General features: G+C 53.8%; 54 protein-coding genes (2 of these 54 running past the window's edge). 37 read left to right on the forward strand and 17 right to left on the reverse strand.

Annotated features, from left to right (window positions below):
• Window positions 1-945 carry the 3' portion of an AbrB family transcriptional regulator gene (locus tag SGBXF1_RS01015; RefSeq protein ID WP_186427697.1) on the forward strand. It extends 114 nt beyond the left edge of the window, so the window shows 945 of its 1,059 coding nt (coding positions 115-1,059); its start codon lies beyond the left edge, outside the window; its stop codon occupies window positions 943-945.
• An 8-nt stretch (window positions 946-953) separates the two neighbouring features.
• On the opposite strand, the gene rarD is transcribed toward SGBXF1_RS01015, so the two are convergent.
• Window positions 954-1,841, reverse strand: coding sequence for an EamA family transporter RarD (rarD, locus tag SGBXF1_RS01020; protein WP_037426264.1), 888 nt, complete (start codon window positions 1,839-1,841; stop codon window positions 954-956).
• A gap of 64 nt (window positions 1,842-1,905) precedes the next feature.
• A complete protein-coding gene (locus SGBXF1_RS01025) occupies window positions 1,906-2,376 on the reverse strand; it encodes a thioesterase family protein (protein ID WP_037426267.1) in 471 nt (156 codons plus the stop codon).
• Window positions 2,377-2,579: 203 nt separating this feature from the next.
• On the opposite strand from SGBXF1_RS01025, the gene pldA reads away from it, so the two are divergent.
• Genes pldA through rhtC form a run of 3 tightly spaced genes read left to right on the forward strand, consistent with a single transcriptional unit; the run spans window position 2,580 to window position 5,978 of the window.
• Window positions 2,580-3,458 (forward strand): phospholipase A, encoded by an 879-nt coding sequence (pldA, locus tag SGBXF1_RS01030; protein WP_037426271.1) that lies wholly within the window; start codon window positions 2,580-2,582, stop codon window positions 3,456-3,458.
• Window positions 3,459-3,506: 48 nt separating this feature from the next.
• A complete protein-coding gene (recQ, locus tag SGBXF1_RS01035) occupies window positions 3,507-5,339 on the forward strand; it encodes an ATP-dependent DNA helicase RecQ (RefSeq protein ID WP_037426275.1) in 1,833 nt (610 codons plus the stop codon).
• A gap of 12 nt (window positions 5,340-5,351) precedes the next feature.
• The gene (gene rhtC / locus SGBXF1_RS01040; protein WP_061808151.1) at window positions 5,352-5,978 is read left to right on the forward strand and encodes a threonine export protein RhtC; all 627 of its coding nucleotides are present in this window, start codon (window positions 5,352-5,354) and stop codon (window positions 5,976-5,978) included.
• Between the two features lie 52 nt (window positions 5,979-6,030).
• On the opposite strand, the gene rhtB is transcribed toward rhtC, so the two are convergent.
• On the reverse strand, window positions 6,031-6,651 hold the full coding sequence (gene rhtB, locus SGBXF1_RS01045) for a homoserine/homoserine lactone efflux protein (protein ID WP_186427698.1): 621 nt from the start codon (window positions 6,649-6,651) through the stop codon (window positions 6,031-6,033).
• A 135-nt stretch (window positions 6,652-6,786) separates the two neighbouring features.
• Between rhtB and pldB the strand changes: the two genes are divergently transcribed.
• Complete coding sequence (pldB, locus tag SGBXF1_RS01050; RefSeq protein ID WP_186427699.1) at window positions 6,787-7,824, forward strand: lysophospholipase L2; 1,038 nt, start codon at window positions 6,787-6,789, stop codon at window positions 7,822-7,824.
• Between the two features lie 11 nt (window positions 7,825-7,835).
• Window positions 7,836-8,633, forward strand: coding sequence for a sugar/pyridoxal phosphate phosphatase YigL (yigL, locus tag SGBXF1_RS01055; RefSeq protein ID WP_037426288.1), 798 nt, complete (start codon window positions 7,836-7,838; stop codon window positions 8,631-8,633).
• Window positions 8,634-8,804: 171 nt separating this feature from the next.
• On the opposite strand, the gene glpQ is transcribed toward yigL, so the two are convergent.
• Together glpQ and glpT are read right to left on the reverse strand one after the other, a co-directional pair.
• Window positions 8,805-9,884, reverse strand: a complete 1,080-nt coding sequence (gene glpQ, locus SGBXF1_RS01060; RefSeq protein WP_037426291.1) for a glycerophosphodiester phosphodiesterase — start codon at window positions 9,882-9,884, stop codon at window positions 8,805-8,807.
• Window positions 9,885-10,134: 250 nt separating this feature from the next.
• Entirely contained in the window at window positions 10,135-11,490 is a 1,356-nt protein-coding gene (gene glpT / locus SGBXF1_RS01065) for a glycerol-3-phosphate transporter (protein ID WP_037426293.1), read from the reverse strand.
• A gap of 365 nt (window positions 11,491-11,855) precedes the next feature.
• Here glpT and glpA point away from each other — a divergent pair, with 365 nt between their 5' ends.
• From glpA to glpC, 3 genes are read left to right on the forward strand one after another with little or no spacing between them, the layout of a single operon-like run.
• Window positions 11,856-13,499 carry an anaerobic glycerol-3-phosphate dehydrogenase subunit A gene (gene glpA / locus SGBXF1_RS01070; RefSeq protein ID WP_186427700.1) on the forward strand — a complete coding sequence of 548 codons (1,644 nt, stop codon included), beginning with the start codon at window positions 11,856-11,858 and terminating at the stop codon, window positions 13,497-13,499.
• Window positions 13,489-14,760 carry a glycerol-3-phosphate dehydrogenase subunit GlpB gene (gene glpB / locus SGBXF1_RS01075; RefSeq protein ID WP_186428447.1) on the forward strand — a complete coding sequence of 424 codons (1,272 nt, stop codon included), beginning with the start codon at window positions 13,489-13,491 and terminating at the stop codon, window positions 14,758-14,760. Before glpA ends, glpB begins: the two co-directional genes overlap by 11 nt.
• Window positions 14,757-15,956, forward strand: coding sequence for an anaerobic glycerol-3-phosphate dehydrogenase subunit GlpC (gene glpC / locus SGBXF1_RS01080; RefSeq protein WP_037426302.1), 1,200 nt, complete (start codon window positions 14,757-14,759; stop codon window positions 15,954-15,956). Before glpB ends, glpC begins: the two co-directional genes overlap by 4 nt.
• 51 nt (window positions 15,957-16,007) lie before the next feature.
• Here glpC and SGBXF1_RS01085 read toward each other — a convergent pair whose 3' ends face one another.
• From SGBXF1_RS01085 to SGBXF1_RS01095, 3 genes are all read right to left on the reverse strand, one after another.
• Window positions 16,008-16,571 carry a DcrB family lipoprotein gene (locus tag SGBXF1_RS01085; protein ID WP_037426304.1) on the reverse strand — a complete coding sequence of 188 codons (564 nt, stop codon included), beginning with the start codon at window positions 16,569-16,571 and terminating at the stop codon, window positions 16,008-16,010.
• Window positions 16,572-16,651: 80 nt separating this feature from the next.
• On the reverse strand, window positions 16,652-17,116 hold the full coding sequence (locus SGBXF1_RS01090) for a GNAT family N-acetyltransferase (RefSeq protein ID WP_337590044.1): 465 nt from the start codon (window positions 17,114-17,116) through the stop codon (window positions 16,652-16,654).
• 12 nt (window positions 17,117-17,128) lie between these two features.
• Window positions 17,129-17,794, reverse strand: coding sequence for a 7-cyano-7-deazaguanine/7-aminomethyl-7-deazaguanine transporter (locus tag SGBXF1_RS01095; protein WP_037426307.1), 666 nt, complete (start codon window positions 17,792-17,794; stop codon window positions 17,129-17,131).
• Between the two features lie 220 nt (window positions 17,795-18,014).
• Between SGBXF1_RS01095 and tusA the strand changes: the two genes are divergently transcribed.
• On the forward strand, window positions 18,015-18,260 hold the full coding sequence (gene tusA, locus SGBXF1_RS01100; RefSeq protein ID WP_012004676.1) for a sulfurtransferase TusA: 246 nt from the start codon (window positions 18,015-18,017) through the stop codon (window positions 18,258-18,260).
• A 65-nt stretch (window positions 18,261-18,325) separates the two neighbouring features.
• On the opposite strand, the gene SGBXF1_RS01105 is transcribed toward tusA, so the two are convergent.
• Window positions 18,326-20,641, reverse strand: coding sequence for a zinc/cadmium/mercury/lead-transporting ATPase (locus tag SGBXF1_RS01105; protein ID WP_186427701.1), 2,316 nt, complete (start codon window positions 20,639-20,641; stop codon window positions 18,326-18,328).
• A 671-nt stretch (window positions 20,642-21,312) separates the two neighbouring features.
• Here SGBXF1_RS01105 and SGBXF1_RS01110 point away from each other — a divergent pair.
• On the forward strand, window positions 21,313-22,776 hold the full coding sequence (locus SGBXF1_RS01110; protein WP_037423578.1) for a serralysin family metalloprotease: 1,464 nt from the start codon (window positions 21,313-21,315) through the stop codon (window positions 22,774-22,776).
• A gap of 55 nt (window positions 22,777-22,831) precedes the next feature.
• Window positions 22,832-23,209 carry an AprI/Inh family metalloprotease inhibitor gene (locus SGBXF1_RS01115; protein ID WP_061808144.1) on the forward strand — a complete coding sequence of 126 codons (378 nt, stop codon included), beginning with the start codon at window positions 22,832-22,834 and terminating at the stop codon, window positions 23,207-23,209.
• A gap of 36 nt (window positions 23,210-23,245) precedes the next feature.
• Here SGBXF1_RS01115 and SGBXF1_RS01120 read toward each other — a convergent pair whose 3' ends face one another.
• Window positions 23,246-23,872: a lysoplasmalogenase gene (locus tag SGBXF1_RS01120; protein ID WP_061808143.1), complete on the reverse strand. Its 627-nt coding sequence runs from the start codon at window positions 23,870-23,872 to the stop codon at window positions 23,246-23,248.
• Window positions 23,873-24,290: 418 nt separating this feature from the next.
• Here SGBXF1_RS01120 and SGBXF1_RS01125 point away from each other — a divergent pair, with 418 nt between their 5' ends.
• The 9 genes from SGBXF1_RS01125 to SGBXF1_RS01160 all read left to right on the forward strand — a co-directional run bounded on the left by SGBXF1_RS01125 (window position 24,291) and on the right by SGBXF1_RS01160 (window position 33,109).
• Complete coding sequence (locus SGBXF1_RS01125; protein ID WP_200875998.1) at window positions 24,291-25,040, forward strand: methyltransferase domain-containing protein; 750 nt, start codon at window positions 24,291-24,293, stop codon at window positions 25,038-25,040.
• A gap of 11 nt (window positions 25,041-25,051) precedes the next feature.
• The gene (locus SGBXF1_RS01130) at window positions 25,052-25,963 is read left to right on the forward strand and encodes a class I SAM-dependent methyltransferase (RefSeq protein ID WP_037423449.1); all 912 of its coding nucleotides are present in this window, start codon (window positions 25,052-25,054) and stop codon (window positions 25,961-25,963) included.
• Entirely contained in the window at window positions 25,960-27,078 is a 1,119-nt protein-coding gene (locus tag SGBXF1_RS01135) for a site-2 protease family protein (RefSeq protein ID WP_186427702.1), read from the forward strand. The genes SGBXF1_RS01130 and SGBXF1_RS01135 overlap by 4 nt, the downstream gene beginning before the upstream one ends.
• 10 nt (window positions 27,079-27,088) lie before the next feature.
• Window positions 27,089-27,223: a 3-thiaglutamate biosynthesis pearlin carrier peptide TglA gene (gene tglA, locus SGBXF1_RS23760; protein ID WP_227021841.1), complete on the forward strand. Its 135-nt coding sequence runs from the start codon at window positions 27,089-27,091 to the stop codon at window positions 27,221-27,223.
• A 53-nt stretch (window positions 27,224-27,276) separates the two neighbouring features.
• On the forward strand, window positions 27,277-28,191 hold the full coding sequence (locus tag SGBXF1_RS01140) for an MbnB/TglH/ChrH family RiPP precursor modification enzyme (protein WP_202819434.1): 915 nt from the start codon (window positions 27,277-27,279) through the stop codon (window positions 28,189-28,191).
• Window positions 28,181-28,972, forward strand: coding sequence for a hypothetical protein (locus SGBXF1_RS01145; protein WP_186427703.1), 792 nt, complete (start codon window positions 28,181-28,183; stop codon window positions 28,970-28,972). Before SGBXF1_RS01140 ends, SGBXF1_RS01145 begins: the two co-directional genes overlap by 11 nt.
• Window positions 28,959-31,391, forward strand: a complete 2,433-nt coding sequence (locus tag SGBXF1_RS01150) for a lantibiotic dehydratase (protein ID WP_186427704.1) — start codon at window positions 28,959-28,961, stop codon at window positions 31,389-31,391. Before SGBXF1_RS01145 ends, SGBXF1_RS01150 begins: the two co-directional genes overlap by 14 nt.
• Window positions 31,381-32,646: an MFS transporter gene (locus SGBXF1_RS01155; RefSeq protein WP_186427705.1), complete on the forward strand. Its 1,266-nt coding sequence runs from the start codon at window positions 31,381-31,383 to the stop codon at window positions 32,644-32,646. Before SGBXF1_RS01150 ends, SGBXF1_RS01155 begins: the two co-directional genes overlap by 11 nt.
• Before the next feature lie 97 nt (window positions 32,647-32,743).
• A complete protein-coding gene (locus SGBXF1_RS01160; protein WP_037423595.1) occupies window positions 32,744-33,109 on the forward strand; it encodes a DUF2500 domain-containing protein in 366 nt (121 codons plus the stop codon).
• On the opposite strand, the gene SGBXF1_RS01165 is transcribed toward SGBXF1_RS01160, so the two are convergent.
• Together SGBXF1_RS01165 and rsmD are read right to left on the reverse strand one after the other, a co-directional pair.
• Window positions 33,110-33,382, reverse strand: coding sequence for a DUF1145 family protein (locus SGBXF1_RS01165; RefSeq protein ID WP_006317223.1), 273 nt, complete (start codon window positions 33,380-33,382; stop codon window positions 33,110-33,112).
• Window positions 33,372-33,992 (reverse strand): 16S rRNA (guanine(966)-N(2))-methyltransferase, encoded by a 621-nt coding sequence (gene rsmD, locus SGBXF1_RS01170; protein WP_037423453.1) that lies wholly within the window; start codon window positions 33,990-33,992, stop codon window positions 33,372-33,374. Before rsmD ends, SGBXF1_RS01165 begins: the two co-directional genes overlap by 11 nt.
• Window positions 33,993-34,342: 350 nt before the next feature.
• On the opposite strand from rsmD, the gene ftsY reads away from it, so the two are divergent.
• The 4 genes from ftsY to rpoH all read left to right on the forward strand — a co-directional run bounded on the left by ftsY (window position 34,343) and on the right by rpoH (window position 38,839).
• A complete protein-coding gene (gene ftsY / locus SGBXF1_RS01175) occupies window positions 34,343-36,046 on the forward strand; it encodes a signal recognition particle-docking protein FtsY (protein WP_186427706.1) in 1,704 nt (567 codons plus the stop codon).
• 5 nt (window positions 36,047-36,051) lie between these two features.
• A complete protein-coding gene (gene ftsE / locus SGBXF1_RS01180; protein ID WP_037423459.1) occupies window positions 36,052-36,723 on the forward strand; it encodes a cell division ATP-binding protein FtsE in 672 nt (223 codons plus the stop codon).
• Complete coding sequence (gene ftsX, locus SGBXF1_RS01185) at window positions 36,713-37,666, forward strand: permease-like cell division protein FtsX (RefSeq protein WP_037423462.1); 954 nt, start codon at window positions 36,713-36,715, stop codon at window positions 37,664-37,666. Before ftsE ends, ftsX begins: the two co-directional genes overlap by 11 nt.
• A gap of 315 nt (window positions 37,667-37,981) precedes the next feature.
• Window positions 37,982-38,839 carry an RNA polymerase sigma factor RpoH gene (gene rpoH / locus SGBXF1_RS01190; RefSeq protein ID WP_020824815.1) on the forward strand — a complete coding sequence of 286 codons (858 nt, stop codon included), beginning with the start codon at window positions 37,982-37,984 and terminating at the stop codon, window positions 38,837-38,839.
• A gap of 59 nt (window positions 38,840-38,898) precedes the next feature.
• On the opposite strand, the gene SGBXF1_RS01195 is transcribed toward rpoH, so the two are convergent.
• The 3 genes from SGBXF1_RS01195 to panM are packed head-to-tail and all read right to left on the reverse strand — an operon-like array spanning window position 38,899 to window position 42,573.
• Window positions 38,899-40,980 (reverse strand): hypothetical protein, encoded by a 2,082-nt coding sequence (locus SGBXF1_RS01195; RefSeq protein WP_186427707.1) that lies wholly within the window; start codon window positions 40,978-40,980, stop codon window positions 38,899-38,901.
• Window positions 40,967-42,184 (reverse strand): DUF3142 domain-containing protein, encoded by a 1,218-nt coding sequence (locus tag SGBXF1_RS01200; RefSeq protein ID WP_186427708.1) that lies wholly within the window; start codon window positions 42,182-42,184, stop codon window positions 40,967-40,969. Before SGBXF1_RS01200 ends, SGBXF1_RS01195 begins: the two co-directional genes overlap by 14 nt.
• A complete protein-coding gene (panM, locus tag SGBXF1_RS01205) occupies window positions 42,181-42,573 on the reverse strand; it encodes an aspartate 1-decarboxylase autocleavage activator PanM (RefSeq protein WP_037423473.1) in 393 nt (130 codons plus the stop codon). The genes SGBXF1_RS01200 and panM overlap by 4 nt, the downstream gene beginning before the upstream one ends.
• Window positions 42,574-42,979: 406 nt before the next feature.
• Here panM and SGBXF1_RS01210 point away from each other — a divergent pair, with 406 nt between their 5' ends.
• The 11 genes from SGBXF1_RS01210 (at window position 42,980) to ugpQ (ending at window position 54,462) form a co-directional block, all read left to right on the forward strand.
• Window positions 42,980-44,095, forward strand: a complete 1,116-nt coding sequence (locus SGBXF1_RS01210) for a branched-chain amino acid ABC transporter substrate-binding protein (RefSeq protein WP_186427709.1) — start codon at window positions 42,980-42,982, stop codon at window positions 44,093-44,095.
• 116 nt (window positions 44,096-44,211) lie between these two features.
• A complete protein-coding gene (gene livH, locus SGBXF1_RS01215) occupies window positions 44,212-45,138 on the forward strand; it encodes a high-affinity branched-chain amino acid ABC transporter permease LivH (RefSeq protein ID WP_037423479.1) in 927 nt (308 codons plus the stop codon).
• Window positions 45,135-46,418 carry a high-affinity branched-chain amino acid ABC transporter permease LivM gene (locus tag SGBXF1_RS01220; protein ID WP_037423482.1) on the forward strand — a complete coding sequence of 428 codons (1,284 nt, stop codon included), beginning with the start codon at window positions 45,135-45,137 and terminating at the stop codon, window positions 46,416-46,418. Before livH ends, SGBXF1_RS01220 begins: the two co-directional genes overlap by 4 nt.
• The gene (gene livG, locus SGBXF1_RS01225) at window positions 46,415-47,185 is read left to right on the forward strand and encodes a high-affinity branched-chain amino acid ABC transporter ATP-binding protein LivG (RefSeq protein WP_037423484.1); all 771 of its coding nucleotides are present in this window, start codon (window positions 46,415-46,417) and stop codon (window positions 47,183-47,185) included. Before SGBXF1_RS01220 ends, livG begins: the two co-directional genes overlap by 4 nt.
• Window positions 47,185-47,886 (forward strand): high-affinity branched-chain amino acid ABC transporter ATP-binding protein LivF, encoded by a 702-nt coding sequence (gene livF / locus SGBXF1_RS01230; protein ID WP_130382685.1) that lies wholly within the window; start codon window positions 47,185-47,187, stop codon window positions 47,884-47,886. The genes livG and livF overlap by 1 nt, the downstream gene beginning before the upstream one ends.
• Window positions 47,887-48,084: 198 nt before the next feature.
• Complete coding sequence (locus tag SGBXF1_RS01235; RefSeq protein ID WP_061808136.1) at window positions 48,085-49,272, forward strand: aminotransferase-like domain-containing protein; 1,188 nt, start codon at window positions 48,085-48,087, stop codon at window positions 49,270-49,272.
• Between the two features lie 191 nt (window positions 49,273-49,463).
• Window positions 49,464-50,783: a sn-glycerol-3-phosphate ABC transporter substrate-binding protein UgpB gene (gene ugpB / locus SGBXF1_RS01240; protein WP_061808254.1), complete on the forward strand. Its 1,320-nt coding sequence runs from the start codon at window positions 49,464-49,466 to the stop codon at window positions 50,781-50,783.
• Between the two features lie 113 nt (window positions 50,784-50,896).
• The gene (gene ugpA / locus SGBXF1_RS01245; protein WP_061808135.1) at window positions 50,897-51,784 is read left to right on the forward strand and encodes a sn-glycerol-3-phosphate ABC transporter permease UgpA; all 888 of its coding nucleotides are present in this window, start codon (window positions 50,897-50,899) and stop codon (window positions 51,782-51,784) included.
• Window positions 51,781-52,626, forward strand: coding sequence for a sn-glycerol-3-phosphate ABC transporter permease UgpE (ugpE, locus tag SGBXF1_RS01250; protein ID WP_061808134.1), 846 nt, complete (start codon window positions 51,781-51,783; stop codon window positions 52,624-52,626). The genes ugpA and ugpE overlap by 4 nt, the downstream gene beginning before the upstream one ends.
• Before the next feature lie 16 nt (window positions 52,627-52,642).
• Entirely contained in the window at window positions 52,643-53,719 is a 1,077-nt protein-coding gene (locus SGBXF1_RS01255) for a sn-glycerol-3-phosphate import ATP-binding protein UgpC (RefSeq protein WP_037423492.1), read from the forward strand.
• Window positions 53,716-54,462 (forward strand): glycerophosphodiester phosphodiesterase, encoded by a 747-nt coding sequence (gene ugpQ, locus SGBXF1_RS01260; RefSeq protein ID WP_037423495.1) that lies wholly within the window; start codon window positions 53,716-53,718, stop codon window positions 54,460-54,462. Before SGBXF1_RS01255 ends, ugpQ begins: the two co-directional genes overlap by 4 nt.
• Here ugpQ and SGBXF1_RS01265 read toward each other — a convergent pair.
• Window positions 54,459-54,788 (reverse strand): hypothetical protein, encoded by a 330-nt coding sequence (locus tag SGBXF1_RS01265; RefSeq protein WP_037423510.1) that lies wholly within the window; start codon window positions 54,786-54,788, stop codon window positions 54,459-54,461. The genes ugpQ and SGBXF1_RS01265 overlap by 4 nt on opposite strands.
• A 195-nt stretch (window positions 54,789-54,983) precedes the next feature.
• On the opposite strand from SGBXF1_RS01265, the gene SGBXF1_RS01270 reads away from it, so the two are divergent.
• Window positions 54,984-55,847, forward strand: a complete 864-nt coding sequence (locus SGBXF1_RS01270; RefSeq protein ID WP_037423511.1) for a carboxylate/amino acid/amine transporter — start codon at window positions 54,984-54,986, stop codon at window positions 55,845-55,847.
• A 33-nt stretch (window positions 55,848-55,880) separates the two neighbouring features.
• Here SGBXF1_RS01270 and metR read toward each other — a convergent pair whose 3' ends face one another.
• Window positions 55,881-56,506, reverse strand: partial view of an HTH-type transcriptional regulator MetR gene (gene metR, locus SGBXF1_RS01275; RefSeq protein ID WP_061808130.1) — the 3' portion only. The gene runs 325 nt beyond the window's last position; only the last 626 of its 951 coding nucleotides appear in the window; the start codon falls outside the window, past its right edge; its stop codon occupies window positions 55,881-55,883.

Consider the following 56,506-nt stretch of genomic DNA (forward strand, 5'->3'; position numbering starts at 1 on the left):
ATTGTCGGTGTGGCAATGGGGCTATTGGGCGCCACAGTGCGTATTCACAGTGCCCTTTTTATCGCTGCCCAGGCGGTATTGGGCTGCATGATCGCGCAAAGCCTTTCCCCTGCGATTCTCACGCCATTACTTGATGATTGGCCTCTGGTGCTGTTGGTACTGATCGCGACATTGCTGGCGAGTGGTATCTCCGGCTGGTGTCTGGTGCGCTTTAGCAGTTTGCCAGGGCCAACGGGGGCCTGGGGTTCATCGCCCGGTGGCGCGTCGGCGATGGTGGCAATGGCCGGAGATTTTGGCGCAGATGTTCGGCTGGTGGCATTCATGCAGTACTTGCGGGTGCTGTTTGTCGCGACGGCGGCAGCGATCGTGGCACGTATTGGCTTGGGGGATGAAGCGGGCCACGGTAGCGCAGCATTGGAATGGTTCCCGTCGCTGGATTGGCGCTTTCTGGCGACGCTGGGTGTGGCCATTATAGGCGCGTGGTTAGGGCCCCGACTGCGTATTCCCTCTGGCGCATTGCTGCTGCCGATGATCATCGGTGCAGCGCTGCATTCCAGCGGTGCGATGGCTTTGCAGGTGCCGGAATGGCTACTGGCGTTAGCCTACACCCTGATTGGCTGGAGCGTTGGGCTACGTTTCACCCGACCGATATTTTTGTTGGCGCTGCGTACCTTGCCGCAGATGGTTGTGTCGATCGTCGCGCTGATGCTGTTTTGCGGCCTACTGGCATGGATGCTGACGCATTTCTTGCCGGTGGATCTGATGACGGCCTATCTGGCAACCAGCCCTGGCGGGTTGGATACCGTGGCGATCATTGCCGCCGGCAGCCGGGTAGACATGTCTTTTGTGATGGCGATGCAGACACTGCGGCTGTTCACGATTTTGCTGACGGGGCCGGCGATGGCGCGGTTTATTTCCAACCGCGCCGCGCCAGCATCAACCTAGCTTTGGTATCAGCGTAGTTTGCGTTGGGTGTAAAGCGCGTCGAGAATAAACAACAGCAACGCCGCCCAGATAAAGCCGAAGGTCACCAGTTTGTCCTGACCGACGGTTTCACCGTAAAAAGTGACGGCCAGCAGGAACATCAGCGTGGGGCCGAGGTACTGGAAAAAGCCAAGTGTCGACAGGCGCAGACGGGTCGCTGCGGCAGTAAAGAACAGCAGCGGCACGGTGGTGACAATCCCGGCGGCCACCAGCAGCAGGTTTAACGACCAAGGGTTAACGCTCAGGTGACTGGTCGGGCTGTCGGCAAACAGGAACAGATACGCTGCTGCTACGGGCAGTAGCCACAGGGTTTCAATCAGCATACCGGTCTGCGCGTCGATGGCAATTTTCTTGCGCAGCAGGCCGTAGAAAGCGAAGCTGAACGCCAGTCCCAGACCAATAATCGGCAAAGAGCCGAATTGCCATAGCTGAATCAGCACGCCGGCGAACGCCAATGCTACCGCCAGCCACTGCATACGGCGGAAACGCTCCCCCAGGAATAACATCCCCAGCAGAACATTCACCAACGGATTAATGAAATACCCCAGGCTGGCTTCCAGCATATGGTGGTTATTCACCGCCCAGATAAACAGCAGCCAGTTGCCACCGATTAGCAGTGCGGTTACCGCCAGCAGTAGCAGTCGTTTACGGTTGTGGCAGGCGGCCCGCACCTGTGGCCAGTTACGACCCAGCGAGATCAGCGCCAGCATAAAGAAGAATGACCAAATCACCCGGTGAGTCAGGATCTCATCGGCGGGGACCTGTTGAATCAGTTTGAAATAGGCCGGAGCAATGCCCCAAATAAAATAGGCAGCCAGAGCAAAGAAAATGCCCTGCCGCGTTTGCTGTGCGTCCATGACGATACTCAGATGGGTAAAACGGAGGTGCGGTGAGTGTACTCAAGACGCTCACCGCATACAATCACCCGACCAGGTAGGTGGCGGTAGCGCTGGCGATATGCAGGCCATCGTGGTTATGCAGTTCAACGCGGGCGACCGCAACTTTGTTGCCGCTGCGCAAGACGCTAGCCGCAGCCACGAAGTGCTCACCCCGGCCTGGGCGCAGATAGTCAACGCGCAGATCGATAGTTCCCATGCGTGACAGGCGAGTAGCGACTTCTTCTTCGAGTAGTGGATCCAGGCGCATCAGCACACTGCCGGCGCATGCCAACCCTGCGGCGACGTCGAGTACCGAGGCGATTACGCCACCGTGCAGGATCTTCTGGGCGGCGTTACCTACCAACTTGGGTTGGTTGGTGAAACTCAGCTCCACGTAGTCGTCGTCAAAGCGGCGGAGCTCAAGGCCCAGCTCACGGTTAAACGGCATGTGATAAACAAAGATTTCGCCAATTTTCTGGCGTGCGGCTTCGAGCGTCAGTGGTGTGGTAGACATAAATACCCATTCTTGTTCTGTGTAGTAGGGGGACGTTAACTGGTCAGTCCAGGTTAACTGTTTGTTGATATTATGCCTATATTTTGTTGCTTTCCAGACTAATCCAATAAATACACGTCACACTGCTGTAAAACAGCCTTTGTGTGTAAAATGGCCTGTTTTTATTTCAGAGTTTGTCATTTTTTGTTGGGGTGAGGAACGTTATGCGCATTTTGTCAGGGATCGTTTTGGCCACACTGGCAGTGCCGCTGCTGGTTCAGGCGGAAGAAGCCAAAGAGCAGCAAATTCATGATAAACCGGCGGTGCGCGGCAGTATTATTGCCAACATGCTGCAGGATCACGACAATCCATTTACGTTGTACCCGTATGACACCAACTACGTGTTGTACACCGATACCAGCAATATCAACAAAGAAGCCATCAAGTCCTATAACTGGGCCGAAAATGCACGCAAGGATGAAGTGAAATACCAGCTCAGTCTGGCGTTCCCGCTGTGGCGAGGCATTGCCGGCGACAATTCTGTACTGGGGGCGTCTTATACTCAGCGCTCCTGGTGGCAGCTTTCCAACCACAGTGAGTCATCGCCGTTCCGTGAGACCAACTATGAACCACAGGTGTTCTTGGGTTGGGCGACGGATTACAGCTTTGCCGGTTGGACACTGCGCGACGTTGAAGTGGGCCTTAACCACCAGTCCAACGGCCGATCAGATCCCACATCTCGCAGTTGGAACCGAGGTTATGCGCGTTTTATGGCGCAAAATGGCAACTGGCAGGTTGATCTCAAACCCTGGTTCCGTTTCTCGGAAAGCGACAGCAGCGACGATAACCCGGATATCACCAAATATATGGGTTACTACCGCCTGAAAGTCGGTTATGCCTGGGGCGACAGCGTGTTCAGTGTTGATAGTCACTACAACTGGAACAGCGGCTACGGCGGTGCAGAATTGGGCTGGAGCTACCCGATCAGCAAGCACGTGCGTTTCTACACTCAGGTGTTCAGTGGTTACGGCGAATCCTTGATTGATTACAACTTCCGGCAGACACGGGTTGGCGTTGGTGTCATGCTTAACGATATTATGTAATCCGGCCGTCATACAGGCGTCGCTACGCAGCAAAAAATGGGGAAGTGTGTGTCAACCGCAGCAGTGATAAACAAAGAGTTGCTGGCAGAGCAGGTATTACGCGATACCTTCGGCTACCAACAATTCCGACCGGGTCAACAAACGATTATCAACACGGCGATCGGCGGGCAGGATTGCCTGGTAGTTATGCCGACCGGTGGCGGTAAATCGTTGTGCTATCAAATCCCGGCGCTGGTGATGGACGGCCTGACATTGGTGGTTTCCCCGTTGATCTCATTGATGAAAGATCAGGTTGATCAACTGCTGGCTTATGGCGTCTCTGCCGCTTGCTATAACTCGACTCAGACACGCGAGCAACAGCTTGAAGTGATGGCGGGTTGTCGCAATGGCCAGATCAAAATGCTGTATATCGCCCCTGAACGACTGATGATGGACAGTTTTCTCGATCAGCTCGGGGGCTATCCACCGGCCCTGTTGGCGGTGGATGAAGCGCACTGTATTTCTCAGTGGGGCCACGATTTCCGTCCAGAATACCGCGCGCTGGGGCTGCTGAAGCAACGCTTCCCGGATATGCCGGTGATTGCCCTGACCGCGACCGCTGATGAGTCGACGCGTGGTGACATTGTGCGCCTGTTGGCGCTACAGGATCCGCTCGTCCAGGTTAGCAGCTTTGACCGGCCGAACATCCGTTACACGCTGGTAGAGAAGTTCAAACCGCTCGATCAGCTGTGGCGCTTTGTGCAGGACCAACGGGGTAAGAGCGGTATTATTTACTGCAACAGCCGCGCCAAGGTTGAAGACACCACCGCACGTCTGCAAAGCCGTGGCCTAAGCGTGGGAGCCTACCACGCGGGGCTGGACAATGACCGTCGTGCACAGGTGCAGGAAGCGTTTCAGCGTGACGATTTGCAGGTGGTGGTGGCGACCGTTGCCTTCGGCATGGGCATCAACAAACCTAACGTACGTTTCGTGGTTCACTTTGATATTCCGCGCAATATCGAATCTTATTATCAGGAAACCGGTCGCGCCGGGCGTGATGGCCTGCCGGCTGAAGCCATTTTGTTGTATGACCCGGCGGACATGGCCTGGCTGCGTCGCTGTCTGGAAGAAAAACCAGCCGGGCAGCAGTTGGATATTGAACGTCACAAGTTGAACGCCATGGGCGCGTTTGCTGAAGCGCAAACCTGCCGCCGATTGGTGTTACTCAACTATTTTGGTGAAGGTAAACACCAGAACTGCGGCAACTGCGACATCTGCCTGGATCCACCCAAGCGTTACGACGGACTGGAAGATGCACGCAAGGCGTTGTCCTGTGTGTATCGTGTCGGCCAGCGTTTCGGGCTGGGGTATATTGTCGAAGTGCTGCGCGGCTCCAATAACCAGCGTATCCGTGAATATGGGCATGAAAAGCTGCCGGTATACGGCATCGGTCGTGAACAGACCACCGAGCACTGGACGAGCGTACTGCGTCAATTGATCCATCTGGGTTTTATCACTCAGAACATCGCTATGCACTCGGCGCTGCAACTGACCGAGGCCGCACGCCCGGTACTGCGTGGTGAGCTGGAGCTGCAACTGGCGGTGCCGCGTATTCAGAGTCTTAAGGCCCGCAGTAGTGCTAACCAAAAATCTTACGGTGGCAATTACGATCGCAAACTGTTCGCTAAACTGCGCAAGCTGCGTAAATCGATTGCCGACGAAGAAAATATCCCGCCTTATGTGGTGTTTAACGATGCTACGCTGCTGGAAATGGCAGAACAGATGCCAATTAAGGCCGGCGACCTGTTGAGTGTTAACGGTGTTGGTCAGCGCAAGCTGGAGCGTTTTGGTGCCCCGTTTATGGCGATGATCCGCGATCACCTCGATAATGACGAAGATTAAGGGCAATAAATCATGCTGATGTTATTTCTGACCGTGGCGCTGGTGCACCTGATTGCGCTGATGAGCCCGGGGCCGGACTTCTTTTTTGTTTCGCAAACCGCCGCAAGTCGCTCACGTCGTGAGGCGATGATGGGCGTAATGGGCATTTCACTGGGTATCGTGGTGTGGGCGGGTGTGGCGCTGATGGGCCTGCATCTGATCCTGCAAAAAATGGCCTGGCTGCATCAGATTATCATGGTCGGCGGTGGTATTTACTTGTGTTGGATGGGTTGGCAGTTGCTGCGTTCCGCTCGCTCCCAAAATGCCCAGTCAGCACCCTCACCAGAGGTTAACGTGGTCTTACCTAAGCCAGGGCGCAGCTTTATCCGTGGCTTTCTGACGAATTTGTCTAACCCGAAGGCGGTTATCTATTTCGGCAGCGTGTTTTCACTGTTTGTGGGTGACGACGTCGGTGCCGGCGCTCGCTGGGGCTTGTTCTTGCTGATCATCGCTGAGACGTTTGTCTGGTTTAGCCTGGTTGCAGTGGTGTTTGCGCTGCCGGCGATGCGCCGTGGCTACCAGCGACTGGCTAAGTGGATTGACGGGCTGGCGGGCGTGCTGTTTACCGGTTTTGGTTTACACCTGATCTTTACCCGCTAATCACTGCTGCACAGATTTTGAGGGCCGAACAGTCATGTTCGGCCCTTTTGCATTATGCCTTTCTGGCCGTAGCAAGCAGCCCGGCAACCAGAATAAACAGTGAACCGAAAATACGATTCAACAACTGCATCTGGCGTGGTGTCTTCAGCCAACCGGCAATGCGTGTAGCCAGCGTGGCATAACCAATCATCACTATGATATCCACCACTACAGTGGTGACACCCAGCACCAGGTACTGTTCAGCTTGCGGCTGGTTGGGCAAAATAAACTGTGGAAACAGCGCGGCCATAAACACAATGCTTTTTGGGTTGGTCAGATTCACCAGCACCGCACGGCGGAACAGGCGGCGGCGTGGCATCGTACCTGCCAGCGTATGCAGATCCAAAGAGCTGGCGGCGCGCCACTGTTGAATACCGAGCCATACCAGATAGGCAGCACCGAACCATTTCAGCATTTCAAATGCCACCAGAGACTGTGACACCAACGCGCCCAGGCCAATGCCGACCAGAACGATATGCAGACTCAGCCCAACCTGTAAGCCGGCGATCGAGGCCGCCGCGCCACGATAACCGTGGCTGATGCCTGTGCTCATGGTGTTTATCGCCCCCGAACCCGGTGACAGGCTGAGGATAAGGGTTGTTAGCAGGTAGGTTAACCACCAGTCGAAGGTCATCGTAGTGCTCCCTGAAAGCGCCAATTTGTGCCAAAATGGTTCGGTTTTTGTAAGAATTGAATCACAATACGCTAGTATTATTTCTTGTGCCAGAAGTCACATTTTTGCCTCTGGCGGCTCAGGGAAAAGCTCTTGATGACGTCGTTTACTCTCAGCACTGATGACTGGTTAACGCGTGAAACGCAGTTCGCTGCCTTCGCCACCGGACCGCTGCTGGACTTTTGGCGGCTGCGTGAAGAGGGGGAGTTCAGCGGTGTTGGTGGTGTGCCCATCCGTTTCGTGCGTTTCAGTTCTGCACGTCACCAGCGGGTGGTGGTGATCAGCCCCGGCCGCATCGAAAGTTACGTTAAATACCCAGAGGTTGCTTACGATCTGTTTCATTGCGGCTATGACGTCATGATTCTTGATCACCGTGGGCAAGGCCGTTCAGGCCGTTTGCTGGCAGATACGCACCGGGGTCATGTGGTAAACTTTGCCGACTACGTAGACGATTTCGCGCAATTTTATCAGCAAGAAGTGGCACTACGTGGTTACCGGCAACGTTTTGCGTTGGCTCATTCGATGGGCGGTGCGATCCTGGCACAGTTTCTGGTGCGTCAGCCACAGAGTTTTGACGCAGCTGCGTTCTGTGCACCCATGTTTGGTATTTATTTGCCAATGCCGGGTTGGATGGCAAACCGCATCTTAAACTGGGCGGAGAAATATCCGGTTGTGCGCGACTACTATGCAATAGGCACTGGTCAGTGGCGACCACTGCCTTACGTCGTTAACGTATTGACCCACAGCCGGGAACGCTATCGGCGCTGTTTACGTTATTACGCCGATTATCCCGAGTTACAAGTGGGGGGGCCAACCTACCATTGGGTGAGGGAAAGCCTACAGGCTGGGCGGGAAATTATCGCCCAGGCAGCTAAAATAACCACGCCGCTATTATTATTACAGGCTGGGGAGGAACGGGTGGTCGACAACCGTTCCCATCAGGCTTTTTGTCAGGCATTGTCAGATGCGGGCCATCCCTGTGAAGGGGGTAAACCGCGAGTTATCGAAGGCGCACGGCATGAGATCCTGTTTGAGCGGGACGCGATGCGCGCCGAAGCATTGAGCGCAATCCTGCGTTTCTTTGCTCAACACTTAGGTGGTGCCTCTACCGCCGACCACTCCATCAGAGGTTAGAACATACCGCTATGTATCACGTCGTTGCTTCCGATTTAGATGGCACGCTGCTATCACCTGACCACACTCTGTCCCCTTACGCCAAAGAGACGTTGAAGCTGCTGACCCAGCGTGGTGTGCATTTTGTTTTTGCTACCGGCCGTCACCACATCGACGTTGCGCAAATCCGCGATAACCTCGACATCAGCGCTTTTATGATCACCTCTAACGGGGCGCGCGTGCACAACACTGACGGTGAGCTGATTTTCAGCCATAACCTGGCCGAAGACATTGCCCGTGATCTCTACGGTATGTTGCATGATGATGCGGATATCACCACCAACGTATACCGTAACGACGACTGGTTCATTAACCGTGAAAGCCCAGAGCAGGAAGAGTTCTTCCGTGAGTCCGTTTTCCAGTACCAACTGTTCGAGCCGGGCTTGCTGGAAACTGATGGCGTGTGCAAGGTGTACTTCACCTGTGACGATCATGAAAAGCTGTTGCCGCTCGAAGATGCCATCAATGCGCGCTGGGGCGATCGGGTTAACGTCAGTTTCTCGTTCCCAACCTGTCTGGAAGTGATGGCCGGTGGTGTGTCAAAAGGGCATGCGCTGGAAGAAGTGGCCAAGATCATCGGCTATACGCTGAAAGAGTGCATTGCCTTCGGCGACGGTATGAATGACCTGGAAATGCTGTCGATGGCCGGTAAAGGCTGCATTATGCGCGACGCGCATCAGCGCCTGAAAGACAAGTTGCCTGAGCTGGAAGTGATTGGCTCCAACGAAGACGATGCGGTGCCGCACTACCTGCGCAAAATGTATCTCTAACGATAAGGGCGCCTTGCGGCGCCCTGAATTCGAGAACAACGTTGAGATTAAGCTCGAGATACCCGGGCCTAGCGCACCGAGGGGCGCTCCGGCAGTTAAAGTTGCTACGCCCCCTTCGTCACGCTCTCTAATAACGGACTTTATCCGCCACCTGGGAGACGTTGAGCTTTACTACTTGTGCTGGCCCTGCTTTTGCAGGAATTGCACACCCTTGTCAGGGAAGTCGGTGAACACGCCGTCAACGCCTGCTTGGTTGTAAATCACGTCATACAGTTGATTCACGTCGGTGACGTAGTTTGGTAGCGCATCAGCACGGATGGTGAATGGGTGCACTGCCAGTTTATTGGCATGGGCTTCCTTCACCATGTCGGTTAATACCACCTTACCTGGCTTGGATTTCTCCGCCACCACCAGCATGTGGTAGTCCGGTCCGATGCCATCGGCATACTGAGCAATTTGCTTCATCGCGCCCGGCTTGAACATCCAGTCATAGTCGTATTCCACCCACTTACCATCGGCCTTTTGCTCATAGGTTTCCTGCCACTTGTTATAGGCAATCAGTTGGATCAGCTTCAGATCCATACCCATCTTCGGTTCCAACTCGGTTTTAATACGTTTTAGCTCGTTGGCATCAAAGCATTGCAGATAAACGTTGTCATTCTTGCCGGTGTAACCGTACTGCTTCAGTACCGCCAACACTTTGCTGGAGATATCCTTGCCTTCCTGTTTGTGGAACCACGGCGCTTTAATTTCCGGGTAAATACCGATGTTTTTGCCAGTTGAATGGTTCAAGCCCTGCACAAACTCGATCTCTTCCTGGAAGGTATGAACACGGAAGTCGGATTTGCCCATCGGGAAACGACCTGGGTAACCCTGTACTTTTTTGCCGTTTTCGATCTCAAAGCCTTCAGTAAACTTCAGCGACTTAATTTCCGGCAAGGTAAAGTCGATGGCGTAATAGCGACCGTCTTTGCGTGCGCGGTCTGGGAAACGTTCTGCCACGTCAGTGACGCGATCGAGATAGTGGTCATGCAACACCACCAGCTCGTTGTCCTTGGTCATCACCAGATCCTGCTCGAGGAAGTCTGCACCCTGCGCGTAGGCCATGGCCTTCGCCGGCAGCGTGTGTTCCGGCAGATAGCCACTGGCACCACGGTGGGCGATCACTACCTTGTCGGCAGCCTGTGCGGCGCTGACCATTGAGGTGGCCAGGATAATCCCTGTCAGCAGGGCTTTGACTTGAGTCCGCATTCTGTTGTTCTCCATATTCTAGTTCTAGGGGCAGGGGTAGTAAAAAGGCCGCAGTGCGGCCTTTAAGGTTGCTGACAAAGCAGGAAAAAGCGTGTTTTTTCCTGCTTTGTGGTGATCAGCCGAAAATCAATAAATTGATTTTCCTGATGTTTTATTTATCAACCTCTACTTGCTCTGGGCAGGAATGAGGTTCGTCATCAGTCTGAAGGCCGCAATGCGGCCTTTAAATAATGCGAAAGTTGTATGACGTTTAACCGCGTTTGTTGGCAGCGATTTCCGCGTGGTGCTTTTTCTCGCTCATCATGGTCAGTAACAACAGCACAACAGCGCCGATGCTACCGCCAATCATCACCATAAAGCCGCCGTCCCAACCGAAGTAGTCAACGGTATAACCGACGATGGCGCTGGCTGCGACGGAGCCACCCAGGTAACCGAACAGGCCGGTGAAGCCTGCCGCGGTACCAGCCGCTTTCTTCGGCGCCAGCTCCAATGCGTGCAGACCGATCAACATCACCGGACCGTAAATCAAGAAGCCGATGGTGATCATACAGGCCATATCGATGCCAGGATTACCGACTGGGTTGAGCCAGTAAACAACAGTGGCGATAGTCACCAGGGTCATAAAGAACACCCCTGTGGCACCGCGGTTACCTTTGAACACCTTGTCCGACATCCAGCCGCACAGCAGGGTGCCAGGAATACCAGCGTATTCGTACAAGAAGTAGGCCCAGGAAGATTTATCCAGTGCGAAGTGTTTCACTTCTTTCAGGTAGGTCGGCGACCAGTCCAGGATGCCGTAACGCAGCAGGTAAACGAACACGTTGGCCACGGCGATATACCACAGCAGTTTGTTTGGCAGAATGTATTGCATGAAGATCTGCTTAGCGGTTAGTTCTTCTTCTGCTTTATCGCTGTAGTCGTCCGGGTAGTCGTTTTTGTATTCTTCGATCGGTGGCAGGCCACAGGATTGTGGGGTGTCACGCATCAGGGCAAAGGCGATCAGGGCGACCAGGATGGCACCGAAAGCAGGCATATACAGTGCAGCATGCCAGTCGTTGAACCATGCCATACCGAGCAGGAACAACAGTGGCGGCAGACCACCACCTACGTTGTGGGCACAGTTCCAGACCGAAACAATACCGCCACGTTCTTTCTGCGACCACCAGTGCACCATGGTACGGCCACACGGCGGCCAGCCCATTCCCTGGAACCAACCGCACAGGAACAGCAGCACGAACATGACCGCGATGCTAGACGTTGCCCAAGGTACAAAGCCCATGAACAACATCACCGCTGCGGCCAGAATCAGGCCAGCGGGCAGGAATACGCGTGGGTTGGAGCGGTCAGACACCGACCCCATAATGAATTTGGAAAACCCGTAGGCGATAGAAATACCGGACAGCGCGAAACCAAGGTCGCCGCGGCTGAAGCCTTGGTCAATCAAATAAGGCATGGCCAGGGTGAAGTTCTTGCGCACCAGATAGTAGGCGGCATACCCGAAGAAAATCCCCATAAAAATTTGCCAGCGCAATTTACGGTACAGCGGGTCGACTTTGTCGACCGGCACACGGGAAATGTGTGCTGCCGGCTTAAAAATACTCAACATGAGCGCCTCCGATGGCTTTATCTAGTTATCACATCAATATGATCTTGTACGTTCATTTGATGATTGAGCGGATATCGAATGTGGTGTTTTTATGTTCCATAACGAGCGTCATCCTAGTCAAATCAGCCTGGTGTCGCTGTGATGAATGGCGCAATTGTTACACTTTTATGAAACACCGGCGAATTTTGAGCGATTCGTTAACGTTATGAAATAGAAAAACACCCAAAAATCGTGATTATGATCACATTCATGGTTTTTTGTGGACATTTTGCTTTCGTTTATAGTTCGTTATTGTTCCTTATCAAACAAGGACCCCAGTGACTGTGGCCCAATAGATAAATAACTATGGATCATGAGGGAGTGTCATGGGCAGCCATTCACCGGATAACGAAACGGATGTGATCATCATCGGCGGTGGCGCAACCGGAGCGGGCATTGCCCGTGACTGCGCGCGTCGTGGCCTGCGTTGCATACTGTTGGAACGCCACGACATTGCGACGGGTGCGACGGGTCGCAACCACGGTCTGCTGCACAGTGGTGCACGCTATGCGGTGACCGACGGTGAGTCGGCGCGTGAGTGCATAGAAGAAAACCAAATCCTCAAGCGCATTGCGCACCACTGCATCGAGCGTACCGATGGGCTGTTTATTACGCTGCCGCAGGATTCACTGGACTACCAACAACAGTTTATTGCCGCCTGCCACAGTGCCGGCATTAACGCTGAAGCGATTGACCCACAGTTGGCGCTGCGTCTGGAGCCGGCAGCGAATCCAACATTAATAGGTGCGGTGCGTGTACCGGATGGCACTGTTGATCCGTTCCGACTGACCGCCGCTAATATGCTCGATGCCCGTGAGCATGGGGCGCAAATTTTTACCTATCATCAGGTGGTTGGTTTGATCCGCGCAGGCGATCGCGTGACCGGCGTGCGCGTTTTCGACCATAAATCTGCACGACGCTACGATATTCATGCCGAAATGGTAGTTAACGCCGCCGGCATCTGGGGCCAGCAGATTGCGGAATATGCCGATTTACGTATTCGCATGTTCCCGGCTAAAGGTGCTTTGCTGATCCTCGGACATCGCATAAATAATATGGTGATCAACCGTTGCCGTAAGCCCGCAGACGCCGACATTCTGGTTCCGGGGGACACTATCTCGTTGATTGGCACTACCTCGACCCACATCGATTATGACCAGATTGACAACATGCGGGTGACACCACAGGAAGTGGATATCCTGATACGTGAAGGCGCGTTGTTAGCACCGGAACTGGCACAGACGCGTATTCTGCGTGCCTATGCCGGCGTGCGTCCACTGGTGGCCAGTGATGATGATCCGAGCGGCCGTAACGTCAGCCGTGGCATTGTGCTTCTTGATCATGCCAGCCGCGATGGGTTGGAAGGGTTTATCACCATCACCGGCGGTAAACTGATGACATACCGGCTGATGGCGCAGTGGGCGACCGATAAAGTGTGCGAAAAGCTTAAGGTAGATAGTCCCTGCACCACCGCGCAAGAAGCCCTGCCTGGTTCCCGCCAGTCGGCGGAAGAAACCGTGCGCAGCGTGGTTTCTCTCCCCGCCAGCATTCGCGGTTCGGCGGTCTATCGTCACGGTGACCGTGCCAGCCAGGTGCCGGCCGGCGATCGGCTGGATAACAGCCTGGTGTGCGAATGTGAAGCCGTGACCGCCGGCGAGGTACGTTATGCGGTGAACACTCTCACCGTCAATAATCTGGTTGATTTACGCCGCCGTACTCGCGTTGGTATGGGCACTTGTCAGGGTGAGCTTTGCGCCTGTCGCGCTGCCGGGCTATTGACACGTTTTAACGTCACCACGCCGCAGCAGTCTATCGATCAACTATCGCATTTCCTCAATGAGCGTTGGAAAGGGGTACGGCCCATCGCTTGGGGTGATGCGTTGCGTGAAAGTGAATTTACCAGTTGGGTTTACCAGGGATTGTGCGGGCTTGATGCTCGGGGGGAACAGGAGGCCGATGATGCGATTTGACGTAGTGGTGATTGGCGGCGGATTGGCGGGCATGACTTGTGCTATTCGCTTGTCGGAGCAGGGCAAGCGTTGTGCCGTTGTCAGTTCTGGCCAGAGTGCCCTCTATTTCTCCTCCGGCTCGCTTGATCTGCTGGCACAGTTGCCCGACGGTACCCCGGTAGAGGCACCTTTGGCGGCATTGCCTGCACTTGCAATGCAGGCTCCTCAGCACCCCTATGCACTGATGGGGGCCGAGCAGGTGGCGATGTTGTCTGATAAAGCTGCAAGATTACTGCATCGTTGTGGTCTCAGTTTGCAGGGGAGCAGTGAACGCAATCATCTGCGTGTTACGCCGCTTGGCACGCGCCGAGCCACTTGGCTCAGCCCGCAGGCGATACCTGTCACACCGCTGGGAGGAGATCTCCCATGGCAACACATCGCGGTAATAGGCATTGAAGGATTTTTAGATTTTCAGCCCCAACTGGCTGCCAGTTCCCTGACGAAGGCGCTAGGGATCAAGGCTGAAGTGGCTTATATGCACTTACCGGTGCTGGACCGGTTGCGCAACAATCCCAGTGAGTTTCGTGCGGTGAATATTGCCAGAGTGCTGGATCTCGCTGAGAACCTGACATTGATAACGGATGAAGTGTGCCGATTAGCCGGGGATGCTGAGGCGATTTTCTTACCCGCCTGCTTGGGTTTGGAAGACGATGAGCCACTGGCGGCGCTGCAGGCGGCTGTGGGCAAACCGATCCGTGTGTTGCCGACGCTTCCTCCTTCGGTGTTGGGTATGCGCCTGCATCAGGCTTTGCGATCGCGTTTACAGCAGCTGGGCGGCGTTTTTATGCCAGGCGACAGCGTACTGCGGGCAGATATCGACGCCGGGCGTGTGACGGGTCTCTATACCCGTAACCACACCGATATTCCGCTAATAGCGCAACAAGTGGTGTTGGCTAGCGGTAGCTTTTTCAGTAATGGGCTGGTGGCGGACTTTGACGGCATACGTGAACCTGTATTTGGGTTGGATGTCGACAGCCGGGCGGATCGCGCGGATTGGAGTCATAGCGACCTGTTTGCTCCGCAACCCTACCTACAATTTGGGGTGCGCACTGATAGCCAGCTGCGTGCTTTGAGGCAAGGGGAGCCATTGAGCAATCTGTACGCCATTGGTGCGGTGACTGGCGGCTACGATCCGTTGCAGCAGGGCTGTGGTGCGGGTGTTTCGCTGATTGGCGCGCTGCATGTCGCGCAACAGATTGCAGCGCAGGAGGAGCAACCATGAGCCTACATAAAGACAATAGCTTCGAAAATTGCATCAAGTGCACGGTGTGTACCACTTACTGCCCCGTGGCTAAAGTCAACCCACTCTATCCAGGGCCCAAGCAGGCGGGGCCAGACGGTGAACGCCTGAGACTCAAGGATCCGGCGTTGTACGATGAAGCCCTCAAGTATTGCACCAACTGCAAACGTTGTGAGGTGGCCTGCCCATCAGACGTCAAAATCGGCGATATCATTCAACGTGCGCGCGCCGACTATGCCCAAAGCAAGCCAACATTGCGTGACGCCATACTGAGCCATACCGATATCATGGGCTCGTTATCGACGCCGTTTGCGCCGATTGTTAATGCCGCTACAGGGCTGAAACCGGTACGTGCTTTGCTGGATAAGGCGTTGAAAATTGATCATCGCCGCGAGCTGCCTAAATATTCGTTCGGCACCTTCCGCCGCTGGTATCGCCAGCAGGCTCAAGCCCAGCAGCGTTACACCGAACAGGTGGCGTTCTTCCATGGTTGCTTCGTGAATTATAACCACCCGCAGTTGGGGAAGGATCTCATCAAGGTCTTTAATGCGATGGATATTGGCGTTCAACTGCTGAAACGGGAAAAATGCTGTGGCGTGCCGCTGATCGCCAACGGCTTTATTACTCAGGCTAAAAAGCAGGCCAAGGTGAACGCTGAGTCGCTGCATGAAGCGGTGCTGGAGCGCGGTATTCCTGTCGTGGCAACTTCGTCGAGCTGTACTTTTACCTTGCGCGATGAATATCCGCATTTGCTGGAGGTCGATACCTCGGCAGTGCGTGAACGGGTGGAGCTGGCGACACGTTATCTGTATCGCCTGATCAACCAAGGGCGCCAGTTGCCATTGAAACACACGCCATTGCGGGTGGCTTACCATACGCCCTGCCACATGGAAAAAATGGGCTGGACCGCTTACACGCTGGAATTGCTGCGGCAGATTCCGGGGCTTGAGCTGGTGGTGCTGGACTCGCAGTGCTGCGGGATTGCCGGGACCTACGGTTTTAAATCGGAAAACTATGCGACCTCACAGGGGATAGGTGCATCGCTGTTCCGTCAGATAGAGGAGAGTGGCGTGGATTTAGTGGTCACTGACTGCGAAACCTGCAAATGGCAAATCGAAATGTCGACCAGCAAGCGCTGCGAACATCCGATCACTCTGCTGGCGCAAGCATTAGCGTAGGGCGCAACAGGCTGTGTCTCTCCACGTTCAATGGAGAGACACAGTCGAGTATTATTTCTTCAGTTTTAGCGTTTTGATGATGCCTTCGGCTTCAGTCTGCGCCTGCTGTTGGTTATCCGCCGGCAGCGTCACCTGAATGGTCAGCATGTTGTTGTTCAGCGTGCCAATCAAGATAGACGAGTAGGCTTTCTCACCGCCGCTGGTGATGATGCTGTCCAACTGACGCAGTGGCACGCCGTCAACCTCGATAGCTTTGTTGGTGACTACTTGCAAGTTGGCATCACGCGCGCGCTGGGTATCTTCCAGACGCTTGCTCAGCGTTTCCAGGCTGTCGGGCGTTTTATCACCGAGGATCACGATCAGAGCGCGTTGGCCGGTGCTGTCGGCATATACGTGCATGTTGTTTGCCTGATTGCCCAGTTTGCCACTTTGGTCCGCCATGCCAACTGGCAGGGTGAATGCCAGCGTACCATCCAGCAAGCTTACCTGCTGCCCAGCAGGCGCGCTGGCCGCTGCATCAGCAGCTGATGCCTTGGTGTCTTTGGTGTCGCCGTCACAGGCCGCCAGGCCAAGCACTAACAGGCTGATACCCATCAATTTTGCTACTTTACGCATTGGGCTTCCTTTTTCCTTTCAGGTAGGGTTTCACTGCCTTATCGCACCCTATTCCAGGGTGAAATGCAAGGCAGATGTTGTCACAAGGTTTTCTCAAGTAATAGCCGATAATCAGCCACTTCGCCTTTCTTTTCCAGTTGAACAATCTGATAGTCATTACTGATGAGCATCATCAGCATTGCACGGAACTGATTGCGCGTTTTAACCGTCAGTAGCCGAAAACCCTGAGACCGCGCCCAGTGCTCTTGAGCAACGAGCAAAGCCTGTGCGACACCATAACGGCGAAACGCCGGCAGTACACCGCCCAGCCAACTGTAAAACACCTTTTCCTGCTGTTGATAACCGAGTTTAAAACCGACGGGTTGACCGTCGATCTCGGCGATCAGCGCGTTAGCTGAGGCAGATCCAATACGTTGCTGCAAATCAGCCAAGCTGTGCAAGCAACCGAATTCAGGGATGTGTTGGTACAGACGATGAATTTCTTCGAGGGTGGCGTGGCGGGTGGTCACTGTCATGGCGGCCTCCGGGTGTGTGCAGGCCGCCAATAATAACACGGGTTAGCTCGGTTGCAGGCTACTGTCGTTTTGACGCGAGGCGATGCGCTTAAGCAGCATGTTCAGCAGTACGCCATACATCGGCAGGAAGAACAGCATGCAGATCAGCACTTTGAAGCTGTAATCCACCAAGGCGATTTCAACCCAGTTATTGGCCATAAAGGCGTCGCTGCTCTTGTAGAAAGCAATAAAGAAGAACGACAGGGTATCACTGATATTGCCGAGGAACATGGCCGCTGCGGGTGCAACCCACCAGGCGCTGCGTTGACGCAGGCGGTTGAATACGTGGACGTCAAGGATCTGACCGAGTACGTAAGCCATAAAGCTGGCGACGGCGATGCGCGCAACAAACAGATTAAAACTGCCCAAGGCGGCAAAACCCTGCCACTCGCCCTGATAGGTCACAGTGGAGATCACGTACGAAATGAACAGCGCCGGCACCATCACCGAAAGAATGATACGTCGCGCCAGTGGTGCGCCAAAAATGCGTACCGTCAGATCGGTCGCCAGGAAAATAAACGGGAAGGTAAATGCGCCCCAGGTGGTATGAAAGCCGAAAATGGACATCGGCAATTGCACCAGGTAGTTACTGGAGGTAATGATGACAATATGGAACAGCGATAGCCAGATCAACGCGGTAAGGCGCTGCTGGGCAGTAAACGAATACATGTTGTAGCCTTTTTAGTAATGGGGTGAGGGAACCCAGAATGTCTTGTCTGCGCCGAGAAATAAGCTGCGCGGCCGCATGATACGCGTTTGCGCAACCAATGCAACGGTTAAATTTAACGCAAACGTTAACGCATCTTGCACAGAAAAACTACCGGCGTAAACTAGGCGGTAATGAGATGTGGCGAGCGTTCGCCGATCGTTTTCGACCGAGAAAAATTGCATGACTGACTTATTTGCCCAGGCTGACCAGACGCTTGATGCGCTGGGATTGCGCTGTCCAGAACCGGTGATGATGGTGCGCAAAACTGTGCGCCATATGGATAACGGTGAAACGTTGTTGATTATTGCTGACGATCCGGCGACGACCCGTGACATTCCGGGGTTCTGCCGTTTTATGGAACACACGTTGGTGGCGCAGGAAACCGACACCGCACCTTACCGCTACCTGCTACGCAAGGGTGTTTAATCTCTGCCTGAGGGAATAGATCGCGTGGCCCATAAATGGGCCACGCTGTTACAGTATGTTATTGCCTAATTGCGTTTCTTCAGTAGACGTAAGGCATTGGCAGTGACCAGTGCGGTGGCACCAGAGTCTGCCAGCACGGCCAGCCACAACCCGGTCAGGCCCAGCAGTGTGGTAATCAGAAATACCCCTTTCAGCCCCAATGCGATGGTGATGTTCTGCCGGATATTGGCATGTGTGGCGCGTGATATGCGGATCATTTCCGCCACACCCAGCAGACGGTTATGAGTCAGCGCGGCATCGGCGGTTTCCAGTGCCACATCGGTACCGCTGCCCATCGCGATGCCAATGCTGGAGGCTTTCATCGCTGGAGCATCATTGATGCCGTCGCCGATCATCGCTGTCGGACGCAATTCGCTCAGTTCCGTTACGGCCTTCACTTTATCTTCCGGCAACAATCCAGCCCGATAATCCAGCCCAAGCTCAGAGGCAATCGCCGCCGCCGCGCGCGGATTATCGCCGGTTAGCATCACCCCGTTGATCCCCAGTGCATTCAGTTCTGCAATCGCCTGTTTGGCATCGTTGCGCAAGGTGTCGCGCAGCGCCAGCAGGCCGATAGGTACGCCATCTTCCAGTACCACCACCGCGGTCTTGCCAGCATTTTCCAGCTGTTCTACCTGCTGGATGCCCTGTTGTTTCAGCAAGCCTGTAGCTAACTTGGCTGGCGCGCTGATCAGCACCGTTTTACCGTCGACAAGACCTTCCACACCTACGCCAGCCAATGCGCGGCGGTCTTGTGCCAGTGGCAGAGGCACACCGTATTGCTCGGCACGGTTGATGATTGCCTGTGCCAATGGATGGTGGGAACCAGCTTCTACCGCAGCGGCAAGGGTCAGTAATTGTTGTTCGCTGATGTCGTTGAGCGGCAGTACATCGGTCACCGTGGGTTTGCCTTCTGTCAGGGTACCGGTTTTGTCGAAGGCGATAGTTTGTACCTGGCCCAACTGTTCCAGCGCAGCACCGCCTTTAATCAGTGCCCCGCGTCGGGTGGCGGCGGCCAGCCCGGAAGTGATCGCCGCCGGGGTGGAGATCACCAGTGCACATGGACAACCGATCAGCAGCAGGGTCAGACCGCGATAAATCCAGGTGTCCCAAGGTTGTGAATACATCAATGGTGGCACCAGGATCACCGCGATAGCCAGCAGCATGATAGCCGGGGTGTAGTAACGACTGAAACGGTCGAGGAAGCGCTCGATCGGCGCTCGGCGCTCTTCGGCTTCTTCAATCAATTGCAGAATGCGGTCGATGGCGTTTTTGCCCGGTTCGGAAACGACCTTCATCTGCGCGGCCTGATCGACCGACAAACTGCCCGCAGCCACTTTTTGACCCTGCTGACGTTCGACGGGTACTGACTCGCCGGTCAGGGCGCTTTCGTCGAAGCTGGCGAACGCATTGATCAGCTCAGCATCTGCCGGCAGGCGACCGCCGGGGGCAATTTCAATCACATCACCAGGACGTAGGCTGGAAACCGGTACCCGCTTGCGCTGTGTGCCTTGTAACAGCAGGGCGTCTTCCGGCACCAATTCCATCAACGCTTTCACACCGCGACGTGCACGGTTGGCGGCATAGGACTCCAGCATTTCGCCAACCATAAACAGCAGCAGTACCATCGCCGCTTCGGCGGTCGCACCAATAAACAGTGCGCCGATGGCAGCTACACTCATCAGCGTTTCAATGGCAAAGGGTGTGCCAGAGCGGATCAGTCGTACCGCCTTGGTCGCGACCGGTGCCAGACCTACCAATGTGGTCGCGATAAAGGCAATGCGGCTCAGTTCAGGGTTGGCCATGCTGAGCGCCCAACTGACGATCATCAGCGTGGTGAGCAGCAGCAGTGGACCAAACTCTCCGAGGCGTGACGGTTTTGGCTCGTCAGCTTTGGCTGTCTGTGCCCCGAGAAGGGTAAACCCGGCTTGTTTCACCGCGTCTTGAATGCGCAGGCTGATATCGGATTGAGCATCGACCACCAATTTTTCTGTGGCAAACAGCACGCGTGCGTTGTCGACGCCGGGTATTGCGGTAACCGCGTTTTCAATTTTTTTGGCGCAACTTGGGCAGTCCATACCGGTGACTTTCCAGCTGTAGCGCTGACTTCCGGAGAGAGGGGCGGCAGCTAGCCTGTCACTTTCTTCATCCGGATCCTCATGATCTTCCGTGCTGCAACCGCCAGCGCCATGATCGTGGGTGTGCGCATGTTCACTGTGACTGTCGACACTCTGTTTTTCACTGCTGCAACCGTGCTGGGTTTTACTGTGGCTGTGATTGCACCCACAACCGCCTTCCGCATGATGATGTTCTTGATGATTATGGTTTTCATGGTTAGTCATAGCGTCCCCCTCCGGGCCGTTAATGAAGTTCATTGGGGAGACTCTACACCCTGGAGTCAACTCCAGAGTCAAGCAGGGGATGAGAATTATTGCTAACTGTGAGAGGGCGAGGGGTTTTACGGCGAGTCACGTATGTCTCACGGTATTGGCTGAGTTTATATGTGCTTTTCAGTCTGACGAAACAGGACCATTAGGCAAAATAAGAAAATGTTATTCCTATACAAACTAAAAAGTCCCCTCAGCTAATAATAAAGAGTTATTAATCTATAACTCTTTAGCTAAATTTAACTTTATGTCACTTAAATGCCAGCACGATCCGCTTGAACCTACAGGCCGCATTTTTGTTGAAGTTTGTTGCCAACTTATGACTCTTAAGTTTCATTTACATTGTAAAGAACGATAAAAACTAGCATAACTCTCCTTCGTTACCTGAATATATAGCTGATTATTTTATGTTCAGTTTTCAACCCCTGCCTATAATTGGAATCGATTACCATTTATAGCGGTAATCTTATTTGCTGATATATATGCATTAATTCTCTCTAACACACTGCCGGTAACGGCGCATAAGTCCCTTCCCGTGAGTTGGCGGATCGTTCTCCGTCGCTGACTGGCAGGTTATGTCTATCTGTCTGATTGATAACGATCAGCTAATGAGTGGAATCGAACCAATGCAATCTACTAAAAAGGCAATTGAAGTTACTGAATCCGTCCTCGCGGCGACCGGCTCCGGCTATAATGCTGTAGACGATCTGTTGCATTACCACGAGCGTGGCAACGGGATTCAGGTTAATGGCAAGGACTCATTTTCTACCGAACAAGCTGGGCTGTTTATTACCCGTGAGAACCAAACCTGGAACGGTTATAAAGTTTTTGGCCAACCGGTTAAATTAACGTTCTCTTTCCCGGACTATAAATTCTCTTCCACCAACGTTGCTGGTGATACCGGGCTGAGTAAATTCAGCGCGGAACAACAGCAACAAGCCAAACTGTCGCTGCAGTCCTGGTCTGACGTGGCCAATATCACTTTTACTGAAGTTGCCGCTGGTCAAAAGGCCAATATCACTTTCGGCAACTACAGCCAGGATCGCCCTGGTCATTATGACTACGGCACCCAGGCGTACGCTTTCTTGCCGAACACGATCTATCAAGGACAGGATCTGGGTGGCCAGACTTGGTACAACGTCAACCAGTCCAACGTTAAACATCCTGCCAGCGAAGACTATGGCCGCCAGACGTTTACCCATGAGATCGGCCATGCGTTGGGCCTGAGCCACCCTGGGGATTACAACGCCGGGGAAGGTAACCCAACCTACAACGACGCAAGCTATGCCGAGGACACCCGTGAGTTCAGCCTGATGAGCTACTGGAGTGAAACCAACACCGGTGGCGATAATGGTGGTCACTACGCGGCGGCACCGCTGCTGGATGACATTTCTGCCATTCAACACCTGTATGGTGCCAACCTGTCGACCCGTACCGGCGACACTGTGTATGGCTTCAACTCCAACACTGGCCGTGATTTCCTCAGCACGACCAGCAATTCTCAAAAAGTGATCTTTGCTGCCTGGGATGCGGGCGGTAATGACACCTTTGATTTCTCCGGTTACACCGCCAACCAGCGCATTAACCTGAATGAAAAGTCCTTCTCCGACGTGGGCGGGCTGAAAGGTAACGTGTCTATCGCCGCAGGCGTGACAATTGAAAATGCGATTGGTGGTTCGGGTAATGATGTGATCGTCGGCAATGCGGCCAACAACGTGCTGAAAGGTGGTGCGGGCAACGACATTCTGTTCGGCGGTGGTGGGGCTGATGAGCTGTGGGGCGGCGCGGGCAAGGATATCTTTGTCTTCTCTGCGGTCAGCGACTCTACGCCAGGTGCGTCTGATTGGATCAAGGATTTCCAGAAAGGCATCGATAAGATCGATCTGTCATTCTTCAATCAGGGCGTATCGAGCAGCGATCAGATCCACTTTGTTGATCATTTCAGCGGCGCAGCGGGCGAAGCTTTACTGTCCTACAACGCGTCAAATAACGTCAGCGATCTGGCACTGAACATTGGTGGCCATCAGGCGCCGGACTTCCTGGTGAAGATCGTGGGTCAGGTAGACGTTGCCACTGACTTTATCGTGTAACAGTGAAGTTAATAACGCCCGGAGCACTTTGGCCGGGCGTTATGCAGGAGTCAATATGAAAGGCAGCTTAGCCTGCGCCGTCGCGATGGCGGGAGGCATGATTGTTACGGGGACCGTTATGGCCAGCAGTTTAATTCTTCCCACCGCGCAGTCTCTGGCGGGGCAGTGGCAAGTCGCCGATGCTGAACAACAGTGTCAGATCGTGTTTTCAGCCAGCGAGCAGAGTGAAACCAACGGCTATCAATTGGTGGATCAACAAGGGTGTTTGAAAAAGGTATTAGCGGCTGAGGTGGTGGGGTGGCGTCCTGCACCAGATGGCATCGCCTTGCTACAGGCAGACGGCAGCACGTTGGTATTCTTTTCACGAGACGGGGATATTTATCGTAACCAACTCGGTGCGGCTGACGGTTTGACGCTGAAGGCGTTGGCATAATTACAGCGGGTTCGGTTGCCGAACCCGCCCTGAGTATTACAGGTACAACGAACGTACGATCAGGAAATGGCCGGAAAAGTAGCAGAATGCCACGAGCGCGTCCGCTGCACGGAAGGTAAAGCGATAGCGATTAATCAACCACACTATGTTGGCCAGCAGCAGGAGAGATGTGCCTGCCAGCAGCGAGAAACCGAAATCTGTGCTGCGCATGAAGTACTGTTCACCTGCCAACCACACCATCAGCAACGTCATCGCAACCAACGTGGCGATAGGCCAACGCATATCTTCCAGCCGGGTCCAAATGGTTGCCAACAACAACATGCCAATGACCAGCAATGCCAGCGGCAGCGGCCAAAACAGGCTGAACGTCATCTGACTAGCGAAACTGAGGGTATACAGTAAGTTAGACAGGAAAAAAGCCCCGATAGCGTATAACACACGCTCGCGCGGCAACAATAGCAAGGCGTCGCCGATCAATGTCGCCAACAGACCCAAGACAATGAGATAACCTGCTGCACCCAGTACTGGCGCTTGCCAGGCCAACAGCAGCAGTAATAGCAGGGTAACCGGTTTAAACACCCAGCGTTGCCAGCGCGGCCCGCGATAGGAGGCATCGACGAACAGCCAACCGGAAAAAAATACGGCAAGGAACGGCCAACTCATTATGTCTTCCTTATTCATTATGGGAGCCACAGCATCCGGCTCCAAATTGTCACCAGTGTCACTTCCTGATTGCAGTGTAGGCAGCACGGCTGTAATCGACAATGCTTTCTTGCGTATGAACTGTAACCCATCTGGCGTGATCAAGAATGATCTATAACGAACCGACATCACGAAAATGGGGCTTATTGTGCGCATTTGTCCTCTTGAAACGCCCTGCTTTATAACGATGGCTCAGATGATGCCGTTTAATCATAAGAAAATGGAATATATCAATGATGACGGTGCTCGTGGAGCGGTTCGGAGGTGTTTGGAACTAAAACGAAAAAATAAATCAAACGTGATTGTTGCTTAAGATTTATTAAATTGATAAATAGTATTTACATTTTTAATACTTCATTAACATTCTCTATGGGGCGTCATGGCGAGTATGGACAGTGTGACCGAGTCGTCTTTGGACAGCGTTGGGGATGGAATTGATTCTTTAAATGCAGCATGGAGTTTTGGCGGTAATACCCCAAAGAACTTTGACTCTCATGTGTCGAAGTCAGTGCCAAAATATCATGATGGGCACGATATTATTCTTTCACTCAGCGATTTCTTTATCAATAAAAACTCCGTCGTTTATGAACTGGGAAGCTCAACAGGGGCGTTAACGCGCAAGATGGCTAAACGTCATCCTCAGGGTGCTAAATTTATTGGTATTGATATTGAAGAGGCCATGACGCAACAGGCCAATATTCTGCTTGCCGAACAAGCGGCGAATAAAAATGTGACATTCCTTACGGACGATATTTTGAATTTCCCGTATGAAAAAAGCGATTTTATTGTCGCTTATTACACTGTGCAGTTTATTCCTCCTCGTGTTCGCCAGCAATTGTTTGATCGTATTTATCAAAGCCTCAATTGGGGCGGCGCCTTCGTGCTATTTGAGAAGGTTCGTGGCCCCGATGCTCGTTTTCAAGACATCATCAGCAGTTTGTATGTTGATTACAAGGTTGAGCAGGGATATGCCGCTCATGAGATCTTGGCTAAATCGCGTTCCCTGAAGGGCGTGCTCGAGCCGTTTTCCACGTTAGGAAACCAAGATATGCTTAATCGCGCCGGGTTTGTGGATGTGATGACCGTTTTTAAACATATCTGTTTCGAAGGATTCTTCTGTATTAAGTGATGGGATAGAAAATGGATATAAAATCCGTGCGGCATTACCTGAGCTTATTACATATGCAACAAGACTATCAGGCAACGCACGTTGTGTGTGAAATCTGCAACTCGGCGGCTTGTTTGACTTTACTGACGCATATTCGTGGGCCGCAAGAAAACGCCGTAGCATTGCCAGTCGCTGGCTGCACTCAGTGCGGACATATTTATCAAGCATATCGTTTCGACGCTCAGTTTTATCAAGACTATTACGATAAGTTTTATCGTTTGAATTTATTTGGCGATGGTACGCCAGATAAAAGCTTTTTCCTCGATCAAATCAAACGGGGTGATTATCTCTATAAAAGTCTGAGCCAATGGTTGCCTGAGCAGGGGCGTCTGATCGATGTGGGGTGTTCTGCTGGTGGATTAATGATTCCATTCGCCAAACGAGGCTGGCAAGTAAAGGGAAACGATCCGGATAGTGCATATGCCCAGTATGGCAAAACGTTAGGATTGAATATCGATACGGTCAGCGCGGAAGAAATGACTGCAGATGAGCAAGCAGATCTGATCATCATTAACGGGTCGCTTGAGCACGTCTATGACGTCAACAGGGTAATGGAAAAATGTCAGGCCATGGCGTCAACGCAAGGGCTGCTGTTAATCGAAGGTCGGGCGTTGGGCTATGGTATGCAGCAGGGGTATCTGACACATAACCATCGGCGTTTTCTGACACCGCATAGCATTGAACTGCTGATGCTAAAACATGGTTGGACGCCGATCTTAACCACAGAAACGCCGTTATGTGGGCCGACAAGGCCGGGGGCTGTTTTTGTTTTGGGCCGGTTCGGTAGTGTGGATACTTCAGCATTTTCTGCTGTTTGTGCTGCTGGGCGTGATCAACTGCACCAGTTCTATCGGCCCTGGTTTGAAACTGCGGGGGCGGCATGAGCGATAGCGTAATACCGATAGCAGCAAGTATCCCTCCTTGTCGATATCGTGATGAACTGATTTGTGAACCAGTAGCGGGCGCTGAAAAACCTAAATTCCGTATTTATGACCCCCAAAATGACATCGCTTATGAACTAGGAAAAACTGAACTTGCGCTAGCTCGGCTGTTTAACGGTGAACGAACTGTAGAGCAGGTACAACGGGTCGCGCAGGAGCATCTGCAGGCGACTATCGCCTTGCCAAAGTTGGCCGCTTTTCAAACCCGTTTGTTGCAATTGGGCTTATTGACGCATAGCGGTCAAAGTGGTGGCCTCAAACGCGACCCTGCCACTGGCATTACCTATGGTCCGCTAAAGCGTTTTTTGCTGATCAATTTGGTAAAAATGAACCCGCAAAGCGGCTTGGATCGTCTCTATAGCCGGGCACCATGGTTATGTTCCTCATTGTTTAACGCGCTGTTGCTGGTGGCGGTAGGTGTGGCTTTAGGTTTTTTGTTTAGTCAATGGTCTCAGTTTAGCCAGGACGTCATGGCAACCTACACCCAAAGCTGGTCATGGTTGGCCTGGCACTACCCGGTAATATTGAGTTCTATCGCCATTCATGAATTAGGACATGCGTTGAGTTGTCGGCATTATCGCGTGCGCGTTACCGATTTTGGCATCGGCGTGTATACGTTGTTGGCAACGGGCTGGGTTAGGCCAGAACAACGAACATGGTCCGCACTGAGCCCCGGTAAACGGGCAATCACGATCCTGATGGGGCCAGCCGCCAGCTTCTACTATGCGGCTGTAGGCATTGCCATATGGGGCACTACGGGAACCGGCTCTCCATTCCATGATATGGCGGTCGTGATGATCGTCGCTTCCTGTCTGTCATTAATTCCTACGCTGTTGCCGATTTTTAACGGTGACACTTATCTCGCGCTGACTGAATTTTTTAACCAACCTCGTTTGCGGCAGCGTGCGTTGCGTTATTGCCGCCAACGTCTGGCTGGCAAATCCACTGAAGATGACAAAGATAGCCGTCTCTACTGGTTGGTAAGCCTGTTTACTGCATTCGGCTGGGTACTGGCCTGGTGCGGGATTGCCATGATGATTTTTCGTCTATTGCCCTAAGGAGAACTTGATGAAACCTGAAATGAAAGACAGTGAACAAAACCATGTTGTAGAGCAACAGCCTGTGGATGAGCAGGTTGATAATTTGTTTGAAGAGTTTGATCTGGACGATATCGAAGTGATTGAAAGCAAAGTCTTTGCATAAACATCGCCGCCCTGGAAACAGGGCTGTTTTGTTCCGACGGGATGATGGACGATATGACAGTAATGGCAAAACCCACGGTGGTTGGGGTGGGTATTCAATATAACCCAGAAATACTGGACTGGTTTCCGTTTGAAACCTTGCACGTCGATTTGTTGGAAATACTGTTAGACAACATTATGGCTCCAATGGACGGGCCGCATATTATGCGTCCGGAAGTGCGTGCGACGTTGGAAAAACTTGGCGAACGTTTCACTCTGCTGGCGCATTCAAACTACGGTTGCGACTTCGGTTTTAACCCATTGGACAGTACTGCTGCGGTACAGCGTCATATCCCATTAGCCAAAATGATCAACAGTCCATGGGTCGCTAACCACTGTTTTTACGGTGATGATTCTTGGTTGGATATTTGGAGCAGCCCCCTGCAGTTTTCGCAGCGAGAAGTGCTCCGTTGCGCCGATCGCGCCGCCGAATTGCAACAACGTTACGGTATGCCGCTAGCCCATGAGAATGCCGCTTATTATCTGCCTTGCCCCGGAGCAGAAATGCGTGAAGCGGAGTTCCTGGCGCGTTTAGTACAGCGCTCGGGCACCTTTCTGCACCTGGATTTACACAATATTTATACCAACTCTATCAATCTGCCTGGTTTTGATCTGGCTGATTATCTTGACACATTACCGCTGGATCGCGTGATTTCGGTTCATTTAGCCGGAGGCAGTTGGGCGGATGGCCTGTACCACGATTGGCACGATACCGCCGTACCTGAACCGGTATGGGACCTGTATGAGGATCTCCTGTCGCGCACCTTGCCTTCGGCGATCGTACTGGAGTATCAGGGGCAGGCGCACCACGCGTTGACGCGGGTCATGGACGCTAAAGATGAATCGATGATCGTCCAAGACGTGAAGCGTGCTCAGGCTATTTGGCAGCGGGCGGTGAGCAGCCAAGAGGTGGTAAGCGATGGATGCTAAAATTGCCTGGCATACCTGGCGTAAGATCCTGCGTGATGAAGCGTTACAACAGCAGTTGGTTGACCGCCAATGGCAGCCTCAGGCGTGTGATGCATTTACGCCGGAAGAACAGGCGGTGATTGCTGCCTATGCTGAAAATATTGATCGTGCGAAGTGGTTTATTGAGAACTACCAGTTTCGATTGGTGAATTCCTTTATTAATGCACTGGAAAACGGTGCGCCGTTGACGTTGCGAGCGCTGCTCAATCGTGGGGTGGAAATACCACAATTGTCGCGTGACTTTTTACAGGCACATCAATGGCATGATTATGGCCCACGTGTTTATACCTATTGTCGGGATATCCTCAATTGGTTGATAGCGGATGGGGAAAGCCAGATATGGCCAGCGCCGCTGGTGGATTTAATGGGTCTGGAATACCAAGTGGTGTCGCTGTATCTGTCGCTGCAACACGGGGTGCCTGCTGCCTCGGGCCCCGCGGGCTATGCTCACACTGGTATGGCTCGCCTGTACTGTTGCCAGTTTAGACTTTCGCAGTGGTTGCGCGATAAAAAAACGTTGGGGCAGGTTATGCCGCCATCCGGTGAGGAACACCTGCTGGTAACGTTGCCGGACTTGAATAGCCGCCATAAGTACCTATTGTTACCCCCCCGTTGTGCCGCATTGTTTAACCAGCCGCCGGTGCACGGAGCGCCCCTGGATGAAAACGATGCACCGTTTTTGGCTCGTTTGGTGTCAGCCAATGCACTGGTATTGAGGGAGTTAACGCATGAAGTGCGCTGATTATTTCTGGTTGCGTTCTGCGGGGTTCCCGGCTGATCACCTGATGCAGGTTTCGCCATTCTCCAACCTGCCGGCCTTTACCTTACTGATGGAGTTGTATCAATGGCGTGGGCGGTTACTGCAAACGTTTGAGCAACAGATGGCCATCGTCGGTGAAGAGCAATGTCGCAAGTTTGCACGCAAACTGGCGGCGCAACAGGCGGTGAGTGTGAGTGACTTGCCGTTACCATTACGTGATGTCTTGCACCAACCGCTCGGCGAGTGGCACAGCGTCAACGCGAAGATTATTGAACAAGAGACATCTTTGCGTTCTGGTTTTATTTCTTTTAGTGAGCAAGTGCGTCAGCAGTTGATTGATTTTCTGTCACGAGCTGATGTGTCGGAGGCGATATTCATTTCTAACCCCGACGCCGCACAGCGAATTAATACACTGGTCACCGAACGACATACGCCCTATGACAGCCGTAAAAAACAAAAAATTCGCTTGGGATGGAGTTATGCCCAGCGTTTTTGTACCAAGAATGATACCTGCAGCTTTTTTGGCCCGATAGCCTGGGGCCGGTTTGATGATCAACAAACCATGCTGGCCAATGTTAATAGGAGCACGGGTCCTTGGCTTTCTCAGCGGGAGACTTTTTTTGAAAGCTGGGTCATACAGCGTCTCGTTGCTCAGGTAAACGCACAGTGTCCGGAGCCAGCGTGTTTACCACTATCGGTGAATCCTGGCTGCTACCTTCAGGGCGATGTACTGCACTATCCGTTGGATAAATCACGCCGCCTGGCGGGTCCTATTCTGGAGGTGTTGAAAGCGTTGACGCTGGAGGTTGTCAGTGAAAAACAGTTACGCCACCGTCTGAATAGCGACCCTGGTCCGGTAGTTGAACACCTGATCGGGGCCGGTATTGTACAACGCGGCTTCCAGATTTCGCCGCGTGATCCTGCCGCGTTAACCACGATCTTACAGGCAATGCGTACCGCAACGTTGCCTGACAGTTTTATCGCTCACTGGTCCGAGTGTTTCCGGTGTTTGGAAGGGCAGCGTGAAATTTATGCCAGCGGCGATTTGCACCAACGCCAGCAGGCATTGGTGGCAATGAACCAGGCGCTGAGTGACGCAGGGATTTCGTTAGTGCGGGAAAGCGGAAAAATGTATGTCGGGCGTTATCCTGTTTATGAGGATTGCGCCCGAGCCAGTACTCTGACGTTTAGCCGTTCGATGCAACAGGCACTTGATGAGGATTTTGCCCCGCTGATGTCGTTGTATCAGTGGCTCACGCGCGCCACGGGTGTTTTGTTGCATCAGGCCTGGTTGGATATTTTTCAGCTAATTCCATCACGCAAGGATGGGCAAGCCATAAGTCTGTTGGCGTTCCTGCATCGATTGCATCCGCAACAGGCAACGATTCAACAACAGGTTTGCGAACGGATCCGCGGGATGCTGAATGAAGCCTGGCAGCCGTTACTCAGCGTGGTACGTACAGAAGAAGTGCAGCTCAGTGCGGAACAATTAGCACAGGTATTAGCGGCATTGCATCAACAATGCCCTGCGGCCGCCGATTTTCCGGTGTTTGGTGAAAACTTCCACTCACCGGATTTTATGTTGGCTGCAGATGACCTGGAAGCGTTGAATCGGGGAGAATATTTGGTGGTGCTAGGGGAGACGCACCCAGGGGTTCATACGCTTAGCCAACCGGTCGCTGCGCCGTTTTGCCCCTTTACGGCAGAGATTGAACAGGAGGTTAATGCGCTATTGGGCCGGGAGCGCCTGGTATTGGCCGACTCGCCCGAGAGTTATCAGCGTTCGCATATCGATTGGCCCTTGGTACCCCATTATGCACAGTTGCTATTGCCAGGCTGCGGAGGCAGCGTAGCCGCTGAAAAACACTATCCTGTAGGGCGTGCCCGCCTACATTGCAAGGCAGGTCGTCTGACTGTAGAGGATATGGACGGTGCTTTTCACGAGGATTTGCTTTGTGTCAACAGCACTGCTCTGCATCAATTACTGTTTCAACTGGCGGGAGATATGTTGCCACGCCATGAGCCACGCCGCATTCGTGTGAACCGTACCCTGTACAAGCGACGTACCTGGGCGTTTAACACCGGTGGATGGCCAGAAGCGGTTTCCGATGAGTTCATGGCGTTTATCCAGTGGCAGGAATGGCAGCAGCGACAGGCACTGCCGCGTTGGGTATTTATCAAGTGTGACAGTGAGCCTAAGCCTTTATTTATCGATTTCGATAATCCGCTTTCTTTAGACACGCTGGCGACGGCGTTGAAGAAAGCGCGGGTGATTCACGTATCAGAAATGCTGCCGACACCTGATGAGCTTTGGCTCAATGATACTCGTGGCCGCGTCTGTTGCGAGATACGTACCACATTCTCCCCCATTAAGCAGGAGGCGTCTGAGAATGCAGAATGAACAGGTTTCTAGCGTAGCGGTACAGGAAGCGAAAAAAAGCTTCGCCATGTTGTTCCTGACGATTTTTATCCCCTTCGGTATGGGGCATTTTATCTCCTACCTGTACCGTACCGTGAACGCCGTGATTTATAACGATCTTGCCAATGAGCTGCACCTTCCAGCGGAAAGCTTGGGGGTTTTAACCGGGGTCTATTTCCTCACGTTCGCCGCTGCCCAATTGCCCCTCGGTGTGATGCTGGATCGCTATGGTCCCCGGTCGGTGCAAAGCCCGATGCTGTTGATAGCCGCTGCCGGCTCAGTGATTTTTGCAATGTCGCATAGCGAGGCAGGGTTGTTGATTGGGCGTGGCTTGATCGGCTTGGGGGTTGCTGGTTCCCTGATGAGTGCCATCAAGGCATGCTCAATCTGGTTACCGGTAGACAGGCTGCCACTCAGTACCGCTTGTCTACTTTCTGTTGGCGGTTTGGGAGCTATGGCTTCGACGGCACCGCTGCATGCGGCATTAACTTGGATCACCTGGCGAGAAGCATTCTTGCTGCTGGCCGTGTTAACAGTATTGGTGAGTGCGGTGATTCACTTTTCAGTGCGTGGCGCCTTTATATCGAAAAATACGCATTTCAGCGACATGTGTCGCGAGGTGGGGCGCTTATATCGCTCATGGACCTTCTGGCGATTAGGACTCTATTCGGTCTTTGCCCACGCGACTTACATGGCGATCCTGGCGCTTTGGATGGGGCCCTGGCTACATGATGTTGCTGGTCTGAGCAATGCACAAATGGCTAATGCTTTGATGTTAGGTACGGTAGCCATGGTTGCCGGATCGCTCAGTTTTGGCTGGTTGACGGATTACCTGCGTAAATATGCAGTACAGCCGATTATGATCTGTGGCTGCGGTGTAGTGATCTTTGTGCTGTTTCAGGTGCTGATGTTAAGCGGTCTTTCCGTATCACCTTATGTGATCACCATAGGGTTCAGCTTCTTTGGTACAGCGGCTACCATGAATTATGCCATTGTGGCTCAGTCCGTCGAACCTGCGTTAGCTGGTCGGGTAAGCGCGTCATTTAATCTGGTTGTCTTTGTATTGGCATTTGTCGTGCAGTGGTTGGTGGGGGCGGTGATCGGCAACTGGACTACAGTGGGCGGTAGTTACCCAGTGGTGGCTTACCAGTGGTCGCTAGCCTTACTGATCGCCTTGCAATTACCAGGCTTACTGCTGTGGCTAACCTTTAAACCCTGGAAACTCACGCGTGCTTAATGTGTCTGGTGAGGAAATGACTAAAACGGGTGGCGCTTCAACGTGAAAGTTGTTGTTATGGTTATGCTGATACAGCCAAAAGGGAATGGAAATTAAGATGAGCAAACCGCCACTGTTTTTTATCGCCGTGATTGCGTTGATCGCCGTACTGGCCACGCAGCGCTATTTCAACCAGCGCCGTGTGGCGGCAGAAAATGATCGTGCGTCGGTACGTAATCTGCAGGTCATCGTGAGCGATAAGCGTGAATTTCCCGTCGCCAAGACCCGATCGCCGCAACGTGAGACGATGGTCAACGAGCCAATGTACTATGAGGTGGTGTTCAGCCCGTTGGGTGGCGGAGAGGCAATTCGGCTACGGCTGAAGCAGTGGCAATACAATCCGATCGAAAAGGGAGCGCAGGGCACGCTGAGCATGCAAGGAACGCGTTATCTCTCCTTTACCGCCCAGCCTGCATCGCAATAACTATTTTCTTTTGATTGGCGGCTGTTTTTTCTGCCAGGCCAGGAGTTCGAAAACACCAAAGATGAAGATCTTGGCTTCCTGCCAGTAGCTTATCGGCTGATCTTTCGGTTGAGTGGACTTCAACAACACTAATTGCAGCCCGTGCATCACCACCATAAAGAACAGCGCCACGTCGATGAAGTACTTCAGCGGCTTGGGAAAAGGGTGGAACAGATTGGAGAGCAAAAAGCCCCATACGCACAGCATCAGCAGGCGACCCAGATTAATCAGCATTGTCGGTTTTCTCTTGCGAACGGATATAAAGACGGTAAGCCACCTGACCGGCGACTTTTTCACGGTGTAACTGCCAATTTGCCGGGACGTCAGTTGCGGCGCTTTCGGCTTCGGCTTCTACATAAATCCAGGCTTCATCGGCCAGCCAGCCTTGCTGTTCCAGCAGCGTGATGGTTTCAGCCAACAGCCCTTTGCGAAACGGCGGATCGAGGAACACGACGTCAAACGGTTGGGCACTGCGCGCCAACCAGGTCAGGGCGTTAGTGTTGACCACATCGCCTTTCCCTTGCAGCAGCGCCAGATTTTTTTCCAGTTGCTGTGCCACCGGACGTTCGAACTCCAACAAGGTTACACTGCCGGCATAGCGCGATAATGCTTCCAGCCCGAGTGCACCGCTACCGGCAAAACAGTCCAGGCAGCGAGCACCCTGGATCACCGGTGCCAGCCAGTTGAACAGGGTTTCACGAACACGATCGGTCGTCGGACGCAGCCCTGGGCTGTTCGGTACGGGCAGTTTTCGTCCGCGCCATTGGCCACCGATAATACGGATCTGCCCGGTCGCAGCTTGGGACGGTTTTTTTGCCGATGCCCGTGGCGATATTCTTGTCATAGGTTTGCTTTATTTCTTTCTATTGGCGGTGAGGCCGCACGAGTTAACAAATATACCCAATAGATTTCAAGATGCAGGAGGGTGCCAACGCAGTAAGCCCCATGGGAACGCACAAGCAGTACGTGGCCGGGGCAAGCGAGGAAAGCCAACACAGTTGCAACTTGAAAGATGAAGGGTGTAGTTGCCGCTATTCTACCGGTGAGAGGCGTCAGGGGAAAAGGTAAAACTTTGTTGCCTGATTTCACAGCGGAAAGCATACCGGATGCGTGTTGCTGCGCGAGGGAAAGTGATAGACTCGGCGGAATAATTGTCAGTATAAGCAAGCCTTCGGTACGGAGTAGAGTCATAACATGGCAAAAGATAAGAAACGCGGATTTTTCTCCTGGCTGGGCTTTGGCCAGAAGGAAGAAGAGCAACAGCAACCTGAGACGTCGGTAGAACCGGCGGATAATCAGGCCGTGGAGACGCCGGCTGAACCGGTTGCTCCCAAGCTGGATGACCAGCTCCCCGCCCAGGAATCTGAACCTGCCGCCTCTGTAGATACCCCCGGAGAATGGGACGGTAGCCTGACCGGTGAACATATCGCAGAAAGCGTGCCGGTCGTTGCCGAGCACCCTGCGCCGGCAGACACTCTGGCGGAAGAAATTGTTACTGTTACTGAACAGGTGGCCTTAGAACAGAAGCTGGCGGTAGTAGAAGAGACCGCTGAGCAGATTACCGACGTTGAGCCAAAACCGGTTGCAGTGGTTGCACCTGAGCCGGTCATTGTGTCTGAACCTGAAGTGGTTGAGCCTGAACCTGTCGTTGCGCTTGAAACTGAAGTTGTCGAGCCGGAGCCGATTGCCGAGGTTGAGCCTGAGCTGGTCGTCGTGTCTGAACCCGAAGTGGTTGAGCCTGAACCTGTCGTCGCGTTTGAACCTGAAGTCGTCGAGCCTGAGCCAGTTATCGAGGTTGAGCCTGAGCCGGTTGCTGAGGTTAAGCCGGAAGTGGCTGCATCAGAGCCAGAGCCTTTACTGGCTAAAGTGGCTTTGGAGCCGATTATCGCCGCTCCGGTCGTTGCAGAAGACGTTGAAGAAGAAAAAGAGTCCGAGCTGCAGGCACCTGTAGTGACTCAAGAGCAAGAGCGTCCGACCAAAGAAGGTTTCTTTGCCCGTCTTAAACGCAGTCTGGTAAAAACCAAGCAAAATTTGGGTTCAGGCTTTATCGGCCTGTTCCGCGGCAAGAAAATTGACGATGATCTGTTTGAAGAGCTGGAAGAGCAGCTGCTGATTGCCGACGTCGGCGTGGAAACCACACGTAAAATCATTACTTCTCTGACCCAACATGCCAGCCGCAAGCAGCTGAAAGATGCCGAAGCGTTGTACGGTAAGTTGAAGGAGGAAATGTCTGAAATTCTGGCTAAAGTTGATCAGCCACTGGATGTTGGCGGTAAAAACCCGTATGTCATTCTGATGGTTGGGGTGAACGGCGTAGGTAAAACCACCACTATCGGTAAGCTGGCTCGCCAATTCCAGGCTGAAGGCAAATCGGTCATGCTGGCTGCAGGGGATACCTTCCGTGCGGCAGCCGTGGAACAACTGCAAGTGTGGGGCGAACGTAACCGCATTCCGGTTGTGGCGCAGCATACAGGTGCTGACTCTGCTTCGGTGATTTACGATGCCGTGCAGGCCGCCAAAGCGCGTGGCATCGACGTACTGCTTGCCGATACGGCAGGGCGTCTACAAAACAAAGCACACTTGATGGAAGAACTGAAGAAGATCGTCCGCGTCATGAAAAAACTGGACGACCAGGCCCCCCATGAGGTTATGCTGACACTTGATGCCAGCACCGGACAGAATGCGGTCAGTCAGGCGAAATTATTTAATGAAGCCGTAGGCTTAACCGGTATCACACTGACTAAACTGGACGGTACTGCCAAGGGCGGGGTGATCTTCGCCATTGCCGATCAGTTCTCTATCCCGATTCGTTACATCGGTGTTGGGGAAGGCATCGAAGATTTGCGGCCATTTAAGGCTGACGATTTTATTGAGGCACTTTTTGCCCGAGAGGATTAATACGGATGATTCGCTTTGAACAGGTCAGTAAAGCTTATCTGGGCGGACGGCAGGCACTGCAGGGGGTAGATTTCCATCTGCGCCCGGCAGAGATGGCGTTTCTGACCGGCCATTCCGGCGCGGGTAAAAGTACCCTGCTGAAACTGATTTGTGGTATCGAACGGCCGAGCGCCGGCCATATCTGGTTTGGTGGGCACGACATCAGTCGGTTAAAAAACCGTGAGGTGCCGTTCCTGCGCCGTCAGATCGGCATGATTTTCCAGGATCACCATCTGCTGCTGGATCGTACAGTGTATGACAACGTGGCAATGCCACTGATTATCGCGGGTGCCAGCACCGAAGATATTCGCCGCCGTGTTTCTGCTGCGTTGGATAAGGTCGGGTTGTTGGATAAGGCGAAAAACTTCCCTATTCAGCTTTCGGGTGGTGAACAGCAACGTGTGGGCATTGCACGTGCGGTGGTAAATAAGCCTGCGGTGCTACTGGCGGATGAGCCAACCGGTAACCTGGACGATGCGCTGTCTGAAGGCATTCTGCGTCTGTTTGAAGAGTTTAACCGCGTCGGTGTTACCGTACTGATGGCTACCCACGATACTGGACTGATCGCCCGTCGCAATTACCGTATTCTGCGTTTGAGTCAGGGCCGCATGGCTGGAGGAGCGCAACATGGCGAATAATGCAAAAACCGCCAAGAGCAAAGCGCTTCGTGGTGGCTGGCGTGAACAATGGCGCTACGCCTGGATGAACGCCATCAAGGATATGCTGCGTCAGCCGTTGGCGACGTTACTGACGGTGATGGTGATCGCTATTTCCCTGACGTTGCCGAGTGTGTGCTACATCGTGTGGAAAAACGTCAGCACTGCGGCGACTCAGTGGTACCCAACGCCACAGTTGACGGTATATCTGGATAAATCCCTCGATGATGATGCGGCGGTGAAAGTGCTCGACGCCATCAAGGCGGAAGCCGGCGTAGAGAAAGTGAATTACTTGTCGCGTGAAGAGGCCCGGGGCGAATTCCGCAACTGGTCCGGCTTTGGCGGCGCACTGGATATGCTGGAAGAGAACCCATTGCCTGCGGTCGCCATCATCACGCCGAAAATGAGCTTCCAAAGTTCCGATACGCTCAATACCCTGCGTGATCGCGTGGCGGCAGTACAGGGTGTGGATGAAGTACGCATGGATGACAGCTGGTTTGCCCGCTTGGCCGCCTTGACCGGGCTGGTGGGGCAAGTGGCTGCAATGATCGGGGTGCTGATGATTGTGGCGGTCTTCCTGGTGATTGGCAACAGCGTACGGTTGAGCATCTTCAGCCGCCGCGACACCATCAACGTGATGAAACTGATCGGCGCGACCGACGGCTTTATCCTGCGGCCGTTCCTAAATGGCGGTGCGATGCTGGGTTTCTTCGGCGCATTGCTGTCGCTGGTTTTGTCCGGTGCGATGGTGTGGCGATTGGAGTCGGTAGTGACCGGCGTGGCCAAGGTCTTTGGCACCACCTTTACCCTGCACGGTTTAGGTTGGGATGAAGCCTTGCTGCTGCTGATTGTCTCAGCGATGATTGGTTGGATCGCCGCCTGGTTAGCCACCGTGCAACATTTACGTCGATTTACACCACAATAAAGTTTTTTTGGTATACTCTTCTCCTGCTGCTCTGAGCGTGTTGCGGGAGAAGAGTTACCGACAATAACTTAAGCATCATCTAGTCTCTTCTTTGCGCACAAATTCCCTATCGGCTTGAGTCTTCGTCACGTATTGTCATGCACAGCGTGATCGAAAAACTGTGAACTAATAGGGCGGAACGCGGTCAAAATCTGCAGCAAAATGTTATGGTGCCCGGCGTGTGGACCGCTTTTGCAATAGCAACTGCCGTAGAATCAATCATTTCCCCGCCGTGATAATCACCTGCATGACCTGTTTTTTCAAGAGAGGGTTTGAATGACCAAAGAAATGCAAACTTTAGCTTTAGTGCCCCAGGGCAGTTTGGAAGCCTATATCCGGGCCGCCAACACCTATCCGATGCTGACGGCAGAGGAAGAGCGGGAGCTGGCTGAACGGCTGCATTATCAGGGCGATCTGGAAGCCGCTAAGCAGCTCATCCTGTCTCACCTGCGCTTTGTCGCTCATATTGCCCGGAATTATTCTGGTTATGGCTTGCCGCAGGCGGACTTGATCCAGGAAGGTAATATCGGCCTGATGAAAGCTGTTCGCCGCTTCAACCCAGAGGTTGGGGTGCGTTTGGTTTCCTTTGCTGTGCACTGGATCAAGGCAGAAATTCACGAGTACGTACTGCGTAACTGGCGTATCGTCAAAGTTGCCACGACTAAGGCTCAGCGTAAGCTGTTCTTTAACCTGCGTAAAACCAAGCAGCGTTTGGGCTGGTTCAATCAGGATGAAGTGGAACTGGTGGCCCGTGAGTTGGGTGTGACCAGTAAAGACGTGCGTGAGATGGAATCCCGCATGGCGGCGCAGGATATGACTTTCGACCCAACACCGGATGATGAAGCCCGTGATGGTCAATCGATGGCACCCGTGCTGTACCTGCAGGATAAAAGCTCGGACTTCGCTGAAGGTATCGAGGAAGATAACTGGGAAAGCAACGCAGCAGACAAACTGGCCTATGCGCTGGAAGGTCTGGACGAGCGTAGCCAGCATATCATCCGCGCCCGTTGGTTGGATGACGACAACAAGTCTACGCTGCAAGAGCTGGCCGATCAGTACGGTGTTTCCGCTGAACGTGTACGTCAGCTAGAAAAGAACGCCATGAAGAAACTGAAAATGGCGATCGAAGCCTAATTCCGCATAAGCGTTAAAAAGCCCGGCTAGCCGGGCTTTTTTGTGCCTGAAATTTGGCGCTATGGTGTTATCGCAGAGAAGTTTGGTGCAGGGCAGTCATAACCGAACTTATTGGCCCAGCTGTACTGAGCTCCAGTATTGATGTAGCGCTGATACAACGCCCGACCCGTTTTGGCATCACGTTTGATCACCCACCCGGCAGCATTACACAGCACTGCGGCATAGGCCTGACTTGTCGGTGGCAGTAAGTCGGCCGCCTGTTGAGCCAGATCGACCGCTTGCCAGCGATAGTGCAGGAAGCGATTGTCTTGCGACGGCAGTGCCGCTTTAGCACGCGCGGCTTCTGCGCTGCTGATCCAACTTTTGTGCTTCAGGGCTCGGGTATCAAAGGCATCCCCCAGATAGGAATAACCCGCATCATAAATCGCATAATCCGGTGTCATTTCATAACCGGTGAACATCAGCCCTTGGGTACGCAGCAGCGTTGCGGCTTGATAGTAGGCTTTTGCGCGCGCCAATTTGTCTGCAGATTTGTCTTGTGCCGTTTTCAGCGTATCAGCGTACTGTTGGGCAACCTGACGATAGTTCGGAATATCAAAATAGGTCATTGCCTCTTGAGGACGCCCGGCGCGCATCAGCCGCCGCGCCAGCAGCTCGCGTAGTTGCACATCTGGCGTGAGTGCTTGACCATTGTACTCATCCGGGTTAACCGGTTTCAGCGGTGTAGCCGGTGCGGGTACATGCTTATCGACAAAGCCCTTCAGTTCGTCGACGGTAAGAACTCGCTCTGCCACGTCGGCGACGTCGGCCCAATAAATATCTTTACCGCGATACAGGAAGTCCATTGCTTGCAAATAATCGCCGCGGTCCAGTGCCAGGATGGCCTGTTCCCCCGCAACCCGGCATTCAGGCACGATGGTTTCTGGCGTAAAGTCCGCATTGCGTTGTTCGCCCCAGCTTTCACTGGATGGGAAAGCGGACGCCGCTTTGGCGTAGTCAGCGGTAGCGGTTTTAACATCCCCATCGCGCAGCGCCATTTTGGCTCGTAGCCACCAGGCCAGGCCGCTGTCTCCGGCGTGCTTCAGCAGGCTGGCCGCCATCGGATATTGCCCTGCACGGTAAGCCAGCGCTGCCAGTCGATCGCTGCCGGTGAAGCCGCTTTTCACCGAGGCATCCAACAGCGTCAGAATCTGGCTGATGACTTGTGTCGAACGGCTGCCGGTTCCGTCAGTGTCCGCCATTTGCAGATTACTGCTGCGTGCAAACAGTTCAATGGTCACCAGTTGTTGGATCAACGGATCGGCAATGGTCTGCTTTAGCACATCGAAGTGGTCAGGATTGATCAGATAGCTGGAGACGTATTGTAACGACAACCCACCGTCTTGATCGCCCTGTGCCGCTTGCTGCGCATACAGGTGGGCCGCTGGAGCGATCTCTCCCAGCCACAGGTGAATACGTGCTCGTTGGCCCAGGCTGCTTAACGCCAGTTGATCAGGGTCAGCCACGCCGCCTTTCACGCGCTCAATCACCTGTTGGAATGCTGCTAACGCTTGTTCAAGCTGTGGCTTGGACGGGTGTTTGACCGCAACGGTCGATGCGCCAGTTTCGTTCTCTGACGTGCCGTGATCACCCATTAACACTCGGCCAAGTGAATATTGCGCCCGCAGTCCCCAGTCGCCCTGGTCTGCTGAGGGCAGCGCCAGTACCTGTTGAAAATATTCACCCGCACGCGGGTCTTCACCGGCAAAAGCCACTGCGCCTAGTTGGTAAAGGCGCGCGGCGTCAGATAGTCCTTGAGTATTGACGGAATCGGCCTCTTCAACGGTTTTGGCTGCCCGCATTTTATTGATGATGAGGGTTTCCGGTGACAGCGGCATTGGTTTCGGGGGCATGGCTGGCGGTGGTGCTTTCCACAGCGGTAACTGCTTATCTACAGCAACCAGGCGGCCTGCTTCAAAAGCGAAATTACCTTCCGGCATGTACAGCAGTGTACCGTTGCGATCGACCAGCAGACGATTAGGAAAGTCTGGTCCGCAAGCGTAGCTGTTAATCGGCATCGCCAATGCTGAACCGATCAGGGTCGCCAGAGAGAGAGAACGACCGCAGAGACTCCGTCTAGCGTGCGCATTAAGGTATGACAAGGGTGCCTCCTGGCGTCAGTTGTTGGCAGCGTAGCCAGCCCAGCGGCCGGGATTGCCCGGCGCGTAGCTGGTCGCTGTGGGTAAGCACAAAGCGTTGCCGTTGAGGTTCACTTTCCAGCCGGTAGTTGCCCGCAGCGTCCGCTGCCAGGCACTCACCCGCGGTGATGATGATTTCATGTGGTAATGGGGCGTCAACGGGGCCGTTATTATGAATTATCAGATCATTGAGCCCATTTTGCTGTGGCTGATGGCTAAATTTTACCTGCCAGTCGACACTGAGCGGTTGGTTTTCTATCACTGCTCGCAGTGTCGCGAGCGACCAAGCGCGGCGGTCGTCAGCCAATGGCAGTCGGAACCAGATAATCCCACGCAAGTGCGGCGTGGTCTGCGAATTCAGTTGATGCAGAAAATCAGCCACCTGTTGCGGTGCGACGGTTAGTTCACGCGACGTGCCCGCCACGCGCAATGACGCTTCGCTTTCAACCTGGGCACCCTGAGCATCGAACCCCACCAGGCCCATACCGTAGGCAGGTAATGCCACCCGGAAAGGTTTTGGCGTAATTTTCGCGTATTGATTTACCCAATGGAGTGCCAGTGGGCTGACGAATAGCCCTTGCTGCGGTGACAGCACCGCATGCACTTGCAGTACCGAACTGTCGACGTGTTGCAATATACCGGGCAACGCTGCTGAGCCGATCCAGGTCGGTAATGCAGTGATGCCTAGCTCTAAGGTATACGGCAACTGCTGACGTAGCTGCTGCAAGAAATGCTGGTAGTCAGACAGTCGAGCAGTGGCGGCGTCATGGTCTATTTCAATGCCGGTGACATGCAGCCCGGCGCGTTGCCATTGCTGCACTGTTTCTAGTAGACGCTGGCGAATGACAGACTCATCAAGCTGTGCCAACTGCCCATCCAGACGCATGACTAACCACAGCGGACGACCATCTTGTTTCAGTAGCGGAAGATTAACGGGGATTTCCCGCCAGCCTTCACGCGGGTGGGCCTGCAATCCCAGAACCCGCAACACGGGGAACAGATCACGGCTTTGCGCCAAGGCTGCGGTATGTTGTGGGGTCCAGACCCGTTGCCAGACATAAACCTGATTATCCCAGGTTTGTGATAACCGCAACGCCTGATGACGACCAGCAAACCATGAGGTTAACGCCATTGCCAGCACGAATAGCGTTATTAGCCCACGTTTCATTGCTGCCAGAGTTCACCTTGCTGAGTGAAACCGCAGGCACGCATAAAGTTATCTACCTCACCACGTTCACGCGGTGTCAGGCCAGCGGTTGAAAGCTGCCAGTGTGTTATCTGTGGCAACTGGCGCTGTGCGTCCTGTACCAGATAGAGACCAACACCGCGGCGGCGTGTCACTTCACGCACCATCAGATCAAGCAACTCTGCCTTTTCACCCTGCATCGCGATTTTCACTGCGCCCAGCAGTCGGTCGTTAAAACGGGCGGCGAACAGCGCTTTACCGTCGTTCAACCCGTTCTGCCATTGCTCCGGCTGCTGATGTGGCCAGATTTTGCCGAGGTCGATGAGATCTTGCGGGGACAGCGTAGTAAGGCGCTCAATGGTCAGTTTCATGCAGAATTTCCGCGCAGTTAAATGATGCCGACAGTGTAATAGATCTTGTGCAGAGCGTTGTGTAAGTTTTTCTGTACGATTACTGCGCAAAATGTTTTTTGCATGGACCATTTTCCGAGTAAATAGTTAGTAAATGGATTGTTAACCAGCACAATGCGCTACGCCTCGGGCTAAACAGCGCGGATTTAATCCGAATTTTATCCTGTTTACACCGCTTGTTTCTGAGCAATGAAGTTGATTTGCAGAAGAAAATTCCTGTTTAATGATATGAAAAATAAAGTCTTATTAGAAAATATTGCCTGTAAAACACCTAAATCATTATTACTTATGAATAAAAGCAGTAAATAAAGATCGGGTGCGGGTAAACACAACAGGTACGTTCACAACGACAGATGGGGATTTGCGGATGAAATTAACAAAAGGTAAGGCGCTGTTGGCGGGTTGTATTGCGATGGCTATCGGTCATTCAGCCATGGCGAAAGACATTAAAGTGGCGATCGTCGGGGCGATGTCCGGCCCAGTCGCACAATACGGTGACATGGAGTTCACCGGTGCTCGTCAGGCCATTGCCGATATCAATTCCAAGGGCGGCATCAAGGGCGATAAGCTGGTGGGTGTGGAATACGATGATGCCTGTGACCCTAAACAGGCGGTCGCGGTCGCTAACAAGGTAATCAACGACGGCATTCGCTATGTGATTGGCCACCTGTGCTCGTCATCGACGCAGCCAGCTTCCGATATTTATGAAGATGAAGGCGTGATCATGATTACCCCGGCGGCCACCAACGCCGATCTGACCACCCGTGGTTACAAGATGATCATGCGTACTACCGGTCTGGATTCCGATCAGGGTCCGACGGCGGCGAAATACATCCTCAGTGAGATCAAACCTAAGCGCATTGCCGTGGTTCACGACAAGCAGCAGTATGGTGAAGGCCTGGCACGCTCGGTGCGTGATAGCCTGAAAAAACAGGGTACCGACGTGGTGATGTTTGAAGGGATCACCGCTGGCGATAAAGACTTCTCCACTTTGGTGGCGCGTCTGAAGAAAGAAAACGTCGATTTCGTTTACTTCGGTGGCTACTACCCGGAAATGGGCCAAATCCTGCGCCAGGCAAAACAGGCTGGCCTGACGACCCGCTTTATGGGACCAGAAGGTGTGGGTAACTCTTCACTGTCCAACATCGCCGGTGCGGCCTCCGAAGGCATGTTGGTGACCTTACCTAAACGCTACGATCAGGTGCCAGCCAACAAACCTGTTGTTGATGCACTGAAAGCCAAGAAGCTGGATCCGACCGGTCCGTTCGTCTGGACCACCTACGCTGCGCTGCAATCGCTGACCACCGGGATGGAGCGCAGTGGCAGCCAGGAACCGGCCGATATCGTCAAGGATCTGAAAACCGGCAAGCCAGTGGAAACCGTGATGGGGCCGTTGAGCTGGGATGAAAAAGGCGATCTGAAAGGCTTTGAATTCGGTGTGTTTGAATGGCATGCCGACGGCACATCAACACCCATTAAATAAGCCATAATCATCAGGGTAGGGCGCAGTTCAACTGCGCCCGCGGGCCGGCTTGCCGGCTCCGTATCCCTTTACCTGAATGCTCTTCGCGTTCAGGTTTCGCAGCCAAGGGTTAGAGTATGTCAGAGCAGGTTCTTTATTTTCTGCAGCAGATGTTCAACGGCGTCACGTTGGGCAGCACCTATGCATTGATCGCCATCGGTTACACCATGGTCTACGGCATCATCGGCATGATTAACTTCGCCCACGGCGAGGTGTATATGATCGGCAGCTATGTCTCCTTTATTGTTATTGCCGCCCTGATGATGGTGGGCATCGACGTTAGCTGGTTGCTGATTGGTGCCGGGTTCCTGGTGTCGATCGTCATTGCCAGTGCCTACGGCTGGAGCATTGAGCGGGTGGCCTACAAGCCGGTGCGCAACTCCAAGCGTTTGATCGCGCTGATTTCCGCCATCGGGATGTCGATATTCCTGCAAAACTACGTCAGCCTGACACAGGGATCGCGCGATCTGGCGTTGCCTAGCCTGGTCACCGGCCAATGGGTATTGGGAGAAAGCAACGGCTTTGCCGCCACCATCACTACCATGCAGGTGATTATCTGGGTCGTGACCTTCCTGGCGATGTTGGCGCTGACGATATTTATTCGTTATTCACGCATGGGCCGTGCCTGCCGTGCCTGCGCGGAAGATTTGAAAATGGCCAGCCTGCTGGGCATTAATACTGATCGGGTGATCTCACTGACGTTCGTGATCGGTGCGATCATGGCAGCGGTGGCTGGCGTACTGCTGGGCCAGTTCTACGGCGTGATTAACCCCTACATCGGCTTTATGGCCGGTATGAAAGCCTTCACCGCAGCGGTATTGGGCGGTATCGGCAGCATTCCCGGCGCGATGATTGGTGGTCTGGTCCTGGGCGTGGCGGAAGCCCTGACTTCGGCTTACCTGAGCACTGAATATAAAGATGTGGTGTCGTTCGCGCTGCTGATTGTGGTGTTGCTGATCATGCCAACCGGCATCCTTGGGCGTCCGGAGGTTGAGAAGGTATGAAACTCAATCTGCTTAATGCGTTGATCGCCTCTCTGGTGCTGTTTGTGATGGCTTCATTCCTGATGGGGATGCAACTGAGTCTCGACGGAACCAAACTGGTGGTGCATGGCGCGGCGGAAGTTCGCTGGATGTGGATCGGCATTGGCTGTGTCATCGTGTTTTTCTTCCAATTGTTGCGTCCGCTGATGCAGCAAGGGCTGAAAAAAATCTCCGGCCCGTCATTCGTCTTGCCGAGTTTTGATGGCACCACTGCGCGCCAGAAGCTGCTGGCTGCGGCGATCATTGTTGCCGCTGTCGCCTGGCCGTTCCTGGTCTCGCGCGGCACGGTGGATATCGCTACCCTGACGTTGATCTACGTGATGCTGGGTCTGGGCCTGAACGTGGTGGTCGGGTTGTCCGGCCTGCTGGTGCTGGGTTACGGCGGTTTTTACGCTATTGGTGCCTACACCTATGCACTGCTTAATCACTACTACGGTCTTGGTTTTTGGGAAAGTTTGCCATTGGCTGGCATCGTCACTGCCATCTTTGGTTTCCTGCTTGGTTTCCCGGTACTGCGTTTACGCGGTGACTACCTGGCGATTGTGACGCTGGGTTTCGGCGAGATCGTGCGTATCCTGCTGCTGAACAATACCGAGATCACCGGCGGGCCGAACGGCATCAGCCAGATCCCGAAACCGACCTTCTTTGGGCTGGAGTTCAACCGAAGTGTGCGTGACGGCGGCTGGGACACCTTCCATAACTTCTTTGGCCTGAAATACGATCCGAGCGATCGCATTGTGTTTTTGTATTTAGTGGCGCTGCTGCTGGTGGTACTGACGCTGTTTGTGATCAATCGCCTGCTGCGCATGCCGCTGGGCCGTGCCTGGGAAGCGCTGCGCGAAGATGAAATCGCCTGCCGTTCACTGGGCCTTAACCCGACCAAAATCAAGCTGACCGCCTTTACCATCAGCGCCGCCTTTGCCGGTTTTGCAGGTACGCTGTTTGCCGCACGTCAGGGCTTTGTCAGCCCGGAATCCTTTACCTTTGTCGAGTCGGCCTTTGTGTTAGCGATCGTGGTATTGGGTGGCATGGGCTCGCAGTTTGCCGTGATCCTGGCGGCTATACTGCTGGTGGTATCGCGTGAAATGATGCGTGATCTGAATGAATACAGCATGTTGCTGCTGGGTGCCCTGATGGTCTTGATGATGATTTGGCGACCACAGGGGTTGCTGCCGATGAAGCGGCCACAGCTGAAACTGAAAACGGCGGATATCCACGCGGGCAAGGGGGAACAGGCATGAGTATGCAACCTTTGCTGAAGGTCGAAGGGTTATCGATGCGTTTCGGCGGCCTGCTGGCGGTCAATAACGTGGCGCTGGAACTCAATGAAGGCGAAATCGTCTCGCTGATCGGCCCGAACGGTGCCGGAAAAACCACGGTGTTTAACTGTTTGACCGGTTTCTACCGCCCAACCGGTGGCACCATCAAACTGCGTGAGCGCCATCTGGAAGGGTTACCTGGGCAGACTATTGCCCGTATGGGCGTGGTGCGGACTTTCCAGCACGTGCGGTTATTCCGTGAAATGACGGTGATCGAAAATCTGTTGGTCGCGCAACATCAACATCTGAAAAGCGGTGTCTTTGCCGGGCTGCTGAAAACCCCGGCGTTTCGTCGTGCCGAAGCTGATGCGCTGGAACGTGCCTCGGTATGGCTGCAACGGGTTGGCCTGTTAGAGATGGCTAACCGTTCTGCAGGGAATCTGGCATACGGCCAACAGCGCAGGCTGGAGATTGCACGCTGCATGGTTACCCGGCCAGAGTTGTTGATGCTGGATGAGCCGGCTGCGGGCTTGAACCCGAAGGAAACCGATGAGCTGGATCACCTGATTGTCGAACTGCGCAATCAGCATAAGGTTTCGGTATTGTTGATTGAGCACGATATGAAGTTAGTGATGGGCATTTCCGATCGCATCTACGTGGTGAACCAAGGCACACCGCTGGCGCAGGGCTCTCCGGCAGAAATTCGTAACAACCCGGACGTGATCCGGGCGTATTTGGGGGAAGCTTAATGTTGTCATTTAATCAGGTGTCCGCCCATTACGGCAAAATTCAGGCGCTGCATCAGGTTAGCCTGAACATCAAACAGGGGGAGATTGTCACCCTGATTGGCGCTAACGGCGCGGGTAAAACCACGCTGCTCGGTACGCTGTGCGGCGAACCGCGTGCGACAGAAGGCAGTATCACCTTTCTCGATCAGGACATTACACAGTGGCAGACCTCGCGCATCATGCGTGAGGCGGTGGCGATTGTCCCTGAAGGGCGGCGGGTGTTCTCGCGCATGACCGTGGAAGAGAATCTGGCGATGGGCGGTTTCTTTGCCGATCGTCATCAGTATCAGCAGCGTATTGAACGGGTATTCAACCTGTTCCCGCGCCTGTTGGAGCGCCGTACTCAGCGTTCAGGCACCATGTCTGGCGGTGAACAGCAGATGTTGGCGATTGGGCGTGCACTGATGAGCCAGCCGAAGTTACTGTTGCTCGATGAACCGTCTCTGGGGCTGGCGCCGATCATCATTCAGCAGATTTTTGACATCATTGAGCAACTGCGCGAAGAAGGAATGACCATCTTCCTGGTGGAGCAAAACGCCAATCAGGCGCTGAAATTGGCCGATCGTGGTTATGTACTGGAAAACGGCCGCGTGGTGTTGGAAGATACGGGAGCCGCATTGTTAGCAAACGAAGCAGTTAGATCGGCGTATCTGGGCGGCTGAAATACCCGTCGTCTTTCAAGCTACAGCGTTGTTAACTGCACTCGCTTACCCCAGTCACTTACTAAAGTAAGCTCCTGGAGGATAAGCGAGCTGGTCGCCTAGCTGTAACTGGAAATCCATAGGGTATTAGAGGGAATTTACCGATAAAGGTAACTCAGGCTGCACCTGCATTTTTAACGATTACGAGAAGAAGAAGAAATGAACACAGAAGGGTTACTCGCGCAGCGCATCGTAAAAGTAAAAAGCTCGGCAATTCGTGAATTGCTCAAGCACAGTAAGATGGAAAACGTCATTTCGCTGGCGGGCGGCATCCCCTCTGATGCCCTGTTTGATTTCGAAGGGTTGAGCATCGCGACCCATCAGGCGATCACCGAGCAGCCGAAAAGCGCTTTCCAGTATGGTTTGACCGAAGGCAGCCCGGTACTGCGTGAGCGCATCTGCGAGCTGTGCGCCCAGCGTGGTGTTTCTGCTACCGCTGACGAGGTGATGGTGACTGCGGGTTCCCAGCAGGCGCTGGATCTGGTGATGCGTGCCATCGTCAACCCAGGCGACGTGTTTGTGGTGGAGCGTCCGACCTATCTGGCAGCATTACAGACGCTGGAGCTGGCGGAAGCCAACATCATGTCGGTGTCGTCCGACAGCGATGGCATGGTGGTCGAAGAACTGGCCGAGTTGCTGAAAACTCAGCGCATCAAGGGTGTGTATGTGGTGCCGAACTTCGGCAACCCAAGTGGCATCACACTGAGTGCCGCGCGCCGCGAACTGTTGGTAAAACTGGCGGCCGAGCACAATTTCCTGATCATCGAAGATGACCCGTACGGCGAGCTGCGTTTTACCGAAGAACGTAACGCCACGCTGCACCAGATTTCGCAGCAGGTACTGGGCCATACCGATAACATTATCTACACCTCGACCTTTTCCAAGATCCTGGCGCCGGGCCTGCGTCTGGGCTGGGCAATTTTGCCGCCGTTCCTGCTGCACAAAGTGGCGATCATCAAGCAGGCGGCGGATCTGCACGCCAGCGCGCTGTCGCAGAGCATCGTCGAATGTTACCTGGGGTTGGATCGTCTGCCGGCGCAGATCGAAAAGATCCGCGCAGCGTACAAACAAAAGGGCGAGATCCTGGCCGGGCTGGTGGAACAAGAGTTGGGTGACCATATCAGCTTTGATATGCCGAAGGGCGGTATGTTCCTGTGGGCGCGCTTCCGTCAGCCGTTTAACGCGACCGAATGGCTGAAAACCACCCTACAGCAGGGCGTGGTATTTGTGCCGGGAGAATACTTCTTCTCTGACAATCCGGATCGTTCGACCTTCCGTCTGTCATTCGCTACCGCCACGGAGCAACAAATGCAGGAAGCCGTTGCCCGCCTGCGTCGTTCACTGTAATCCCCGCGGCGGCAGGGGAGTTTTTCCTGCCGCCGACATCAAACCGCAACCTGCACTTCACTCTTCCGTCATATAGCTGTCATCTGGTGGTTATGTTTCTGTCATCCGAGCATGGCATGTTAGCTTCCGAACAAAAAACTGATTCTTTTCGCTCACGCGCTTATTACACCAGCTTTTTTCAGGAGTTAGGCATGCTCACCTACGCTATTCGCAAAACTACGCTGTGCGTCGCGTTGACCCTGGCGGTCAGCACTCATGCACTGGCGGCAACCGAGATCCCGTTCTGGCATTCGATGGAAGGCGAACTGGGTAAAGAAGTGGATTCCCTGGCGGATCGCTTTAACCAATCGCACCCCGACGTCAAAATTGTTCCGGTTTATAAAGGTAACTACGAACAGAATCTGGCGGCGGGCATCGCGGCCTATCGCTCAGGTAAAGCACCGGCGATTTTGCAGGTGTATGAGGTGGGCACGGCAACCATGATGGCCAGCAAGGCGATCAAGCCGGTGTATGAGGTGTTTAAAGACGCTGGCATCAACTTTGACGAGTCGGTGTTCGTGCCGACGGTGGCAGGTTACTACACCGACAACAAGAGCGGGCACCTGCTGTCTCAGCCGTTCAACAGCTCTACCCCAGTTCTGTATTACAACAAAGATGCCTTCAAGAAGGCTGGCCTGAACCCAGATCAGCCACCAAAAACGTGGCAAGAGTTGGCGGCGGATACGGCCAAACTGCGTGAAGCTGGTATGAAGTGTGGTTACGCGAGTGGCTGGCAGGGTTGGATCCAACTCGAGAACTTCAGCGCCTGGCACGGTGTACCGTTCGCCACGGAAAATAACGGGTTCGGTGGCACCAGCGCCAAACTGGAGTTCAACAAGCCGCTTCAGGTCAAGCACATCCAACTGCTGGAAGACATGAACAAGAAGGGGGATTTCACCTACTTCGGCCGTAAAGACGAATCCACCGAGAAGTTCTACAGCGGTGATTGCGCCATTACCACTGCATCCTCCGGTTCGCTGGCAGATATTAAGCACTACGCCAAATTTAACTATGGTGTTGGCATGATGCCTTATGACGCGGATGCCAAAAATGCACCGCAGAACGCCATCATTGGTGGCGCCAGCTTGTGGGTGATGAACGGCAAAGATGCCGCCACCTATAAGGGCGTAGCTGAATTCCTGCAGTATCTGGCCCAACCGGAAATCGCTGCCGAATGGCATCAGAAAACCGGTTATCTGCCGATCACGACCGCTGCGTACGATCTGACCAAGCAACAGGGTTTCTATGATAAGAACCCGGGTGCCGATGTGGCAACACGTCAGATGCTGAACAAACCGCCATTGCCGTTCACCAAGGGTCTGCGTCTGGGCAATATGCCGCAGATTCGTACCGTCGTAGATGAAGAGCTGGAAGGTGTGTGGACCGGGAAGAAAACGCCACAGCAGGCGTTGGATGCCGCCGTACAGCGAGGTGATGTTTTGCTGCGCCGTTTTGAGTCCCAGACCAAGTAACGTCAACCGGAATTCCTTTTCGGCGAACGACACCGATCCACCCCCTCTCCCTTGGGAGAGGGCCGGGGTGAAGGGCTCAGTCAGCCCTTCACCCATATTAACGGTTAACCTCTATGTCATCTTCCCGTCCCGGTTTCGGCTGTAGCTGGCTGCCCTATGTATTGGTGCTGCCGCAACTGTTGATCACCGCAATCTTCTTCCTGTGGCCTGCCGGTGAGGCGCTGTGGTATTCAGTGCAAAGCCTCGATCCGTTTGGTCTGTCCAGCCAGTTTGTCGGGCTGGATAACTTCACCCAGTTGTTCCAGGACCCGTATTACCTCGATTCGTTTTACACAACGCTGATTTTCAGTTTCCTGGTGGCAGGTATCGGGCTGGTCGTGTCGTTGTTCTTCGCCGCGTTGGTGGATTATGTCCTGCGCGGCAGCCGAATTTACCGGACGCTGATGATTTTGCCTTATGCCGTGGCCCCTGCGGTGGCGGCTGTACTGTGGATTTTCCTGTTTAACCCGGGGCTGGGGCTGATTACTCACTTCCTCAATGGATTGGGTTACAACTGGAACCACGCGCAAAATAGCGGACAGGCGATGTTCCTGGTGGTGCTGGCTTCGGTATGGCAGCAAATCAGCTATAACTTTTTGTTTTTCTTGGCGGCGTTACAGTCCATTCCACGCTCCCTGGTTGAGGCGGCAGCCATCGACGGTGCTGGCCCGGTGCGGCGCTTCTTCAACCTGGTGTTGCCGTTGATCACGCCGGTGAGCTTCTTCCTGCTGGTGGTAAATCTGGTGTATGCCTTCTTCGATACCTTCCCAGTGATCGATGCTGCGACTGGCGGCGGGCCGGTACAATCCACGACCACGTTGATCTACAAGATCTACCGCGAAGGCTTTGCGGGTCTGGATCTGTCCAGCTCAGCGGCGCAGTCGGTGATCCTGATGCTGTTGGTAATTGGTCTGACGGTGATCCAGTTCCGTTTTGTCGAACGTAAGGTGCGCTACCAATGATTGAGAACCGACGCGGGCTGGATATCTTCAGCCACGTAATGCTGATTATCGGCGTACTGGTGGTGTTGTTCCCGCTGTACGTGGCCTTTGTGGCCGCTACATTGGACGATAAAGAGGTGTTCCAGGTGCCGATGACCCTGATCCCGGGTGGACATCTGTGGGAAAACATCAGCAACATCTGGCAGGGCGGTGTGGGCAACCTCAAAGTGCCGTTTTCGATGCTGTTGCTGAATAGCGTGATCATGGCGCTGGCCATCACCTTCGGCAAAATTGTAGTGTCGGTGCTGTCGGCCTACGCCATCGTGTATTTCCGTTTCCCGCTACGCAGTCTGTTTTTCTGGCTGATATTCCTCACACTGATGCTACCGGTGGAAGTGCGTATTTTCCCAACGGTAGAGGTGATCTCCAACCTCAACCTGCTGGACAGCTACACCGGCCTGACGCTGCCGCTGATGGCCTCGGCAACCGCTACCTTCCTGCTACGCCAGTTCTTTATGACCTTGCCGGACGAATTGCTGGAAGCTGCGCGTATTGATGGTGCCGGCCCGATGCGCTTCTTCTGGGACATTGTGCTGCCGCTGTCGAAGACCAACCTGGCTGCGCTGTTTGTCATCACCTTTATCTACGGCTGGAACCAGTACCTGTGGCCGATCCTGATCACCAGCGACGCCTCAATGGGCACCGCGGTGGCGGGCATCAAAAGCATGATCTCCACCTCCGGTGCGCCGACCCAGTGGAATCAGGTCATGGCGGCGATGATTCTGACTTTAATCCCACCGCTGGCGGTGGTTCTTCTGATGCAGCGCTGGTTTGTACGCGGCCTGGTTGATAGCGAAAAGTAACGAGAGAAATTTTCACATGGCAGGTTTAAAACTACAGGCAGTCACCAAATCCTACGACGGTAAAACGCCGGTGATTAAGCAGATCGATCTCGACGTGGCGGACGGTGAGTTTATCGTGATGGTCGGCCCGTCCGGCTGCGGTAAGTCGACGCTGTTGCGTATGGTCGCTGGGTTGGAACGTACCACCAGCGGCGATATCTATATCGACAGCCAGCGTGTGACCGATATGGAGCCGAAAGATCGCGGCATTGCGATGGTGTTTCAGAACTACGCGCTGTATCCGCATATGAGCGTGTATGACAACATGGCCTATGGCTTGAAAATTCGCGGGTTTGGCAAACAGCATATCCAACAGCGTGTCGAAGACGCGGCACGCATTTTAGAACTGGAGCCGCTGTTGCAGCGCAAGCCGCGTGAGCTTTCTGGCGGCCAGCGTCAGCGGGTGGCGATGGGGCGCGCTATCGTGCGTGAACCTGCGGTGTTTCTGTTTGATGAGCCATTGTCTAACCTGGATGCCAAACTGCGCGTACAGATGCGTCTGGAATTGCAGCAGCTGCACCGCCGACTGAAAACCACCAGCTTATACGTGACGCACGATCAGGTGGAGGCGATGACGCTGGCGCAGCGGGTGATCGTGATGAACAAGGGCGTGGCGGAGCAGATTGGTACCCCGAGCGAGGTCTATCAGCGCCCCGCATCGCTGTTTGTAGCCAGTTTTATTGGGTCACCGGCGATGAATCTGTTGCCCGGCACGCTGAGTGCTGACGGCAGCCAACTGCGGTTGTCGGATGGCATGATGCTGAATTTGCCGCAGGCGAAAGCACAATGGGGAGGACGCCAGTTGACGCTCGGCATCCGTCCGGAGCATATTCAACTGACCACCGATGAGCAGGGTGGTGTGCCGTTGATTATGCAAACGCTAGAGCTGTTGGGAGCGGACAATCTGGCTCATGGGCAGTGGGGTGGACACGGTGTGATCGCCCGACTTTCGCATGAAACTATGCCGGCAGCGGGCAGCACGCTATATTTGCACCTGCCTGCACAGGCGCTGCACTTTTTTGATACCGATAGCGGATTACGGATGGAACAATGACCACAGCCTGGCCTTATCCACATATTGTCGCCCACCGCGGCGGCGGTTCTCTGGCGCCGGAAAATACCTTGGCGGCAATTGACGTTGGCGCACGTCACGGTCACAAAATGATTGAGTTCGACGCCAAGCTGGCGCAGGACGGGCAAATTTTTCTACTGCACGACGATACCCTGGATCGTACCAGTAACGGTTGGGGCGTGGCGGGTGAGTTGCCCTGGGACAAGCTGGTACAGCTGGATGCCGGCAACTGGTATAACTCTGCCTACAAGGGGGAACGTTTGCCGTTGCTGTCTGACGTCGCTGAACGCTGCTTACAACATGGCATGATGGCGAACATTGAAATCAAACCCACTACCGGCAGTGACGATGAAACAGGTCGGGTGGTCGCGCTGGCGGCGCGCTTGCTGTGGCAGGGACAGACTGATCCATTGCTTTCTTCGTTCTCGATAGAAGCGCTTGAGGCGGCACAACGTACCGTACCGGAACTGCCGCGTGGTTTGCTACTGGATGAGTGGGATGACAACTGGCAAGTGCTGACAGAGCGGTTGGGCTGTGTGTCATTACACATCAACCATAAAGAACTGACTGCCGAGCGAGTCGCGGCGCTGAAAGCCGCAGGCTTGCGCATTCTGGTTTATACCGTTAACCAGCCGGCACGCGCGCGCCTGCTGTTGAACTGGGGTGTTGATTGCATTTGCACTGACCGGATAGATTTAATCGGGCCCGATTTTCCAAACGGCTAACCTCCGTTGACAGGCGTCGGCATCGGCGCCTGGGGTACCGAAGGGGTAGTGCGATCAAACGGGTTGCGCGGTTGGTTACCATTTGGCAGCAGTTGGCCGTTGTTCGGCGAATTTCGCTGCAACTGCTGTTGGTTGTTGTCAAATTGCCGCTGTTGTTGCAAACGGCGTTGATCCAACTGTTGGTTATTCAGCATACGCTGCTGTTGTACTTGTTGATTACGGTGATTGAGAAACTGCTGTTGCGAGCTGAGATCGGTGACACCGTTGGCCGCAGCGGCCAATCCGGACAGCAATAACAGGCTGGACAGCATGTGATAACTTTTCATGGTTTTTACCTCGCTTTTATACCCGCCGTCTTTCAAGCTGCACGGTGAAAGCCATGGGGTATATGTTAAGACTAACTCATCGGTGAGAATTTGCTGATAGTTTGTATTTCACTCAGATGTAAACCGCCTTTTCGTCACGATCTATCTCTCCTTCCGTTACAATCGCCCTTTCTGACTTTTTAGGGTGAACCCATCGTGCTGCTTCTGGTGATTACTACCATCCTGTGGGCATTCTCTTTCAGCCTGATTGGTGAATATCTGGCGGGCCATGTCGACAGCTGGTTCTCAGTATTGATGCGTATTGGTCTTGCAGCGTTGGTGTTCCTGCCTTTCCTGCGTTGGCGCAATATCAAACCAAAAGTGATCATGATGTACATGCTGGTGGGAGCCTGTCAGCTTGGCATCATGTACCTGTTTAGCTTCCGTGCGTACATGTACTTAACGGTGCCGGAATTCTTGCTGTTTACCGTCCTGACGCCGCTCTATGTCACGCTGATTTATGATCTGATCAGTGGACAACGCCTGCGCTGGAGCTACGTGCTCAGTGCATTGTTGGCGGTATTGGGGGCGGCGATCATCCGTTACCATCAGCTTAGTGAGCATTTCTGGTGGGGGTTACTGCTGGTGCAGGCGGCGAATATCAGCTTTGCCATCGGCATGGTTGGCTACAAACGCTTGATGGAAGTGCATCCACTGCCACAGCATACTGCGTTTTCCTGGTTCTACCTGGGAGCGCTAGTGGTGGCGGTGGTAGCCTGGTGTCTGTGGGGCAATCCAAATCAGTTACCGACGACCAACCTGCAATGGGGCATTCTGGTGTGGCTGGGTGTGGTGGCTTCCGGACTGGGTTATTTCATGTGGAACTACGGTGCAACGCAGGTGGATGCCGGTACGCTGGGCATCATGAATAACATGCATGTGCCTGCTGGGCTGCTGGTAAATCTGGCGATCTGGCAGCAACAGCCACACTGGCCGAGTTTTATTATCGGTGGGGCGGTCATTGTTGCTTCATTATGGGTGCACCGTCGTTGGGTGGCGCCCAAAATAATCAGTAAATAAACCGGGCTGCCCAAGCGCAGACAGCCCTGATCGTCAGGGCTGTGAAGCCAGTGGTTTGACGCTGGCGACACCGGCGCTTGGGCGGGCGGCGTCACGGACGAACGGCAGATGGTTGCAGGCGTGCTGGCGTGCCGAACGAATAAAGGCTTCCGTCACTGCCTGGCGCTGCTCTCCATCGCGTACCGCGGCATACAAGCGGCTCCACAGACCATCACCCAAGGTTTTGGTCACCACCAATCCCTGGCGCTCAAAGCTTTCCACGACCCAATGCGGCAATGCCGCAATCCCCATCCGTGCGGACACCATCTGGATGAGCAGTAGAGTGTTATCCACGTTTTTCAATGCTGGGTTGATGCCTGCTGGTTGCAGGAAATGGCGCCAGATATCCAACCGTTGGCGCTGTACCGGATAAATCATCAGCGTTTCGTCGCTCAAATCCTCAGGCGTAATGTGCAACTTACTGGCCAACGGATGATCCGGTGCCAGCACCAGCCGCACTTCGAAATCAAACATTGGTGAATAGTGCAGGCCGCTGCGCGGCAGAATATCGGAGGTCAGCACCAGATCCAGCTCGCCCTGTTGCAAGGCGGGTTGAGGGTCAAAGGTGACGCCAGACTTGAAGTCCATCACGACCTGCGGCCAACTCTGACGGAAATTAT

Source organism: Serratia grimesii (genome assembly GCF_900186025.1).
In the GTDB taxonomy this organism is placed as follows: Bacteria; Pseudomonadota; Gammaproteobacteria; order Enterobacterales; family Enterobacteriaceae; genus Serratia; species Serratia grimesii.

Excerpts from the sequence above, each read along its gene's own strand:
- SGBXF1_RS01110 (WP_037423578.1), top strand. The coding sequence starts at position 21,313 with ATGCAATCTACTAAAAAGGCAATTGAAGTTACTGAATCCGTCCTCGCG.
- panM (WP_037423473.1), bottom strand. The coding sequence starts at position 42,573 with ATGAAACTGACCATTGAGCGCCTTACTACGCTGTCCCCGCAAGATCTC.
- rsmD (WP_037423453.1), bottom strand. The coding sequence starts at position 33,992 with ATGACAAGAATATCGCCACGGGCATCGGCAAAAAAACCGTCCCAAGCT.
- pldB (WP_186427699.1), top strand. The coding sequence starts at position 6,787 with ATGACGTCGTTTACTCTCAGCACTGATGACTGGTTAACGCGTGAAACG.
- tusA (WP_012004676.1), top strand. The coding sequence starts at position 18,015 with ATGACTGACTTATTTGCCCAGGCTGACCAGACGCTTGATGCGCTGGGA.
- SGBXF1_RS01085 (WP_037426304.1), bottom strand. The coding sequence starts at position 16,571 with ATGCGTAAAGTAGCAAAATTGATGGGTATCAGCCTGTTAGTGCTTGGC.
- glpQ (WP_037426291.1), bottom strand. The coding sequence starts at position 9,884 with ATGCGGACTCAAGTCAAAGCCCTGCTGACAGGGATTATCCTGGCCACC.
- ugpQ (WP_037423495.1), top strand. The coding sequence starts at position 53,716 with ATGACCACAGCCTGGCCTTATCCACATATTGTCGCCCACCGCGGCGGC.
- SGBXF1_RS01120 (WP_061808143.1), bottom strand. The coding sequence starts at position 23,872 with ATGAGTTGGCCGTTCCTTGCCGTATTTTTTTCCGGTTGGCTGTTCGTC.
- SGBXF1_RS01265 (WP_037423510.1), bottom strand. The coding sequence starts at position 54,788 with ATGAAAAGTTATCACATGCTGTCCAGCCTGTTATTGCTGTCCGGATTG.
- SGBXF1_RS01025 (WP_037426267.1), bottom strand. The coding sequence starts at position 2,376 with ATGTCTACCACACCACTGACGCTCGAAGCCGCACGCCAGAAAATTGGC.
- glpT (WP_037426293.1), bottom strand. The coding sequence starts at position 11,490 with ATGTTGAGTATTTTTAAGCCGGCAGCACACATTTCCCGTGTGCCGGTC.
- ftsY (WP_186427706.1), top strand. The coding sequence starts at position 34,343 with ATGGCAAAAGATAAGAAACGCGGATTTTTCTCCTGGCTGGGCTTTGGC.
- yigL (WP_037426288.1), top strand. The coding sequence starts at position 7,836 with ATGTATCACGTCGTTGCTTCCGATTTAGATGGCACGCTGCTATCACCT.
- rarD (WP_037426264.1), bottom strand. The coding sequence starts at position 1,841 with ATGGACGCACAGCAAACGCGGCAGGGCATTTTCTTTGCTCTGGCTGCC.
- livH (WP_037423479.1), top strand. The coding sequence starts at position 44,212 with ATGTCAGAGCAGGTTCTTTATTTTCTGCAGCAGATGTTCAACGGCGTC.
- glpC (WP_037426302.1), top strand. The coding sequence starts at position 14,757 with ATGAGCCTACATAAAGACAATAGCTTCGAAAATTGCATCAAGTGCACG.
- rpoH (WP_020824815.1), top strand. The coding sequence starts at position 37,982 with ATGACCAAAGAAATGCAAACTTTAGCTTTAGTGCCCCAGGGCAGTTTG.
- SGBXF1_RS01105 (WP_186427701.1), bottom strand. The coding sequence starts at position 20,641 with ATGACTAACCATGAAAACCATAATCATCAAGAACATCATCATGCGGAA.
- ugpB (WP_061808254.1), top strand. The coding sequence starts at position 49,464 with ATGCTCACCTACGCTATTCGCAAAACTACGCTGTGCGTCGCGTTGACC.
- ftsE (WP_037423459.1), top strand. The coding sequence starts at position 36,052 with ATGATTCGCTTTGAACAGGTCAGTAAAGCTTATCTGGGCGGACGGCAG.
- SGBXF1_RS01160 (WP_037423595.1), top strand. The coding sequence starts at position 32,744 with ATGAGCAAACCGCCACTGTTTTTTATCGCCGTGATTGCGTTGATCGCC.
- livF (WP_130382685.1), top strand. The coding sequence starts at position 47,185 with ATGTTGTCATTTAATCAGGTGTCCGCCCATTACGGCAAAATTCAGGCG.
- SGBXF1_RS01155 (WP_186427705.1), top strand. The coding sequence starts at position 31,381 with ATGCAGAATGAACAGGTTTCTAGCGTAGCGGTACAGGAAGCGAAAAAA.
- ftsX (WP_037423462.1), top strand. The coding sequence starts at position 36,713 with ATGGCGAATAATGCAAAAACCGCCAAGAGCAAAGCGCTTCGTGGTGGC.
- rhtC (WP_061808151.1), top strand. The coding sequence starts at position 5,352 with ATGCTGATGTTATTTCTGACCGTGGCGCTGGTGCACCTGATTGCGCTG.
- pldA (WP_037426271.1), top strand. The coding sequence starts at position 2,580 with ATGCGCATTTTGTCAGGGATCGTTTTGGCCACACTGGCAGTGCCGCTG.
- SGBXF1_RS01135 (WP_186427702.1), top strand. The coding sequence starts at position 25,960 with ATGAGCGATAGCGTAATACCGATAGCAGCAAGTATCCCTCCTTGTCGA.
- glpB (WP_186428447.1), top strand. The coding sequence starts at position 13,489 with ATGCGATTTGACGTAGTGGTGATTGGCGGCGGATTGGCGGGCATGACT.
- glpA (WP_186427700.1), top strand. The coding sequence starts at position 11,856 with ATGGGCAGCCATTCACCGGATAACGAAACGGATGTGATCATCATCGGC.
- tglA (WP_227021841.1), top strand. The coding sequence starts at position 27,089 with ATGAAACCTGAAATGAAAGACAGTGAACAAAACCATGTTGTAGAGCAA.
- SGBXF1_RS01200 (WP_186427708.1), bottom strand. The coding sequence starts at position 42,184 with ATGAAACGTGGGCTAATAACGCTATTCGTGCTGGCAATGGCGTTAACC.
- SGBXF1_RS01130 (WP_037423449.1), top strand. The coding sequence starts at position 25,052 with ATGGATATAAAATCCGTGCGGCATTACCTGAGCTTATTACATATGCAA.
- SGBXF1_RS01115 (WP_061808144.1), top strand. The coding sequence starts at position 22,832 with ATGAAAGGCAGCTTAGCCTGCGCCGTCGCGATGGCGGGAGGCATGATT.
- SGBXF1_RS01210 (WP_186427709.1), top strand. The coding sequence starts at position 42,980 with ATGAAATTAACAAAAGGTAAGGCGCTGTTGGCGGGTTGTATTGCGATG.
- rhtB (WP_186427698.1), bottom strand. The coding sequence starts at position 6,651 with ATGACCTTCGACTGGTGGTTAACCTACCTGCTAACAACCCTTATCCTC.
- SGBXF1_RS01140 (WP_202819434.1), top strand. The coding sequence starts at position 27,277 with ATGACAGTAATGGCAAAACCCACGGTGGTTGGGGTGGGTATTCAATAT.
- SGBXF1_RS01150 (WP_186427704.1), top strand. The coding sequence starts at position 28,959 with ATGAAGTGCGCTGATTATTTCTGGTTGCGTTCTGCGGGGTTCCCGGCT.
- ugpE (WP_061808134.1), top strand. The coding sequence starts at position 51,781 with ATGATTGAGAACCGACGCGGGCTGGATATCTTCAGCCACGTAATGCTG.
- SGBXF1_RS01220 (WP_037423482.1), top strand. The coding sequence starts at position 45,135 with ATGAAACTCAATCTGCTTAATGCGTTGATCGCCTCTCTGGTGCTGTTT.
- SGBXF1_RS01145 (WP_186427703.1), top strand. The coding sequence starts at position 28,181 with ATGGATGCTAAAATTGCCTGGCATACCTGGCGTAAGATCCTGCGTGAT.
- SGBXF1_RS01165 (WP_006317223.1), bottom strand. The coding sequence starts at position 33,382 with ATGCTGATTAATCTGGGTCGCCTGCTGATGCTGTGCGTATGGGGCTTT.
- SGBXF1_RS01095 (WP_037426307.1), bottom strand. The coding sequence starts at position 17,794 with ATGTATTCGTTTACTGCCCAGCAGCGCCTTACCGCGTTGATCTGGCTA.
- livG (WP_037423484.1), top strand. The coding sequence starts at position 46,415 with ATGAGTATGCAACCTTTGCTGAAGGTCGAAGGGTTATCGATGCGTTTC.
- SGBXF1_RS01235 (WP_061808136.1), top strand. The coding sequence starts at position 48,085 with ATGAACACAGAAGGGTTACTCGCGCAGCGCATCGTAAAAGTAAAAAGC.
- SGBXF1_RS01255 (WP_037423492.1), top strand. The coding sequence starts at position 52,643 with ATGGCAGGTTTAAAACTACAGGCAGTCACCAAATCCTACGACGGTAAA.
- ugpA (WP_061808135.1), top strand. The coding sequence starts at position 50,897 with ATGTCATCTTCCCGTCCCGGTTTCGGCTGTAGCTGGCTGCCCTATGTA.
- SGBXF1_RS01125 (WP_200875998.1), top strand. The coding sequence starts at position 24,291 with ATGGCGAGTATGGACAGTGTGACCGAGTCGTCTTTGGACAGCGTTGGG.